The sequence below is a fragment of the Massilia oculi genome (assembly GCF_017582745.1).
In the GTDB taxonomy this organism is placed as follows: domain Bacteria; phylum Pseudomonadota; class Gammaproteobacteria; order Burkholderiales; family Burkholderiaceae_D; genus Telluria; species Telluria oculi_A.
Genome location: NZ_JAFVIM010000011.1, coordinates 57,672 through 115,342, shown reverse-complemented (window position 1 = coordinate 115,342; position 57,671 = coordinate 57,672). Strand labels below are relative to the sequence as shown.

Here is a 57,671-nt window from a genome sequence, read left to right as displayed (position 1 = left end):
CTATCCCAACGTGGCACCGCCCACCGTCAGCATCACCGCCGTCTATCCGGGCGCGACGCCCCAGACCATGAACGATGCCGTGGTCGGCCTGATTGAACGCGAGCTCTCCAGCGTCAAGAACCTGCTGTATTTCGAGTCGTCGACCGACACCACCGGCACCGCCCAGATAACCGCCACCTTCCGTCCCGGCGTCGATCCCGATATGGCCCAGGTCGACGTGCAGAACCGAATCAAGGCAGTCGAGCCGCGCCTGCCGCAGACGGTGCGCCAGAACGGCCTGATCGTCGAGTCGACGATCTCGAACTTCCTGATGTTCATCGCGCTCACATCGGACACCGGCGCCTTCGACGAGACTGACCTGGGCGACTACATGGCGCGCAACGTGGTCGAAGAATTGCGCCGGGTCGAGGGCGTCGGCAAGGTGCAGCTGTTCGGTGCCGAGAAGGCGATGCGGGTCTGGGTCGATCCGGCCAAACTGGTTGCCTATAACCTGTCGATGACCGACGTGACGGCCGCCATCGCGCGCCAGAACGCGCAGATCGCGCCGGGCCGGGTGGGCGACGCGCCGGCGCCACGAGGGCAGCAGATCACGGTGCCGCTGACCGCCGAGGGCCAGCTGTCCACGCCGGAAGCGTTCCACGCCATCGTGCTGCGCGCGAACCCCGACGGCTCCACCTTGCTGCTGCAGGACGTGGCGCGCATCGAACTCGGCGCGCAGAGCTATGGCTTCAGCACCCGCGAGAACGGCCACGTCGCCACCGCCGCCGGCGTCCAGATGGCGCCCGGCGCGAATGCGGTGGCCACCGCTGCCGGCGTGCGCGCGCGCCTGGCCGAACTGGGCAAGGCGATGCCGGCAGGGATGAAGGCCAGCGTGCCTTTCGACACCGCGCCGTTCGTGGAGATCTCGATCAGGAAGGTGGTGATGACCCTGTTTGAAGCCATGGTGCTGGTGTTCCTGGTGATGTACCTGTTCCTGCAGAACGTGCGCTATACCCTGATCCCGGCGCTGGTGGCGCCGATCGCGCTGCTGGGCACCTTCACGGTGATGATGATGGCCGGCTTCTCGGTCAATGTGCTGACCATGTTCGGCATGGTGCTGGCGATCGGCATCATCGTCGACGATGCGATCGTGGTGGTCGAGAACGTCGAGCGCCTGATGGCGACCGAGGGCTTGTCGCCCAAGGAGGCCACGATGAAGGCGATGCGCGAGATCACCGGCGCGGTGGTCGGCATCACCCTGGTGCTGACCGCCGTGTTCATCCCGATGGCCTTCGCCAGCGGTTCGGTGGGCGTGATCTACCGCCAGTTTTCGCTGTCGATGGCGGTCTCGATCCTGTTCTCGGCCTTCCTGGCGCTGTCGTTCACGCCGGCGCTGTGCGCCACGCTGCTTAAGCCGGTCGAGGGCGGCCATCACGAGAAAAAGGGATTCTTCGGCTGGTTCAACCGCGGCTTCGAGCGTCTCACGGCGCGCTACTCGTCGACCACCACGGCGCTGGTCAGGCGCGCCGGCCGCATGATGCTGGCCTGGCTCGCGATCGGCATCGCGCTGGCGTTCGCGTTTCGCGGCCTGCCGTCGGCCTTCCTGCCCGAGGAAGACCAGGGCTATTTCATGACCTCGTTCCAGCTGCCGGGTGATGCCACCGTCGAACGCACGCTCGAGGTGGTCAAGGCCTATGAAGCGCACGTGGCCTCGCGTCCCGGCCTGGGGGACAACGAAGCCATTCTAGGCTTCGGCTTTTCGGGCTCGGGTCCGAACGCGGCCATGGCTTTCACCATGCTCAAGGACTGGGACCAGCGCGAAGGCGCCACCGCCCAGGGCGAGGTGGCGGCGGCCCAGGAAGCGATGAACGCCAGCCGCGAAGGGATGATCATGAGCCTGATGCCGCCGGCCATCGATGGCCTGGGCAACTCGTCCGGTTTCGCGCTGCGTTTGCAGGACCGGAGCAACCAGGGCCAGGCGGCGCTGATGGCGGCGCAGGACAAGCTGCTCGCGCTGGCAGCGCAAAGCCCGGTGGTGGCCGGGGTGTATCCCGAAGGCCTGCCGCCCGGCGTGAGCGTGCGCCTCGACATCGACCGCGCCAAGGCGCAGGTGCTGGGCGTGGCGTTCGCCGACATCAGCGACACCCTGTCGGCCGCCATGGGGTCGGTATACGTGAACGACTTCCCGAACGCCGGCCGCATGCAGCAGGTGATCGTGCAGGCCGAAGCCAGCGCCCGCATGCAGGTCGCCGATGTGCTTGAACTGAATGTGCGCAACGTGAATGGCGGCATGGTGCCGCTGGCCGAGGTGGTCAAGCCGGTCTGGACCGAAGCGCCGCCACAGCTGATCCGCTACCTGGGCTATCCGAGCGTGCGCATCTCGGGCGCCGCGGCGCCGGGCGCGTCCAGCGGCGAGGCGATGGAAGAGATGGAGCGGCTTGCAAGCCAGCTGGGCCCCGGCTTCGCGGTCGAGTGGACCGGCCAGTCGCTGCAGGAACGCGAAACGGCGGCCCAGGCGCCGCTATTGATGGCGCTGTCGATGCTAGTCGTGTTCCTGGTGCTGGCCGCGCTGTACGAGAGCTGGTCGATTCCGTTCTCGGTGATGCTGGTGGTGCCACTGGGCCTGATCGGCGCGGTGGCGGCGGTGATGCTGCGCGGCCTGCCGAACGACGTGTTCTTCAAGGTGGGCATGATCACGGTGATCGGCCTGTCGGCCAAGAACGCGATCCTGATCGTCGAATTCGCCAGGCAGCTGCACGACGAAGGCAAGGGCTTGCTGGAGTCGGCGGTGGAGGCGGCGCGCCTGCGCCTGCGGCCGATCCTCATGACCTCGCTCGCTTTTGCGCTGGGCGTGGTGCCGCTGATGATTGCCTCGGGCGCCAGCGCCGAGACCCAGCACGCGATCGGCACCGGCGTGTTCGGGGGCATGGTGGCGGCCACGGTGCTGGCGGTGCTGTTCGTGCCGGCCTTCTTCGTGTTCGTCGTCGGCCTGCAGGAACGCATCGCGCGCTGGCGCAAGCGCAAGTCTTAATTCACGGCCAGCCGCAGCTCGCCGGTGCGGTCCAGCACGTAGTGATCGAGGTCGCGCGCCAGCAGCAGGTGGCCGCCATACTGGGCGCGCGCTTCTTCCTCGAGCAGCGAAAGCGGCAGCGGGCCGCCATCCTGGTAGCGCGGGCTGAAATGGGTCAGCACCAGGTTGCGCACGCCGGCCCCTGCGGAGAACTGCGCGACCCGCATGGCCGAGCTGTGCTGCGGGCCGGGACCGATCTTCTGCAGCACTTCCTCGGTATAGGTCGCCTCGTGCACCAGCACGTCGGCGCCCTGCGCGCTGGCGGCCAGCAGGGCGGGGCTGTCGTTGTCGCCGGCCACCACGATGCGGCGCGCGCGCCGCGGCGGCAGCAGGTAGTCGGTGGCGGCAATGGCGCGGCCGTCGGGCAGGACCACGTCGCGGCCCTGCTGGATCTCGCCCCACAGGGCCGAGGAGGGAATGGCGTCGGCCCGCAGCTTGTCGGTGTCGAGCCGGCGCTCGATCGCGGCCTCGGTGAAGCCGTAGGCCCAGGACGGGATGCGGTGCGACAGCGCGGTGGCGTCGACGTCAAATTCAGGCAATAGCGGGCCGTGCGCGAGTTCGTCGGGCGTGCGCCAGTCCAGCGGGAAAGGCAGGTTCAACTCGCTGGCCTGCATGATGCACTCGGTCATGGTGCGCAGCGGCGGCGGGCCGACGATCGTCAGGGGTTCGCTGCGGCCCAGCATGCCGGCGCTGGCCAGCAGGCCGGGCAGGCCGTAGCAGTGGTCGCCGTGCATATGGGTGATGAACACGGCGCGCAGGCTCATCACCGACAGCGGGGTGCGCAGGATGCGGTGCTGGGTGCCTTCTGCGCAGTCGACCAGCACCCATGAGCGCGCGCCGCGCAGGCGCAGCGCCAGGCCGGACATATTGCGTTGCCGGGTCGGCGTGCCGGACGACGTGCCGAGGAAGATGAGTTCCATGCGTGCTTCTCTTGGGATGACAGGTTCCATTATCCGGCAACACGGCCCTGGCCGGCGCGCAGCCAGAACTCGTGGTGCAGGCCGGTGTCATACGGGACGGGGAGGTCGCCAATGGCGCGGCCATGCCCGCCTTCGACCGAGGAGAGCCATATGCACACGCGTTTCGTTGCCGCCGCGTCCGCGGCTGGTCTTGTTGCATTGCTGGGTGCGGCGCATGCCGGCGCCGCACCGGCGCTGCAAGAGATGCAGGTGCCCGTCGCCGGCATCAGCTGTTCGCGCATCGGGCCGCCACCGCAGCGGGTGACGCCCAACGCCGAAGTGATCGAGTCGATCGACGGCGTCTACCGGCTGTCCAACGGCCAGAAGCTCGGGATTGCCGCCAGCGACCAGCAGGTGGTGGCCGACTTCGGCCGCTGGCACCAGATCCCGCTGGTGGCGACCGCGCCCGAGCGCTTCGAATCGCGCGACGGCCTGGTCTGGGTGCGCTACGAGGCCGACGAAGACACCGAGCGCATCGTGGTCAGCTATCCGGCCGACGCGCGCGGCCGCTACGTCGACGCCTGCTAGCGTCGGTCGACGCGTCAGTGCGCCGCTGGCGCCAGGCCGAACAGCAGCGAGCGGTGGGCGCCGACGCCGGCCATCGCGCCATCGGCCACGGCGAGCGCCACAGAGCTGGCGGCGCGCATGGCGTCGCCGCCGGCGAACACGCCCGGCACCGTGGTCTGGCGGGCCTCGTCGGTGCGGATATAGGGGCCGATGGGGCCTTCGTCGAAGGCGCAGCCGAGGTCCGCGGCGATCGGGCTGGCCATGTGCACGCGGCCGAAGGTGAACAGGCCGGCCATCGCCTCTCGCCGGCCATCGGCCAGCACCACGGTGGCGTGGTCGGCAAGCCGCGCGACCGGGGTCTCGTCCACCTGCACGCCGCGTTCGGCGAGGTCGGCCCGTTGCGCTTCGTCGAGCGGGCATACGCCATTGGTGAACAGGGTCACCTGGCCCCAGTGCGGCAGCATCTGCGCCTGGTGCACCGACAGCGGGCCGCTGGCCAGCACGCCGATGCGGCCTTCGTCCAGTTCGTAGCCGTGGCAGTAGGGGCAGTGGAACACGCTCCGGCCCCAGCGCTCGGCCAGGCCCTCGATCGGCGGCAGCTCGTCGCGCACGCCGGTGGCCAGCACCAGGCGCTTGCCGCGCACGCTGCCTGCGCCATCTAGGTCGACGATGAAACCGTCGGCATCCGGGCGCGCACCCTGCGCCAGCCCGTCATGCCAGGCCACGTTCGGGTAGGCGGCGACGTTGGCTCGCCCTTCGCGCGCGATGGCCGCCGCCGGCTGGCCGTCGCGGGTCAGGAAGCCGTGCGAATCGCTGGCGAAGCGGTTGCGGCGCTGGCCGGCATCGACCACCAGCACCTTGCGGCGCGCCCGCGCCAGTTGCAGGGCGGCCGACAGGCCGGCATAGCTGCCGCCGATGACGATGGCGTCGAATTCATTCGTGTTCATGTTCTGGCCTCCGATGCGGATGGTTGTCGTAGCGCAGATTGAAATCGCGCGACAGGTCGGCCAGCGTCACTTGTCCCAGGCGTTGCACCAGCAGCGCCTCGGCTTCCTGGAAGGCGTCGGCGAGCGAGGCATTGACCACCTGCTCGACCAGGCAGGCGCTGTGCTCGTTGCGGTTGCCCATCGCGAACACGGTGGGCGCGCCGACCGCGTCGTAGACGTCGCGCAGGGTGACGGTGGCCAGGTCGCAGGTGACGGTCCAGCCGCCGCCGTGGCCGCGCTCGGAACTGATGTAGCCGCGCTCGCGCAGGCCGGCCAGCACGCGCCGCACCAATACCGGGTTGGTGCCCAGCATGCCGGCCATCTGCTCCGAGGTCATCGGGCGCTCGCTGTGGGCCAGGTGCAGCAGTACGTGGAGGACGGAAGAAAGTTTGCTGTCGCGTTTCATGTAACTAATAATAGTACAAAATCGGCGGCGACATGAAATTTTTTAACGTCCGGCTTGGGATTCCTCGTTCGGCGCCACCTTGGGCGGCAGCTTGAGCGTCGGCAGGTACCACCACATATAGGTGCTCACGCAGGCGCCGATCACGACCATCGAGATCAGGATGGCGACGCTGTCGAAATGGCGCGTCGACCACGCCATCGAACCCCACAGCATCACGGTGGCGACGATCTTGCCCTTCAGCGGGATGCCGTGCCCGGCCTCGAAATTGGCGAGGTATTTGCCGAACACGGGATGGGCCAGCAGCCAGCGGTGCAGGCGTTCGGAGCCGCGCGCGAAACAGGCCGACGCCAGCAGCAGGAAGGGCGTGGTGGGCAGCAGCGGCAGGAAGATGCCGAGAATCCCCAGCAGGACGGCCAGCACGCCGGCCACGTTATAGAACAGTTTCATGCCGCCACTCTAGCACCTCGTACCGTCCGCGAGCTCGCGTGCCTCCATTGCCGATCTGATTATGCAGAAAGGAAACAGTCAGGAATATCAATTTGCAACTTTAAGTTCCTTTCTGCAACTTCTTTCCGCTAACTCGGTATAATCGCGGGTTCGACGACGGGCGCGTCTGTTCGGCAGTGGCAGGAATCGTTCTACGCCCGGCCTCCTTTTCCGCCTGCTGTCCGATTGCCTTCCGGCTCACGCCGGACACCGTCTTCCATGCCTTATTCCACATCGTCCAATCCCATCGTGGCCGCTTTTGGCGGGTATTTCCGCCGGCGCGTGCTGCGCCAGCTCGCGCTCTACCTGGCGCTGATGCTGGCGCTCGTGTGGGGCGGGGTGGCGGTAGAACAGGCGCGCTTCGCCGCACTGGCCGAGAGCGGCGCCCAGGCCAATGTCCAGAACCTGTCGCGCGCCTTTTCCGAAGAGGTCAAGGCGACCGTCGCCCTGGTCGACCTGTCGCTGGTCCAGCTGCGCGGCACCTGGCAGCGCGACCCCGTCAATTTCGCCCGCAGCGTGGCCGAGCATGCGCGCCACCTGCGGGTGCCGATGCACCTCACCGTCACCGACGCCGACGGTCGCCTGCTGTACACCGACGCAGCGGTCGGCGGGGCCACGGCGCCGCAGGGCCTGGCGCTGGGCGACCTGCGCCAGTTCGCCGTTCACCGCGAGCGCGGCGGCGACCGGCTCTACGTCAGCCGTCCCGAGCGCAGCCGTCTCTCGCAGCAATGGGTGGTGCAGTTCACGCGTCCGATCCGCGCCGCGGACGGCCGCCTGGCCGGCGTGATCGCGGTGGCGATCCGGCCGGAATACTTCCTGCGCTTCTACGACAGCATCGACCTCGGCCCGGACGCCACGGTCAGTCTGATGCGGCTGGATGCCAGCGTGATCGCCCGCAGCTCGCGCGCGGACGGCAACCGCCACATGGGCGCGACGATTTCGGACGCGCCGCAGACGCGCGACGCCGGCGCCAGCGGCGCCTTCCGCAAGGCGAGCAGCCTGGACGGCATCGAGCGTTTCTATGCCTGGCGCAAGCTGCCCGAATACGGCCTGGTGGTCACGGTGGGCCAGGCGGTGACGGACGCCGAGGCGCGCTTCGCCCAGCAGCGCGCGGTGATGCACAGCACCGGCCTGGTGGTGTCGCTGGTGCTGGCCGTGCTTGGCTGGGCGGCGATCGGCGCCGCCGACCGCCGCCGGCGCGCGCTCAAGGCGCTGGCAGCGGCCGAGGCGCGCTGGAAGCTGGCCCTGAACGCGGCTGGCGACGGGGTATGGGACTGCGACGTCACGACGGGAATCGCGACACTGTCGCCGAGCGCCCAGCGCATTCTCGACAGCGAGCATCCCACGGTGTCCTGGTTCGGCGACCAGGGCCTGGCCGAACTGGTGCACCCGGACGAGCTGGAAATGGTGCGCGCGGCCCTGCGCGCCCACATCGACGGTCTCACCGCCGACTATGCGATGGAACACCGGCTGCGCACGCGCGACGGGCGCTGGCGCTGGATCGAGGCGCGCGGCGCCGTCACCGAGCGGGGCGAGCGCGGCGAGCCGCTGCGCATGGTGGGCACCTTCTCCAACATCGACGCGCGCAAGCAGGAAGAGCAGCGCATGCGGCGCATGGCGCACGAGGACGCGCTCACCGGCCTGCCCAACCGCGTGCTGCTGCACGACCGCATGCGCCAGGCCATCCTGGCCGCGGATCGCGAAGGGCACAAGGTCGGCCTGGTGTATTTTGACCTGGATAACTTCAAGCCGGTCAACGACGGCCATGGCCACGCGGTGGGCGACCGCCTGCTGCGCATGGTGGCGCAACGGGTGCGCGCGGCGCTGCGCGAATCGGACACGCTGGCGCGGGTCGGCGGCGACGAATTCGCGGTGCTGCTGCCGCGCTGCCAGCAGCCCCAGGACGCCGAGCGGGTGGCGGCCACCATCCTGGCGCGGCTGGAGCAGCCGTTCGAGGACGGCGAGCGCACCCTGCGCATCTCGGGCAGCCTCGGTTACGCGCTGTATCCCGACTGCGGCGCCGGCGACGGCGACGCGGCGGAGTCGCTGTTGCACTGCGCCGACCTGGCGATGTACGACGCCAAGGCGCATGGGCGCAACCGGATCTCGGGCAGCTATCGCACACGGGTCGGTTGATCGCGCGGGGAAGGCTGCCCACATCATCTACACGCCAGTCCACCTGCTTCAATACGTCATTCCCGCCTGCGCGGGAATGACGTTACGTCCGCTCCGACAGCGATGGGTGCTGGGGATGCGCGCCGATATCCGGCTCCGCCAGCGCCGGCAACACCGGCGCGACGTGGCGCGGCAGGTAGATGGTCACCGTGGTGCCGGCGCCCGGTGCGCTCTCGAGCCGGATCTGGCCGCCGCTCTGGCGCACGAAGCCGTGCGCCATCGACAGCCCGAGCCCCGTGCCCTTGCCCTCGGGCTTGGTGGTGAAGAAGGGTTCGAAAGCGTGTTCCATCACCTCGGGCGGCATGCCGTGGCCATCGTCGGCGACCGTGATGACCACGTAGTCGCCGGGCGCCGGTTCGCCTTCGAGCTGGCTGGCGCCGGGGGCGACCGTCAGGTTGGCCAGCCGCAGCGCGATGCGCCCGCTGCCTTCCATCGCGTCGCGCGCATTGATCACCAGGTTCAATAACACGTGTTCGAGCTGGTTCGGATCGACCAGCGTCGGCCACAGGTTTTCTGCGGCGCTGCGTTCCAGCACGATGCCGTCGCCGGCGGCGCGCTGCAGCAGGCTGTCGCTGCGCTCGAGCAGCTGGGCCACGTCGACCACGCTCGGATGCAGCGGCTGGCGGCGGGCGAAGGCGAGCAGCTGGCCGGCCAGCTTCGACCCGCGTTCCACCGCGTCGAGCACGTTGTGCAGGCGCTTGCGGCTGGGCGGGCCTTCGGCGCGCAGCATCAGCTGCACGTTGGCGCTGATGATGTGCAGGATGTTGTTGAAGTCGTGCGCCACGCCGCCGGTCAGCTTGCCGACCGCTTCCAGCTTCTGGGCCCGGGCCAGGGCCTGGCGCGCTTCATCCAGGCGCTGCTGGCGCTGCAGCTCGCGCGCCTCGGTTTCGCGGCGCGGCGTGATGTCGCGCACGAACACGGTGGCGCCGGCGCCGTCGCCCGACGGCAGCAGGGCCACCGCCAGCTCCACCGGCACCCGCCGGCCGCTGGCGTGCAGCACTTCGGTCTCGGTCGGCTCGCCCGCCATGGGGCCGGCGCCGCCGCGCGCGAAGGCGTCGAACGCGGTGCGGAAGGCGGCGCGTCTTTCCTCCGGCAGCAGCAGCTCGGCCGGGTTGCCGATCGCCTGCGCGGCGTCGAGGCCGAAGATGCGCGAGGCCTGCGCATTCCAGTCGGTGATGCGGCCCTGGCGGTCGATGGCGACGAAGCCGTCGTAGGCGGTCTCGAGGATCGCCTTGAAGCGGCGCTCGTCGGCCGCGATGCGGCCGTGCGATTCGCGCAGCTCGAGCGTCATCGCCTGCGCCAGTTGCAGCGCGCGGCGGCGCGAGCCGGCCAGCAGCCACACCACCAGGCTGACGAGAAAGCCCAGCACCAGCCCGGTGGCGGCCACCATCTGCGGGCGATCCTGGTCGAGCGTGGCCTCGAGGCTGGCGCTCGAAGCCATCCGCACGGTCCAGGTACGGCCGGCCATCTCCATGCGGGTGGCGGTGGAAAAGCGCGGCATCCCGGCGCGCTCGGCGCCGGGCGAGCGGTACAGCAGCGCATCTGGGCTCATGTGGTCGCCGTCGAAGATCTCGACGTCGAGCTGGGGCGCCGCGATGCCGCCCACGCCGCGCATCAGGTCCTTCATGCGAAACGGCGAATAGATCCAGCCCAGCAGCGCCGCGCGACGGTCCTCGACAGTGTCGACGTCGCGCCCGCTGCGGTACACCGGCAGGTACATCAGGAAGCCCGCATCGCGGCTGGCGCCGCCTTCCTGCACCAGCACCACCTTGCCGCTCAGCGCGGCCTGGCCGCTGTCGCGCGCCGCCGCCATCGCCGCGCGCCGCACCGGTTCGCTGTACATGTCGTAGCCGAACGCGCGCAGGTTGCGCGCGTTGAACGGTTCGATGTGCGAGATGGCCGTCTGCGGCTGGCCGCCCTCGGCCGGGTAGACGCGGTAGTTCGGGAAGCCCTCGGCGCGCACCTTGTCCTCGTGGGCGGCGAGCGCGCCGGGCGGGATCAGGGTGGCGACTGCCAGCGCCTCGAGGCCGGGGAAGGACTGGTCCAGGCGCAGCACCTGGTAGTACTCGGCGAATTCGGCGCGGCTCAGGTCGACCGAGCCGCGCAGGTAGCCGCGCGCGCCGCGCAGCACCTGTTCGTAGACCAGCAGGCGGCGCCCGATGGCATAGCCCATGTCGCGGGTGCGGTAGTCGAAGGCTTCATGCAGCTGGGCCTCGGCATTGCGCTTGGCGCTGGACCAGGCAGCGAAGGTCACCAGCAGGGTCAGCACGAACACCAGCAGCGCCATCAGCAGTGGCGCGTGGCCGGCAACGGACGCCGGCGTCGGGGCTGGAAAGCGGTTGGCGGTCTGCTGCATGTCCTTGTGCGTGGCAGCCGGGGCGGCGGGGTTGATCGGAGAGTCCGGACTACGTAGCATACGCATCCTTGGATTGACAGGGCGCACGCGACTTTGCGCCTTTGTCAACGGTGTTTGTCAACTGGGCACAAGAATGCTCTTTGCTAAATGAAACATTCTAATCTGAAATATCTACCTTGCAAGAGTGCGAGAGCGGGATGAATTCCGCCTCGTCGTCCTTCTTGACCCGCCATTGGCCGCTGACCGTGCTGGCCGTCCTGTGCGGCCTGGCGCTGCTGCTGGGCATGCTGGCCCCATTACGCGGCGGCAGCCATGAACTGCTGCTGGCCTTCCCGTCCACGGTCGGGGGCGAACTGACGCTGCCGTCGGAGATCCGCCTGACGCGCGGCGTGCGTGACGTGCTGCTGCTGCGCAACGAGAGCAGGGCGCCGGTGGTGTTCGGTCCGCTCAAGATCGGCCCCGGGCGCGAACTACGCCTGCCGTTCGGCGAAGCCGGCCTGCATACCTATGCCTGCCCGCCGGTCGCCGGCAAGGTGGTGCGGGTGAGGGTGGTGGACGCGCCTGGCCCCGGCTGGGGCCGGCTTCGCTGGCGCCTCGATGAGCTGCGCCAGTGGGTGCGCTACCTGCCGCTGAGGTCCCCGGACGAGTAAATGTGCTCTTGGGTGGCAGCAATCGTACACCCGCGATGGCCCCGATTCTGTCATCATGGGACCCATGTCGACGATTTCCATGCCACTGTTCCCGCTCAGTACGGTGCTGTTTCCGGACGGGGTGTTGCCGCTGCAGGTGTTCGAGGTGCGCTATCTCGACATGATCAGCCGCTGCATCCTCGAAGGCACCCCGTTCGGCGTGGTATTGCTGACGCATGGGCAAGAGGTGCGCCGGCCCGATGCCGAGCAGGAACGCTTCGTGGCCGCCGGCACCATCGCCTCGGTCACCGAGACCACCACCGAGACCCCCGGCCTGCTGCAGGTGCTGTGCCGCGGCGGCGCGCGCTTTTCCGTCGTCACCGCCGAGCAGCGCGTCAACGGCCTGTGGATGGCCGAGGCGCAACTGGTCGAGGACGACCACAGCGTCAACATCCCGTCCGAGCTGCAGGGCGCCTCCGACGCGCTCGACCGGGTCTTGAATTCGCTGCACGACGTGCCCCAGCACCGCTGGCCGGTGCAGCCGCCGTTCCGGCTCGACGACTGCGGTTGGGTGGCCAACCGCTGGTGCGAGCTGCTGCCGTTGCCGAACCAGCAAAAGCATCATATGCTGATGCTCGACAACCCCGTGATCCGGCTCGAATTGCTGCATGACGTGCTGGATGAACATGGCTTGATCACTTCGTAGGCAAGCAGCGCAGGGGCCCGGCATGAAATTTTCTGACGATCTTCTCATCGGGTACATCAACGGCGAACTCGCCGAACCGGCGCGCGCGGCGGTCGAGCGGGCCATGCGCGCCGATCCGGTGCTGGCGGCCCGCATCGCCCACCACCGCGCCGAGCTGCAGCTCAAGGGCAATACGCGCAACGGGCGCATCGGCGTCTCGGCCAACGGCCACGACGGCAACCATGCGCAGCGCAGCGTACCGCCCTGCGGCGCCAAGGTGGTGCAACTCAACAGCCTGCGCCCCGGCCGCACGGTGCCGCCGCCGCAGATTGCCTATAGTAATTGGTGCAAGCGCCATTGGGTGGCGGTCGGCGCGGCGCTGCTGGCGGGCGCCGCCCTGGGCGCCTTCGGCTGGCACAGCCTGGCGCAGGCGCCCGGCCTGGCGACGCTCGACCACGTCGATGGTGCCCTGGTGGCGCGCGGACCGCTGGTGGCGGCGCTGGACGACCAGCTGGCCAGCCCCGGACCGTCCGACAACGGGGTGCGCATCGGCGTCACCTTCGTCGCCAAGGATGGCGGCTACTGCCGCAGCTTCGTGGTCGACACCACCGCCGGCCTGGCCTGCCTGAAGGGCGGGCGCTGGAGCATCCCGGTGCTGGCCCAGGATGGCGGCGGCGCCGCCTGGGTCGACGGCAGCCAGCCGCCGCCCGTCGTGCGCGAGGCGATCGACGCGCGCATCGCCGGCACCGTGCTCGATCCGGTGGCAGAACGCGCCGCCCAGCAACGCGGCTGGGCGCGGTGAGGCGGTTACCGGTCAAACAGGCAAATGCTGCATTGCGGCAGGGATGCGCTTTCTTTTGGTAAACTGTTCAAAAAATAGGCCGGCATATACATGGGTGGCGATTTCGGGTATCGTGTCACCCGCTAAAAGTGTCTCTACGTCCGCTTTATTCGGCCCGCCGGCCGGCTTGCCGCCGGGTAGCTCCGTCCGCCGGCTTATTCCCGTTCCTCCCTTCGCTGCGCGTCCGTCGACCCGCGACGGGGAGAACATGCCCGATCGTAGAGCTGAACGAATGAATGCAACCAAATAATATGTCTGATTCTCCGAGCAACATCGCGAACAACAACGACGTCGACGCCGCCACCGGTGCTACGCCTCCCGCGCCCGCCGCGCCGGCCGCCGCCGAGGCTCCCACGGTACGCTTCGCCGACTTCGGCCTGGCGCCGGAAATCCAGCGCGCGCTCTCGGACCAGGGCTACGTCCATCCGACCCCGATCCAGGCCCAGGCGATCCCGGTGGTGCTGCAAGGCCGCGACGTGATGGGCGCGGCCCAGACCGGCACCGGCAAGACCGCCAGCTTCTCGCTGCCGATCCTGCAATTGCTGATGCCGCACGCGAACGCCAGCATGTCGCCGGCGCGCCATCCGGTGCGCGCCCTGGTGCTGGTGCCGACCCGCGAACTGGCGGTGCAGGTGGCCGACAACGTCAAGGCCTATGCCAAGCACACGCCGCTGCGCGCGACCGTGGTGTTCGGCGGCATGGACATGAAGCCGCAGACCGAGATCCTGCGCCGCGGCGTCGAGATCGTGATCGCCACCCCGGGCCGCCTGCTGGACCACGTGGAGCAGAAAAACATCAGCCTGGGCCAGGTGCAGATGCTGGTGATGGACGAAGCCGACCGCATGCTCGACATGGGCTTCCTGCCCGACCTGCAGCGCATCATCAACCTGCTGCCAAAAGCACGCCAGAACCTGATGTTCTCGGCCACCTTCTCGCCCGAGATCAAGAAACTGGCCAACACCTTCCTGAACAATCCGCTGACCATCGAAGTCGCGCGCAGCAACGCGACCGCCGAGAAAGTCACGCAGATCGTGTACAAGGTCGATGAGGAAGCCAAGCGCGACGTGGTCGAGCACCTGATCCGCTCGCGCGGCATGAAGCAGGTGATCATCTTCTCGAACACCAAGATCGGCGCTTCGCGCCTGTCGAGCCACCTCGAGAAGCGCGGCGTCAAGGCGTCGGCGATCCACGGCGACAAGACTCAGCAGGAGCGCATGGCGGCGCTGGACGCGTTCAAGAACGGCACGGTCGAAGTGCTGGTGGCGACCGACGTCGCCGCGCGCGGCCTCGATATCTCCGACCTGCCGGCCGTGATCAACTACGACCTGCCGTACAACGCCGAAGACTATGTGCACCGCATCGGCCGCACCGGCCGCGCCGGCGCCTCGGGCGATGCGCTGTCCGTGTACTCGGACAAGGACGAGCGCCTGCTGGCCGACATCGAGAAGCTGATCAAGCAGACCATCACGCGCGGCACGCTGGAAGGCTTCGTGGCGCCAGGCAGCCGTGGTCGCGAGTTCGGTCGCGAAGGTGGCCGCGAAGGTGGCCGTGAAAGTGGACGTGACTACGGTTCGCGCGACGGCGAACGCGGCGCCCGCCGCGGCGACGAGCGTGGCGAGCGTGGCGGCGCAGCGCGTGCGCCGCGTAGCGGACTCGGTCCGGGCGCGCGGCGGGAGAAGGTCGATCCGTGGTTCCTCAAGCCCTACGAACCGACCAGCAGCCCGCGCAAGGATCTTGACGCGGCGCCGCACGCGCCGGCCAAGCCGGCCAAGCAGAAGCTGGCTTTCCTGCTGGGTGGCGGGCCGAAGGCGCAGGCCTGACCGCCAGCTTGTAAACGTCGTCCCCGCACAGGCGGGGACCCAAGTCTCATGCAAACCACTGATGCGAACTTTAGTGGCTGCGCTGATTAACTTGGGTCCCCGCCTGCGCGGGGAGTCGTTACTGCCAGTGGCAGTAACGACGTGTTTGGGCTGACAATGTGAATCGCAATCCTGGCTCGGCACGTTCCGCCGCAAGCCGCCAGCCATGGGCCCGCGCCACCTCCTGGCAGATCGACAGCCCCAATCCCGCCCCAAGATCGCGCCGGTGCGGCCCGCGCCAGAAGCGGTCGAACAGCAGCGCCAGCTGCGCCGCCTCGACGCCCGGCCCATGGTCGCGCACCGACAGGCTGTCGCGGGCGATCTCCACGCTGACGGTGGAACCGGCCGGCGCGTGCTCGATCGCATTCTCCAGCAGGTTTTTCAACAGCGTGAACAGCGCGCCCCGGTCGGCCTGCCACGTCAGCCCATCGTCCGTGCTGGACACCGCCAGCTTCACGCCGGCCGCCTCGGCCATGCGCCGCAGGTAGCCGATCGCCTCGTCGGCCACTTCTCTTACCCTGACCGTGCCGAACGCGTAGTTGGTCGCCTCGCTGGCTTCGGCCAGCAGCAGCAACTGCTGCACCTGGCGCGACATGTAGGCGACGTCCTTCAACAGCGCGGCGCGGTCGGCCTCGCTGTCCACGCCCAGCTCCACCTGGGCCCGGGTCATCGCCAGCGGCGTCTTGAGTTCGTGCGCGGCATTGCCCAGGAATTCCTGCTGCGCCCGGTAGGCCTGCTCCAGGCGCTCGAGAACCCGGTTGAAGCTGTCGACCAGCGGCGCGATCTCGCGTGGCACCGCGTCGGTGCGCAGGCGTGCATGCATCGAGCGCAGCGAGATGCCGGCCGCCGACGCCGACACGTCCTGCAGCGGCTTCAGGGTGTAGCGCAGCGTGATCCAGGTGCACAGGCCGAAGGCGAGCAGCAGCACCAGGGTGAACAGGGCGATGCCCCATGCCACCAGCGGCAGGGCGACCCGGTGCAGCAGGTGCATCATGCGGCTGCTGGCGGCCACCTGCAGGTAGAGGCCATGGCGCCCTTCGAGCGCGAGCGGTTCGCTGGCGCCGAAGAAGGTCACGTTATCGCGGGTAAACTCGAAGCGGGTGCGCCCCGCGCCGGCAGGCAGCACGCCGGCGGGCCAGAAGCGCGGGCCCGCCTCGGACAGCAGGGCCGCATTGCCGGTGCGGTCGACGACGCGGTAGGCGACTTCGCGCCCCAGGCTGTCAAAGGCCCACTTGATGGCGTGGTGGTCCTCGGTTCCCAGGCGCAGCCTGCCGTCGCGCCCGACGTGGACCTTGGCCGATAGATCATGTGCCATGTCCGACAGGTCGGTCCGGGCCAGCACATTGGTCTGCAGGACGAAGGCCGCGACCAGCACCACCAGCATGACGCTGAGCAGCGTGCCGGCGATGAAGGCCATCACGATCTTCCATTCAGCGATTCAGGCGGTCCGCTTGAGCGCCGCCCCGACCCGGTCCAGCAAGTCCTGGTGCTGGTAGGGCTTGGACAGCACGTCGAGCGTGCCGCTGGGCTTGCCGCGGCCGGGCAGTTCGTCCATATAGCCGGTGGTGACCAGCACCGGCAGGCCGGGGCGCTTGGCGTGCACGCGCTCGATCAGTTCCAGTCCGTTCATCCCGCCCGGCATGATCACGTCGGTGAACAGCAGGTCGGCCTGCTCGCCGCTTTCCAGCAGGCCGAGTGCGCGCTCGCCGCTGGGGGCCGACAGCACGTCGTAGCCGGCCATTTCGAGCATGCTCTCGGCCAGTTCGCGCACGTCGTCGTTGTCCTCGACCACCAGGATGCGGCAGCGCCGCTGCCGCGGTTCTTCCGGCGTGCCGCCGCGCCGTTCGGCCAGGGAGGCGTCGTCGCTGGCGGCCTGCTCGGCGACCCGGAACACCATCCGTACCTGGGTGCCGCGTCCCGGCTCGCTGACGATGTCGAGCTTGCCGTGCGACTGCTGCACGAAGCCGTGCACCATCGCCAGGCCCAGGCCGGTGCCCGGCCCCTTGGTGGTGAAGAAGGGTTCGGTGGCGCGGCGCTTGACCTCGGGCGTCATGCCCTCGCCCTCGTCCTGCACGCAGATGCAGACGTACTCGCCCGGGGGGAGAGCCAGCAGGCGGCGACGTTCCTCGCCCAGCACGGCGGTGCCGACCGTGACCGCGCCGCCGCCCGGCATCGCGTCGCGCGCATTGAGCACAACGTTGAGCAGCGCCATCTCGAGATAGGTCGGGTCGACCGTGCAGGACGGCAGGCCGGGCTTGAGGTCGAGCCGCAGGTCGACCTTGTCGCCCAGGGTGCGCACCAGCATGTCGGAAAACTCGACCACCAGGCTGTTCAGGCTCAGGCGCTTCGGCTCCAGGCGCTGCTTGCGCGCAAAGGTCAGCAGCTGCTGGGTCAGCTTGGCGGCCTGCATGGTGGCGCGCTGGGCGCGCCGGATCGGTTCGGCCGCCTTGTGCTGGGGACCGGCGCCCAGCAGGGCGACTTCGAGGTTGCCGTTGATAACTTGCAGCAGGTTGTTGAAATCGTGGGCCATGCCGGCCGAGAGCTGGCCGATGGCTTCCATCTTCTGCGCCTGCAGATGCGATTCCTGGTTGTTGCGGCGCTCGGTGATGTCCATCTGCGAAGCGAAGAAGTACAGCAGCTGGCCTTCCTGGTCGAAGATGGGTCCGAAGAACAGGGCGTTCCAGAACGGCGTTCCGTCGGCCTTGTAGTTCACGATGTCCACCGCCACCGCGCGCTGTTCCTCGACCGCGCGGTGCAGCTCGGCCACGGTGGCGCGGTCGGTGTCGGGTCCCTGCAGGAAGCGGCAGTTACGGCCCAGGATATCTTCTTCGGCATAGCCGGTCAGGTCGACGAAGGCGCCGTTGGCGAACACGATCGGATTGTCGTCCTGGCGCGGATCGGTGATCAGCATCGGCATGCGGGTCATCTCGACCGCGGCGAAGAAGATGTTGCCGCGTTCGTCCAGTCCGCCGTGCTCGATATAGCCCGACTGCCAGTGGTGGACGCCGGGATTGTCCTCGACCGGGCCCATCGGATTGACGGCATTGCCTTCGACCTCGCCGTCCGCCGGCACGCCGCGGCTCTGGCCGCCGCCCTGCACGTCGAGCTCTTTCTTGAGTGAATCGTCCTTCGGCGGTCCGAGTACCATGAAGTGTCCTTGGGAGTTGGCGGCCGGTCTGGCAGCGGGGCGGATGCCAGCCTGTCTGATTCGACTCTAGCGCCCGCATCCGCCGCGCTCTGTGCGAGCGCCCACACAAGTGACCGGGCAGCCTCAGTGCGCGCCGGTCAGGACGAGTTCCTCGATGCCGATGCCGAGATGGCGCGTATCGCCACCCTGTCCCGGCGGAACGGGGGAGACGGGGCGTGGCACGACAATGGTGAGCGTGCGGGTGTTGCCATCGGTATCGAAATGGAGAGCAACTGTCTGCACCCCATTGCCCACTCTGAATTCCTGGCTGGCGCCGCCGACTTCCATCCTGAACGGCAGCGTCGCGTTGACGTCGAAGGCGCGCGCCCGCAGCATGATGCCGACATGGCGCGGCAGTGGCTGGGCAAACTGCAGGGTGACGGTCTTCCCGTCCGACCAGCGGCCCCACGGCTCGATCCCGGACAGGCCCGTGACCTCGCTGACGATCGCCGGATCGGGTGGCATGGATAATGCGATGCGGGCCAGTACCGGCGCCGGATCGGGCAGGCGAACCAGGGCGAAATCGGGCTCGCGGTGCACGACGTTCGCGTTCGCCGGCAGTGGGTGATTGCCGATCACCAGCAACCATTTCTGGTCGAGCGGCATCTGGTAGGGTTCGATCGGGAAATGCCCATCCATCTGCATCTGGCGCGAATCGGGATGGTCGATGTGGAATTGCGCCCGCATCAGTTGCTGCGGGTCGACGCACACCACGGTGATCTGGCCGCGTTCGGCCGCCGGCACGGTGTTGCGCGCGAGCAATCCAGCCCGGTCGCCGACGGTGGTTGGCCGGTATTCGGCCTGGAACAGGGCAATGCTCTGCTGCGCCACCAGCAGGGACAGGGGCAGCACGGTCAGCAGGAATAGCCGCGGCGCATTCCAGCGTCCCACAGCCCAGAGCAGCAGCAATAGCAGTTGCAAGGCATAGATCGCCTGGCCGCTGCGCAGCAAGGGATTGACGGAAGCGATGTCCGGACCATCCACCAGGTAGATGACATAGGTCGGCAACTTGTACCAGGCGATGCCCAACACCGCCGCCACCAGCGCCGCAACGAGCCAGCGCAGCCACGGCAAACGATTCTCGCGGTCGTGGGCGGCCGCTGCCGCCACGATCCACAGCAGCGGGAAGGTGAAGCTGTAGTAGCGCAGATGCAGGCGCAGGCCTTCGTTATTGCCGGCATAGGCCACGGTGCCCGCATACACGGCCGTCATCCCGGCGGCGGCGCCCAGCATCAGCAGCACGTATACCAGCAGCGGATTCACGGGCGTGCCGCGCGCGCGCAGGGCGCTGCTGCACAAGCCGTGCAGCAGCGCCGCGAGCGGCAGCCCGAGCAGCACCGCAAGCGCCATCAGGTGGCCGCGGGCGCTGATCCAGGCGGGGCCGAGCAGCTGCACCAGGCGGTCGACCAGGCTGCCACCGCCGGCGGCATTGCCATAGAACGGTCCGAGAAGACTCAGGCCGGCGTCGCCCGCCAGCACGAAGCCGAGCGCAAACTTGACGCCGAGCGCCAGCGCAGCGGCGATGCCTGCCGCGCCCAGGCCGCGCCACAGCCATGCGCCGCCCGCATGCCAGCTGGCATATACCAGATACAGGCACAGGGAAGGCAACAGGAACAGCGCGTGCACCTTGACCAGGCTCATCGCGCCGAGCACCGCCCCACCGGCCATTGCCAGCAAGGGCAGCGGGCGGTCGGCATGCGCCAGCATGACCCAGCTCAGGACGCAGAAGCCGAAGTAATAGACCGCCTCCGGCATGAAGAACATCGTGTACAGATTCAGTGGCGCCAGCATGGACAGCAGGGCGATGGCGGCGGCCCACCCAGGGCCCGTGAAGCGGCGTGCGGTCAGGTACAGGAAAGGCGCGGCGGCCGTATAGAAGAGCAGGTTGATGCCGCGCGCGCAGTCGAGGAAGCCGTCGCCGCAGGCATTGGTGGCGCCGAACAGCCATAGATAGAGATAAGAAGGCACGATGGCCTCGGCCAGCGGCGTCAGGCGCGCCATCTTGCTGTAGTACCACTCGTCGGCGAAGATCACCGGATGCAGGCCGAAGTTGCGCCAGGCCAGCCAGGCGACGGCCAAGGCCAGCAGCAGGCCGAAGGCGATGCGCATGCGCGGATGCCGAAGGTCGGGAGTAGGAAAAGTCATGGTTCGGGATGAAGGGATGTCGTCGTGTCGTCGGGGGCGGCGCCGATCGCGATCTCGGCGATGCCGATGCCGAGGGGGCGGTCGTCCGCCCATTGGCCGAGCGAACTCGGCGCGGTGGGGCGCGGCACCTCGATCGCCAGGCTGCGCTGCGCGCCGTCGGTCTCGAAACGCAGCGTCACCTCCTGCTCGCTGCCGCCCAGGCGGAAGCTGGATTGTGCGTCGCCTACCCGCATCGTGAACGGGAGGGTGGTGTTGTCGGCGTAGGCCAGGCCGGTCAGCAGCACGACCAGCCGTTTGGGCAGCGGCCGGTCGAAGTGCAGGACCACCTGCCTGGTGTCCGACCAGCGGCCCCACGGTTCGGGCTTGGACAGCCCTTCGGCGCGCTCCACCAGCTTGCCCGGGCCGATGCCGTCGGACAGGCGGGCGCTGGCGACTGGCCGGAAACCTTCCGCCAGCCTGAACAGCCTGTATCCATCGCCTGTCAGCACCGGCGCCAGGCCGTCGGGCAGGGTGTGCTCGCCCATCGCCAGCAGCCAGCGCCGGCGCGCGGGCAGGTGGTAGGGTTCGATGGGGGCGCCGTCATCCAGCACCAGCATCCCGGTATCCTTGTCGTCGATGTGGAGCTGGGCGCGCATCACGTCCATCACGCTGTCGGACACCACCGTGATCAGCTTGCGCTCGTCGCGCGGCACGTGGTCGCGCGCGGCGATGCCGCCGCGGTCCGCCGGCCAGCCGGCGCGCAGCCGGTCGAAGTAGTGCGAGGTGGCGTGGATGCCCAGCGCCAGCATCGCCGGCAGCGCCAGGAACAGGAACAGCGGCGCCGCCAGGCGGCTGCCGGCGGCCCAGGCGCCGAGCACCAGCAGGTCGAGCGCGACGATGGCCCAGCCGGTCCAATGGGCGACGCCGATGGCCGCCAGTTCAGGCGCGTCGATGTCGGTGATGACGTACAGCGGCAGCATGAATTTCGCGGCGACGACGGCGCTGCCCACCAGCAGCGCGGCCAGCAGCCGCAGGCGCCGCTCGCTGCCCAGCGCCGCGTGCGCATCGATGGCGGCCGCGGCCAGGATGAACAGCAGCGGGAAGGTGAAGCTGTAGTAGCGCAGGTGCAGCCGCAGCACTTCGAGCGGCGTGATGCCCGCCAGCGAGGCGGTGAACATCACGGTGACGCCGGCGCTCGCCCCCAGCGTCAGGAGCGCGTACAGGGCCAGGCGGGCGAGCGCGGGCGGCAGCGCCTGGCGGGTGCGGCGGCCGATCGCGAGCAGCAGCAGGATCGCCATCGGCAGCGGCAGCAGCAGCGCCAGCGCCATCAGGTGGCCGCGGCCGTTGATGAAGGCGGCCGACGCCAGCGTCGCCAGCGACTTGCCGGCGTTGGCGCTGGCGGTGTGTCCGTAGAAGCTGCCGAGGATGCCGAGCGCGGGCTCGCCGGCCAGCAGGTAGCCGAGTCCCAGCTTGACCGCGAACGCGGCGCCGACGGCCAGCAGCGCGCCGGCCAGGCCATCGCGCAACCAGCGCGTGCCTGGCGCCTGCAGCCAGCCGGCGCCGAGCAGGAACAGGGACACGGCCGGCAGCAGGAACAGCGCATGCACTTTCACCAGGCTCATCATCCCCAGCACCAGGCCGGCGCCGGCCGCCAGCGCGGCCGGATGCCAGTGCACGCGCGTCAGCAGCAGCCAGCTCAATACCGCGAAGCCGAAGTAATAGGCGGTCTCGGGCATGAACATCGCGCTGAACAGGTTGAACGGCGCGAGCAGGCACATCAGGCTGACGACGGCCGCCAGCGCGGGGCGCATGACGCGGCAGGCGATCAGGTACAGGAAGGGGGCGGCGCCAACCAGCAGCAGCGCGTTGCCGATGCGGACGCAGTCGAGGAAGCCGGTTCCGCAACTGCTGGTGAAGCCGAACAGCCACAGGTACAGGTAGGACGGCACGATCGCTTCGCCCAGCGGCATCAGGCGCGCCATCTTGCTGTAGTACCACTCGTCGGCGAAGATCCCCGGGTACAGGCCGAGGCTGCGCTGCAGCAGCCAGGCGAACAGGATGCACAGCGCCAGCGCCAGCAGCGCGCCGGCATGGCGGTCCAGTGCCGGCCGGGCGGAAGGCGTCGTGGCGGGCGTGTCGCTCATGGGGACGGAGATGCGGAGCGCCAGGCGGCGAGGGCGGCCTGCATGCGCTGCCACGTGAAGAACTTGCGCTTTTCGTAGTAGAGCGGACCGGTGTGCGGGCGCTGTTCGAGCCGCGCCAGCGACACCGGCTGCAAGCCCTCGGCGCCGTGCACCAGGTAGTGCAGGGCGACGAAGGGGAACAGCCCGATCCAGGTGGTGCGCTGCGACGGATACGACAGGCAGTGGCGCAGGTGGCGCAGGCGCGCGCCCCAGGCGATCGGCAGGCGTGACACCGGGCCGTTCTCGGGCAGCGGCGCGAACACGCGGAACAGCGGCCCGGGCAGGCCATTGGCCTGGTACAGCGTGAACTGCCAGGTGCGCTCCAGCAGGCCGCGCTGGGCCGCCAGCTGCACCGTCAGGGCGTGCAGGGCGTCGTGGTCGTGGTGGCCGCCTTCCCAGGCGGTCACGTGGATCGATTCGATCGGGAAGAAACCGTCCAGCCAGGCGCCGATCCAGTCGGCCGCGGCCTCCAGGTGCAGCGGCAGCCGGGCGTCGCCGATCCCCAGTTCGGCGCCGGCGAAGCGCACCTCGTGCGCGTCGACGCCGAGCCGCGCCAGCACCGCCAGCGATTCGGCGTTGCGGGTGGCCGCGCTGGCGCTGGCGGTCTGGCCGTCGGTGAGATAGGCGCAGGCCACGCGCCGGCCCTGGCGGCGCAGGCTGGCGATGCGTTCGTACACCCCGAACTCGTCGTCCTGGTGGGCGAACAGGAACAGGGCGACGGGTTCAATAGGCATCGAAGTCGAGGAAACTGAACTGGAGCCGGCTCGGGTCGAGCGCGCTCACGCGCGGGACGAAGGAACGGTAGATCAGGTTCAGCGGCGACGGACGCAGACGCCGCGGGATGCTCGGGTAGTTCCAGTAGCTGCTGCTCGCGTCCGGCGCCAGGCCCAGGTACAGGCGCAGCGGCGACAGCGGGGCGGGTTTGCCGGCATCGACGTCGGCCCCCGCGCTCGCGGGCAGCTCGGCATACGCCGGCAACTTGAGGCCGAAGGCGGCGGCGTAGAACTGCTCGCGCCCGCCGCCGGCGCGGCGCGCCACCGGGTTGTGCGGATTGGCGCAGCGCCAGGCCAGCGCCTGCGGGCTCCAGCTGCGCTCGAACGACAGCTGCGCGGCCGGCGCCTTGGGGCCGTGGGCCAGCTTGCCCAGGCCGACGCGCGCTTCCAGCGGGCGCACCAGCTGGAAGCCCAGCTTGCGCACGAAGCCGGGAGTGCTGTTGGCGTTGGCCACGCCGTACACGCCGTCGAAGCCGGCGGCGGCGCCGGCCTCGAACGTGGCGGCGGCCAGTCTGGTGAACAGGCCCTTGCCCTGGTAGTCGGGATGGGTCGCGGTGTTCAGCGACAGCAGCACCGGCACCTCGCGGCCCTCGACCCAGGCGCGCGCCGGGATGCACACGTAGTGGGCCGCCAGGCGTTCGCCGTCCCAGGCGTCCATGCCGACCGCCGGGCCGTCGGGATTGGCCGCGTACAGCCAGGTCAGGTAGGCGGGCGTGAACTTGCCGGCGCCGGGGAAGCAGGCGTCGAACAGGGCGCCGTACAGGGCGAGGGTGGCCGGGTCGTGCTGAACGGGAGCGATGCGCATCACTTGAAGATCCAGTAGCGGCTGAGCAGGTATCCGTTCACCGCCACCAGCGGCAGCGACAGGATCTTCCCGGCCAGCGGGTTATCGGCAAGGGACACCGCCAGCGCGACGCAGGCGATGGTCAGGACGTAGTTCAAGCCTACCACGCACAGGTAGCGGGCGAAGCTGCTTTTCGAGGCCGCCTGCTCGAAGGTCACGCGGCTGTGAAAGGCGTAGTTGACCAGCAGGCCGGCCACGAAGCCGGCGCTGGCGGCGGCCGTATGGTGGGCGCCGCTGCCGATCAGGAGCTGCATCAGGCCGATGTCGACCCCGGCGCACAGGAGGCCGCCGACCAGGAAGACGCCGAACTGGCGCAGGCGTGCCGGCTCAATCATCGAAGCGGCGCCGGAACAGCGTCTTCTTGTGCAGCACGCGGCGCGGCACCGACGCGATGTCGTAGTTCAGGAAGGCCAGGATCAGCTGCACGCCCATGATCACCGGCAGCGCCGCCAGCATCACGGTGCCGGCCGGGGTCTCGACGTCGCTGCGCGCCGAGGCGATCCAGTGGCTCACGCCATACACGGCGCCGAAGGCGGTGAGCAGCACGCCGGCCGGCAGCTCGATCGAGGCCACCGACAGGTTGCGCAGGTAGTAGTTGTAGAACAGGCGCTTGAAGAAGTTGCGCACGTTCTTGGCCGCGAACTCGGTGATCACCTTCGACACCTTGAGGTTGCTGACCTCGTCGCCATAGACGGCGTCCATCGGCACGTCGACCGCCACCGCGCCCAGGGTGTTCAGGCGGAACAGCATGTCGCTCTCGAAGAAGTAGCGCTTGCTGATCTTGTCGAAGGGCAGGTAACGCGCGGCGTCGGCGTGGATCGCGGTATAGCCGTTGGTCGGATCGAACAGGTCCCAGTAGCCCGACGAGAGCTTGGTCATGAACGACAGCATGGCGTTGCCGAACAGGCGCACCGGCGGCATGGCGCCCAGGCGCTCCAGGTTGAAGAAACGGTTGCCCTTGGTGTAGTCGGCTTCGCCGGCCAGGATCGGCGCCACGAACATCGGGATCAGCGACGCGTCCATCTGGCCGTCGCCGTCGATCTTGACGATCACCGTCGCGCCGTCGGCGATCGCGGCGCGGTAGCCGGTCATCACGGCGCCGCCCACGCCCTGGTTCTCGGCGTGTTCGAGCACGGTCACGCGCGGGTCGCGGCAATGCTCGCGCACGTAGGCGCCGCTGGCGTCCGGGCATTTATCGTCGACCACGTAGATGCGCGTGACTTCCGGCCCGACGCCGGCGACCACGCCGAGGATGTGGCGCGTCACGCGATAGCTGGGGATGACGACGGCGATCATGGTTGTGTCTTCACTTGTTGTTCTGCTTGTTGACCTGCTTGCGGCGCCACCGGCTGGCGCACGCTCGCCTGGCGCAGGAAGAAGGCGAGCAGGCGGCCGTCGCTGGCGCCCGGGGAGTTCGGCGCGGCGTGCTCGAGTTCGATCACGAGTTCGCGCGCGCGGGCGGCCGGCGGCAGCGCCAGCGGTCCTTCGCGGTCGAGCGCATGCCAGCCCAGGTCGTGGCCATTGACGGTCACCCGGGTCTCGCGGTTCGGCGCGTGGTAGTTGCCGGTCATGAGCAGGCTCTCGGCCGGCGCCCCGTCGATGCGCAGCACGATGCGCGAGCGATCGCCGGTCGACCACACGCCGCTCCAGAACGGACCGTTCTCTTCCAGCCCGCTCCAGCCCGACTCCAGCCGCAGGGCATCGCCGGCGCGGAACGCGTCGATCTCGAAGTCGCGCTGGGCGAAGCCGCCGTGCACGCAGCGCAATTCGCCGTCGAGGTAGCGCCAGCCGCGCGAGCTGCGCGTCACCGGCAGGTCGGGGGAGAACACCATGTCGCGCCCGCACAGTTCCTCTTCGGCGCGCGGGTTGGCGTCGTTGACCAGGGTCTTGACCACGGCGCCTTCGCGATAGGCGTAGACCAGGTCGGGACGGATGTAGTCGTCGTGGTGGCCGGCGCGCTCGGCGAATATCTCGGGTTCGGGGTGGTAGTACTGTGGCGCGACCTTCAGGACTGCGCGCGCCAGCGGGCTGAAGGTGACGTAGTGGTAGCTGGCCGCATGCGCCATCGCCAGCGCCTGGCACAGGGCCACGCCCAGCACCAGCTTGCGCGGCCAGCGCGGCAGATCGCGCAGCAGCACCAGCAGCACGAACAGCAGCGGCATCGCGGCCCAGAACGCGTAGCGCATCACGCCGGTGGCGTCCGAGTTCCAGTTGTTGATGGCCAGGGCCGGCAGCGCCAGCGCCAGCGTGAACAGCAGGGCCAGGCCCAGGGCAGCGCGCCAGCGCGATCCGGCGCGCGGGAGCCACAGCAGCAGGCCGGCCAGCAGCGCCGGCACGCCGACGATCATGCCCTGGTTCAGGTCGAAGAAGAAGGACAGCAGGCGCACCGTGCCGATGTGTTCCGGGTCGGAATACAGGCGGGCGATGATGTTCGGGGTGCCGAACTGGACCAGGTTGAACAGCGGCGGCAGCCCGATCATGAGCGCGCCGGCGGCCAGCGCCACGACGGTGCGCAGCGTGAGCTGGCGGCGCAGGTTGCCCATGGCGCCGAGCGCCGGCTGCCAGTCGAGCGTCATGCGCAGCAGGGGGGCGAAGGCGAAGAAGAACACGATGGTCGGGTTTTGCTGGCCCGCCAGGCCGGCCAGCACCGCGCCGCTTACCGGTGCGCCGCTGCAGAACAGCAGCAGCGCCGCCAGCAGGCCGGCCGCGCTCACGCATTCGGGGCTGGTCCAGTTCCAGTACAGGGCGCCGCCGCACACCATGAACAGCGCCAGGCCGGCCCAGGCCTTGCGGTCCGAACCGAAGAAGCGGCGCAGCGCCAGGCCGAGCACGAAGATGACGGCCAGGTTGACCGCCTGGTAGGCCTTGAACGGCGGCACGCCGATGGCCTCGAACAGCTTGAAGGCCGGCGCCGCCAGCAGCGAGTAGCCGAAGAAATGGACCGGATAGACGTCGCCGCCGCGGCCGCGCACGAAGGCGGCGTACAGCTTTTCGTCGCCGGCGCGCAGCCCGCTCTCGATGCGGTTCAGGGGTTCGTCGAGCAGGCCCGGGACCAGGGCGCGCACGCGCGCGATGTCTTCCAGGCGCACGTCCGGCGTGCCGCGCTCGGCCAGGGCCACGGTGGCCAGCGTGTACTCGACCACGTCGCCGCCGAAGCGCGGCTTGAACACGGCCAGCATGGCCACCAGCACCACGGCCAGCAGCAGCGGGAAGCGCCAGGCGGCGTGCGCATTGGCATGTGCGGAGAAGGAAGCGGGGTTCGCGGCGCGCATGATGCTCAAGGATAGGCGGCCAGCACGGCCAGGGCCAGGCACAGCGCCACGACGATCAGGCTGACCTTGTCCTTGCTGACGTACAGCACCGGGTCTTCGTTGACTTCGCCGCGGTAGGCCAGCACCCACAGGCGGCCCAGCCAGAACACCAGCAGCGGCAGGATGCCGGCCAGCCAGCCGGGGCTGGCGTACAGGTCGAGCACGTTGCCCGAATTAAAGTAGAGCATGAAGATCAGCACCGACACGAAGGCGGCGTTGATGCCCATGATGCCGATCGGTCCCTTGTCGGCCGTGGTGTAGCCGCGCCCGCGCGTCTTTTCCTTGCCCTCGCGGTGCAGGTTGAACAGTTCGCTGTGGCGCTTGAGCAGGGCCAGGCTGAGGAAGATGAAGAACGAGAACGCCAGCAGCCAGAACGAGGGTGCGATCGCGGTGGTGGCGCTGCCGCCCAGGATGCGCAGGCTGTACAGGATGGCGAGCGTGACGATGTCGACCATCAGCAGGCGCTTGAGGTAGACCGAATAAGTCACCGTGCTGATGAAGTACAAGGTCACCACCACCAGCAGCAACGCGCTGTAGCTGGCGGACAGCGCCAGCGCGGCCAGCGCCAGCAGGGGGCTCATGCCGAGCGCCAGCGGCAGCGGCAGCGCGCCGGAGGCGATCGGACGGCGGTGCTTGGTCGGATGCACGCGGTCGTCCTGGGCGTCGAGCGCGTCGTTGAGCAGGTAGGCGCTGGAGGCGCACAGCGAGAACGCCAGGAAGGCCACCAGCGAGGCCTCGAAGGTCCACAGGTCGAGTTCATGCCCGGCCAGCATCGGCACGAACACCAGCAGGTTCTTGAGCCACTGGCGCGGGCGCATCGCCTTGAGCAGGGCCATGGCCGCGCCGCCGCGCACGCTGCCCGAATGCACGGTGCTGCGGCCGTCTGCCAGGCGGAACGGCTTGCAGTGCACCGAATACGGATCGGCGCAGTCGAGCCACACCGCCAGGTCGGCGCGCGAGTTGCCGATATAGTCGTAGCCCTTGCTGCCATACAGCTCGGCCAGGCGGCGCGCCTTGTTGTGCGAGGTCAGGTTGACGCCGTCGCCGGTGGCCAGCACCAGGTCGAACAGGCCCAGGTGGGCCGCGATGCGCTCGGCGAAGATGCGCTGCGAGCCGGTGGCCAGCACCACGGTGCGCCCGCGCGCGCGCTCGGCGCGTATCAGTTCCAGCACCTTCTGGTCATAGGGCAGGGCGGCCGGGTCGAGCTCGACCTCGCGCGCCAGCTGTTCCTTGAAGCCGGCCTTGCCGCGCAGGAGCCACAGCGGCAGCAGCCAGGCGCGCAGGATGTTCTGCTTGAGGAACAGCACGATCGCTTCCCACAGCAGGTCGGAATGGATCAGGGTGCCGTCGAGGTCGACCACCAGGGGGCGGGAGGAGAGATCGGTAGCGTTCATGGTTTGGCGAACAGGTTCGTCATCAGTTCGGCAGCGTTGTCGGCCCAGGTGCGGCCGGCGATGCCGTCGGGGCGCGGCGCCTGGCCGGCGGCGTTCAGGCGCAGCCAGTCCTGCACGGCGGCGCTAAGCGCCGCGCCGTCGGCGCCGCTGAAGTAGTGGGCATGTTCGCCGGCCACCTCGCGGAACACAGGCAGGTCGCGCGCCAGCAGCGGCACGCCATGGCGCGCCGCCTCGATCAGCGGCAGGCCGAAGCCTTCGCCCTCGCTGGCGAACAGCAGGCAGGTGCTGGCCGCGTACACGCGGTCCAGGTATTCGTCGCTGATGCCCTGCAGCCAGTGCAGGCGGCGGCCCAGCTCGGGGTGAGCGCGCAGGCGCGCCACCAGTTGCGGGATGGTGCGGCGCGCGCCGTCGGGCAAGCCCTTCCAGCCTTCGGCGCCGACGATCACCAGGCGCAGGTCCAGGCCCTGGGCCCACAGGCGCTCGAAGGCGTCGAGGGCTTGCAGGTGGCCCTTGCGCGGCTCGATGGTGCCGACCATCACGAAGGTGGAGGCGGCCTGCAGGTCGGCCAGCAGCGCCTCGGCGCCGTCCGGCAGACCGGTGGTCGGTTGCGAGGCGCTGATGTCGGCGCCGTGGTGCAGCACCAGGTAGTCGCCCGGCGCGGCCTGGGGCGCATTGGCCGCCAGCCAGTCGCGGGTCTCGTCGGCCACGGCGGCGCTGATGCATACCAGGCCGTCGGCCGCGGCGCCGATGGCGCGCAGCCAGTCGCCGAACTCGCGCTCGGCGCCGGGCGGGAAGAACTCGGGACGCAGCACCGGCAGGATGTCGTGCACCATGAAGTGCACGCGCACGCCGGCCGCGCGCCAGCGCGCATACAGGCCGTGGCGCGCCGCTTCGATCACCGCGCGCGGGAACACGTCGGGGCTGTAGAACACGTCGCCGGCGGCAACCGTCACCTCATCGTCGTGCACGCCGTCGCCGACGGTGCCCATCAGATCATGCAGGTAGCGTCGCGCGTAGCGGTAGTGCCAGGCGCCGCCCTCGTCGCTCAGGTACACCGGCAGCACCTGCACATGGCGGCCCTGGGCGCGCAGCAGCTCGAGCAGCTGGGCGCGCACCACGCGCTGGATGCCGGTGCGCAGGTCTTCGCGCACCATGGCCGAGACGTCCACCAGCAGCTGCGGGGCCATGTCTTCGGCGGCCAGCCTGGCGTGATGGCGCCCGCCAACCACGGCTTCCATCAGTTGCCCGGCGCTCTGGCGCCAGGTCAGCCACGGCATGCCGGACGACGGCGGCGCGTTGCCGGCCGCATGCAACGCCAGCCAGGCCTCGATGGCGGCGGCCAGGTCTTCCGGCTTGCCGCCCTCGAAGTAATATGCGTGTTCGCCGGCCACTTCGCGGAATACGGGGATGCCGCGCGCGATGATCGGCAAGCCCTTCTGGGCGGCCTCGATCAGCGGCAGGCCGAAGCCTTCGCCTTCGGACGCCGCCAGCAGCGCCGAGCTGTGCTCGTAGAGCTGCACCAGCATCTCGTCCGAGACGCCATTGAACCAGAACAGGCGCCGTTCGCGCTCCGGGTGCGCCTGCAGGCGCTCGGCCAGGGCGTCGACCAGCCAGCCGTTCTTGCCGACGATGACGAGGTTGACCTCGATCCCGCGCGCCCACAGCAGCTCGCAGGCCGCCAGCGCCTGGGCCTGGCCCTTGCGCGGCTCGAGCGTGCCCACCATCAGGATGGTCGGCGCGCGGCGCAGCGCTTCCATGGCCTGGGCCGCGTTGTCGGGCAGGCCGCGGCTCGGCGCGCTGGCGTCGATGTCGGCGCCCAGGTGGAAGTGCGACAGCTTGAGCGGAGAAAGGCGCCGGTTCGGACGCTGGGCCAGCCACTCGGCCAGCTCGTCGGCCACCGCGCGCGAAATGGTCACGATGCCGTCCGACACCAGCGAGATGGTGTCGATGAAGTCGCCGTAGTATTTTTCGGCGCCGAAGGGGAAGCAGTCCGGCCGCAGCAGCGGCAGCAGGTCGTACACGGTGAACCAGACGGCCACGCCGCGACGGCGCAGCGCCAGCAACTGCGGCTGGTTCTGGGTGGTCATATTGGTGGCCAGGTCCAGGCCCAGGAACACGTCGCCGGGACGCGCCTCGATCGGCGCGTCCTCGAGCGCCAGCGGCGGCGTGCCGAGCATGGACGCGGTGAAGGCGCGCGCATAGCGGTAGCTGCGGTTGCCGCCTTCGCTGTACACCGGCTCGATGCGGTAGCCAGGCGGCGGTTCCTGCACCAGGGCCAGCACGATGCTGCGCACCACGCGCTGGATGCCGGTCTTGTGGTCGGCCTGGACCAGCGCCGAGATGTCGACCAGCAGCTGGCGCGGCGCCGTCGGCAGGGCGTTGGCGGCGATCATGGAGGCAAGCTCGACCAGCGCGGCCTCGCCCGGCGGGCGCGGCGTGCCGGGCGCGCTGAGCGCGGCGATCAGCTGTTGCCGGCGCGCGGGGGCGCTCTCTTGCGCGAAGGCTTCGATCGCCTCCACGTACAGCGCGCCGACGGCGTTCGGTGCGTGATGGCGCGCGATGTGGGCGCGGCCGGCCTGGGCCAGCGCGGTGCGCCGCGCCGCCGTGGCGTGCAGGTCGGCCAGCGCCGCCGTCAGCTCGGCATCCTCGAACAGGTCGGGCAGCATGCACAAGGCGTCCGGCGGCAGGTCGGCCGCGCCGCCGTGGGCGTTGACGATGGACGGCAGGCCGTGCATCAGGCAGTCGAGCACCGAGGCCGAGGTCTCGCCGCGGGTCTGGGTGCGCAGCTGCACCGCGCAATCGCTGGCCGCCAGCCAGTCCTGGTAGGCGGCGGCGCTGACGAAGCCGGTGATGTCGATGCGCGCGCCCGCGCCGCGTTCGGCGATCGCGCGCAGCAGCTCGATGCCGTAGGGGCCGGGATCGTTGGCGCCGACGAACACCAGGCGGCAGCGCGGATCGGCCGCCAGCGGCGACGCCAGGTACGCATCCAACAGGCGCTGATTGAGCTTGGTCGAGCCGAGCATGCCAAAGCTGCTGACGACGTAGTCGTCCGCGCCCAGGCCCAGGCGGGCGCGCGCTGCGGCGCGGGCGGCGGCCGGGTCGGCGTCGTGCGCGACCTGGCCGCGCAGCAGCGGGATGGTGCGCCAGCCGTCGGCGGCGCCCGGCCCGTACCACTGCTCGGCCAGGCGGCGCGAAAAGTCGCCGTGGACGATGATGCCGGCGGCGCGGTCCAGCACCTCTTTATTGCACGGGAATTGCCAGATCGACGGATTGCGGCCGTGTTCGCGGTGGTAATGCAGTCCGCTGTGGCCGTGGGAGGCGTACAGCGCCTGCAGGAAAGCCTCGGGCACGTCGCCGTCGCGTTCCATATTGTCGAGCACACCGCTCAGGAAGAAGTCGTGCAGCACCACGGCGCCCGGATGGCGGCGCAGCAGCGCGAACATGTGCTTGTGCGCGTTCGAGTTGCCGAAGTGGTAGAGCACGCGGTCGTAGCCGGCGCCATGGCGCATGAAGTGATCGACGTCGCGCTGCGGGAAGCGCGCCAGCGCGGCGTCCGGCGTGACGCCCGGCGTGAGCACCAGTTCGACCGCATAGCGTTTCTCGAGTTCGAGGACCAGTTCGGCGCTGTAGTCGGCGATGCCCGAATGCTCGGGCGGCAGCGGCGAGACCAGCGCCAGGCTGGGTTTCGCTGTTGGTGCGGCGGCAGGTGCGGACTTCAGCGCCGCCTTTTCCAGCGCATGCCAGATGGCCTGCACGTCGTCGACCGCCAGCACCGGCGCCGGCGTCAGCACGGCGTCCAGCGTCAGCGCCGCATCGGGGTCAAGGGCCAGCACCAGCGCGGCGCCGCGCAGCAGGTCTTGCTGCGCGCGCGGGGCGGCCAGCACGCCCGCCAGGTCGGCCGCGCCCAGCACCTGCGGCACGCCCGTCGTCCAGTAGGCGGCCCAGGCCGGGTCGGCATCCGGCTGCCACATGGACAGCACCAGGTCGGGAGAAAGCGAGGCCAGGAAACCGGCGCGCAGCGCGTGCGCGCCGTGGCGGCGCCAGGCGTCGTCGCCGTTCGGCTGGGCGTAGACGTGGAAGCGCCCCTCGGGCAGCAGGCCGTCGAAGGCGTGGCGCAGCACGTCGACGTCGGTCGGATAACGGCCGCTCACGGCCACGTGGATGTCCCACTTCTGCGACTGCGCGCGTGCGTCGAGCAGGGCCAGGGCCAGGCTGCGCAGCATGGCCGTATCCTGGGCGGGCCCGGCCTGCGGGGCATGGAAGTCGATGATCAGGCGCATGGTCATTCTTTGTTCGGTTCGTAGGCGCGGCGCAGCTGCTCGAGGGCGTCGCGCGCCGATTGCGGCAATTCACGCTGCGCGTGCGGCACGGCCGGGCCATGGGCGGCGTGCTCCTGGGTGGCCTGCTTGGCGGCGGTGAGCAGCCGCGACAGCAGCGCCTGCAGGCGCGGCGAGCGCATCACCAGCGGCAGCACCGTGCGGCGCAGCGCTTCGCGCGAGGTCAGCCAGCGGAGCAGACGGCGGGCGGCGCCGCGCGCCTTGCGCTTGGCAAGTCCGACCGGGCCGTCCGGGCCGCGACGCGCGATGAAGCGCATCGGCGCGGTGATGCGCCACGAGGTGCTGGAGAGGGTGGCCAGCAGGCGCTGTTCCAGGTCCTTGCCCCAGGCCGCAGTCTCGTGCAGCTGGGCGGTGAGGGTCTGGGCCTGCAGTTCGACCTGCTGCAGCTGGGCTTCGCTGGCGCGCAGTTCCTGGCGCACCGTGGCCAGTTCCTGGCGCAGGCGTTCGCTGCGCTGCGCCAGTTCGGCCGCCGTGCGGGCGTCGAATTCGGCGCGCTCCTGGTAATCGAGCACCTGGCGTTCGAGTTCGGCAGCGCGCACCCAGCCCTGGTCGGACTGCGCGCGCAGCGCGTCGATCTGTTTCCAGGCGCTGTCCAGGTGGTGGGTGATGTAGTCGTCGAACACGTTCGGCTGGATGTCCAGCAAGGCCAGCAGCTCGGGGCGTTCGGCGGCCACGTAGTAGCGGTTCAGGCCATCGAACCAGGCATAGTCATAGCCCTGGCTGGTGACCAGGTGTTCCCAGGTCTCGTGGTTGGTGGCGCGGCTGTTGGGCAGGGTGGCCTCGATCACCAGCACCCACGGGCGCCAGCGCTTGAAATCCATCCCGCGCAGCACTTCGCCCTCGAAGCCTTCGACGTCGATCTTCAGGAAGTGGATGTCGCCCTGCACGTGCTCGGCGCAGATCGCGGCCAGGGTGCGCACCGGCACCTTGAGTTCGGCCACCACATGGCCTTCGCTGCGGTGCAGCTCGGCCACGGATTCGTCGGGCGAAGCCCAGCCGCGCACCGCCGGCACGTCGTACAGGGTCAGTTCACCGTCAGTGGCGCCGGCCGCGATCGCCAGGTTGACGTCGCGCGGGCGCTGCTCTTCGAAGGCCTGGTGGAAGGAAGGCAGCGGCTCGATGCTGATGCCGCGCCAGCCGGCGTCGTAGAAAGCCTTGGTGACCGAGTGTTCGACCGGGTCGTTGGCGCCGACGTCGATGTAGAAGCCGTCCTTGACGTGGCCCAGCGCGCGCCACAGGAGCACGTCCTCGCTGTTCTGGGAATAGGAAACGAAAGTCATGTGCGTTGGATGTCGATGGCCGGATCGAGCCAGGCCGAGCCTTCGAAATGGGGCCGGCGCATGTTCATCACGGTGAACACCAGCGCCAGGTCGCGCCATTCGTAGTTGTTGACCAGGTGGGTCTCGGTGCTGACGATCGCGGTCGCGACCGAATAGGTGCCGGGGCCCAGGTTCATCGGGAAGGCGAAGCGGTAGATCACGTCCTCGCCGGCGCCGACGTCGGACAGCGGCAGTTCCTTGAGGTGGGTATTGGTGCCGTACATCGGCTGGCCGAGGCGGTCCTTGATCATATAGCCGAGCACCATGCGCGGGATCGGCGCATGGGCGCGCACCCTGACCTCGAGCGTGACCGGGCTGCCGACGTCGACCACCTCGACCCGCGCGCCGCTCTCGTCGAGCAGGGCGATGTCGGCCACGGTGGCTTCGCCAGTGCCGGACACGGTCTGCACCTTGCCGCCGGCCGCTTCCTGCAGGCGCACGGTCTCGTTCTCGCGCTCGGCGATCATGGCGTTGTAGTAATCCATGATTTCCTCGGGCTTGCCCTCGCGCGCCAGGCGCCCGCCGTCGAGCAGGATGGCGCGGTCGCATACCGACTGGATCGCCTGCTTGTCGTGCGAGACCAGCAGCAAGGTGGTGCCCTCCTTGCGGAACTGGCGGATGCGATCGAAGCTCTTGTGCTGGAAATAGGCGTCGCCCACCGACAGCGCTTCGTCGACGATCAGGATGTCGGGCCGGCGCGCGGTGGCGACCGAGAACGCGACGCGCATCTGCATCCCGCTCGAATACACGCGCACCGGCTGGTCCATGTAGTCGCCGATGTCGGCGAAGGCTTCGATCTGCGGCATCAGCGCGGTGATCTCGTCGGCCGTCATGCCCAGCAGCTGGCCCGCCATATAGGCGTTCTGGCGGCCGGTGAAGTCGGGATGGAAGCCCATGCCCAGTTCGAGCAGGGCGGCCACGCTGCCTTGCATGGCGACGCCGCCGGTGGTCGGTTGCGTGGTGCCGGTGATCAGCTTGAGCAGGGTGCTTTTTCCCGCGCCGTTGATGCCGATCAGGCCGACGGCTTCGCCGGGCGCGACCTGGAAGCTGACGTCGCGCAGCACCCACTTGAGCGTGTGGCGCGGACCGCGCAGCGGCAGCATCCATTCCGCCAGCCGCGACAGGCGCGTCGGATAGGTTTTATAGGCCTTGCCCAGGCCTGAAACGGTAATCGTGCCCATCAGAGTTCATCCACCATTTCGCCGGCGCGCTTGCGGAACAGGCGCATGCCGAACACGCACAGCAGCAGGGCCAGCAGCGCCACCGGCCAGATCGCGGCCCAGTCGGGCGCCGCGCCGTGCACCAGCACCGCCTGGTAGGCGCCGATCAGCGGCGCCATCGGATTCCACGCCATCAGCTCGCGCACCTCGGGCGGAAGGATGGTGGCCGGATAGACGATCGGGGTCAGCCAGAACCAGAACTGCATCGCGATCGTCACGAACTGGCCGACGTCGCGGAAGAAGACATTGAGCACGCCGGCGATCATGGCCAGGCCGATCGCCAGCAGCACCTGCACCAGCAGCACCGGCAGCAGGGAGAAGAACATCAGGCCAGGAAAGTTGCCGGTGGCAATCAGGAACACCAGGAACAAGCCGAAGATGATACCGAAATTGACCAGCGCGTTGAGGACCACGATCAAGGGCAGGCAAATGCGCGGGAAGCTGATCTTCTTGATCAGGTTGGCTTGCTCGATAAACATGTTCTGGCCGCGCGCGACGATCTCGGCGAACAGGCCCCAGGTCAGGATGCCCGCGCACAGGTAGATCGAGTAGGCGAAACCGGAGTCGGCGCCGGGCAGCTTGGTGCGCATGACTTCGGAGAAGATCACGGTGTACACCAGGATCATGGCGAGCGGACTGAGCACCGACCAGACGGCGCCCAGGATCGCATTCGCGTATTTCGACTGGAATTCGCGTTTCACGCTGCCCAGCACGAAACCGCGGTAGGCCCACAGGCCACGCAGCATCAGGGGCGAGATCATCGTGCGGTCGCGTCGGAGGGCGCCAGGAAGTGTGGCGGGAGGGTTGTCGTCATAGTAATGCTGGGTCGTTAACAGCGGAATTATACTCCACGGTCCAGCACACAAATTGTTCAATTGTAACGACCTGTCAGTGAATACTGACGTCTGGGGACAGGCGTGAGGCAGGCCGAAACGGTGAAGCCGTTGCCTCTGAGTTGTTCATTTGTTAGCGCCAAACCGTCGTTCCCGCGTAGGCGGGAACCTAATTCTTTTGCGTCGCCAATACCGTCAAGTGCAGCGTCAGCGCCAGCAATCTTGGGTTCCCGCCTGCGCGGGAACGACGTGCATGGGGTGGTGGTGAGTGCGTACTAGTGTGTGTGCGAGCACTTGCGCATGCTGATGCATGCGCCCATTCAACGCCTCGTCAGCCGCCCTGCGCCAGCCTCTGCAGCGCATTCGGATCCAGGATCACCAGCCGATGCGCTTCCTTCTGCACCACGCCTTGCTGCACCAGCGTCAGCAGCGCCCGGGTGACGGTCTCGCGGCTGGTATTGATCATATTGGCGATGTCCTGGTGGGTCGGCAGGTTCTCGACCACCCGCTTGCCGTCCTTGTCCACGATCTGCGGCATCAGGGCGATATACGTAAAGATGCGGCGCGACGTGTTGTTGATGCTGAGCAGGGCGCGGAATTCCGAGTCGCGCTGGATCTTCTGCGCCAGGTGGCCCAGCATCTTGCGCGCCACCGACGGCGAGTGCGAGAACAGGTGCAGGGCGGTGGAGGCCGGCAGGAAGGCGACCAGCACCTCGGTGGTGGCCACCACCGACGCCGAGCGGGTCGAGCCGTTGATCAGGGCGATCTCGCCGAAGAAGTCGCCGGCCGCCAGCATGCGCAGGCCGACCGCGCGCCCGTCTTCGGTGACGTCGATCACCTGCAGCTGGCCCGACAGCAGGAACAACAGCGCATCGGCATTGCCGCCCTTGTGCAGCACCACCGAACGCTTCGGGAAGTGGCGGTAGCGCAGCTCGGTCTTGACGCGCGCGATGTCCTCGTCGTCCAGGTCGGCGAGCAAGGGGATCTTGCGCAGGTGGACCTGGATCTGGCGTTCCTGCAGCTGCGGCGCCGCGCCCGGTGCGGCTTCGGCATTCTGGGAAAGCTTGGTGGTGGAAGTCATCTGGGGGTTTAGTCTCGTACAAATCCGGGAGGCATGGCCGACGGCGTCGCCGCCGTTCCGACAGTATTTTCTGCCGGGCCTGACCCGGTCAAGCCTGCCTGGCCGGCGAGCGCCACCGCCAGTACGGCGCAGGCGATGCCGGCGGTATTGGCGGCCATGTCACGCCAGCAAAAGCGGCGGTCTGGAACCAGGGTCTGCAGGCATTCGATCAGCCAGCCCCCGACCAGCAGTCCGGCCAGCCAGCACGCCGTCTCGACCAAGCCGTCGGCGATGCGCAGGGCCAGCACGGTCAGCACGGCGAAAGCGGCGAAATGCAGGAATTTATCGTTGGGCAACGGCGGCAGCCAGCGGTTCGGCACCAGGCAGCCAATGCACACGGCGGCCGCGGCGCAGACAAACAAGATCGCTTCCAGCCCCATGCCGCCGACAACCCTACAGATTCACGAACCCGCGATTGTACAGCCCAACTCAGGGGTAAAGCCACTGCCAGCTCAGCTGCAACTGGCGGTTATTGTACTGAAAGATCGAAATATTCTCGCGATTACGGACTGCCCGTGCCTCCAGCACAACGTTTTGCCGCTTGGCCATCTGGTAAGTGAGCGAGGCGCGCACTACCTGCGTGCGCTGGGCGCGTACCTGGTCGATCAGGAGCTCGGGCGAATAGGCGCTGGCGCTGTCCCAGGTCTGGCGCGTGTAGGCCAGCTCGGCCACCGTGTTCCAGCCGAGCGGCTGGCGCGCGTTCAGGCTCAGGTAGCTGCCATGGCGGTTGCCGCCGGGACGGTCGTCGCGCGCGCGGTCCGACAGCAGGCCGGCGGTGGCGTTGACGCTGAACGAGCCCGTATGGTGAGTGAGCAGGGCGCGCGCCTCGAACATCTCGGAATCGAAGGTCTCGAGCGTGGCGTACTTGGTGAGCGAGGCGGCGCCGATCAGGTGCAGCTGGGTGCGCGGCGGCAGCGGCAGCGGCGGCGTGACCCGCAGCTGGGCCTGGGCCTGGCGCTGGTACAGGTGGCCGCCCATGCCGGACACGCCCAGCGAACCGGTGCCGCGCACCACCCAGCGCCCGAAGCGCCAGGGCGACTCGACGCCGGCGTACAGCGAGGCGGTGTCGTAGTCGCGCAGGCGGTCGTAGCGCCGCCCCTGGAATTGCACGAAGCCCATGGTGCCGTTGGCGGTCAGGTCGCGTACGTAGTCGCCCCCGAGCTGGGTGTACTGGTCGCGCTTGGGGAGAAAATCCTCCAGCAGCGGCAGCTCGAGCTGGCCGTCCGGGCCTTCGACGATGAAGGTCGAATTGCTGGCGCCCTGATTGACGTTGTCGTCGACGCCGCGCGTGACGCTCAATGCGCCCGAGCTGGACGGGGTCCAGGCCATGCAGCCGGTGTCGCGCGCCTCGGCGATCAGTTCCAGGATCTCGCGCGCCGGATCGAAGCGCGTCTCGACGGTGGCGAACAGGCGCTCGGCCTCGTTGGTCTGGCCCAGGCTGCACTGGATCAGGGCCAGGTCGAGCCAGGCGCCGGCGTGCTGCGGCACCATGCCGATCAGGCGCGTCATCTGGTCCGAGGCATCGGTCTTGCGGCCTTCGGCCAGCGATTCCAGGGCTTGCTGGTAGAGCCGCTCTTCGGCGGTCGGCACCGGCGCGGCCGGCCCGGACTGGGCCAGCGCCAGGCCAGGGGCAAACAGGGCCAGTGCCAGGATGTGCATGCGGTTCATGGCGCGCCTTTCGCGAGATCGCGGGGGGCGCCGGAGGCTTGCGGATCGCTTGCGTCGTCCGTAATGGTCATATCGAGGGTAAACAGAGGAGTTGCTCTTTCTTTGCCACGTAGCAAACGCTCGCCCAGGGCGAGAAAACGATGACGCCGGCTGCGGTCGATCGTGCCCGGGCCGATGATGATGTCGTGCGGGAAGTCGCGCGCCACTTGTTCCAGGCGTGCCGCGGTGTTGACGCTGTCGCCGACCGCAGTATAGATGCTGCGGAACGAGGTGCCGAAATCGCCGGCCATCGCGTTGCCGCTTTCGACGCCGATCCGCACCCGCAGCGGCAGGTAACCCTGGCGCACCCGCTCGGCGCTCAGCGCGGCCACGCGGCGCGTCATTTCGCGCGCGGCATCCAGCGCCAGGTCGGCATGCTGTTCCAGGGGAAGGGGCGCGCCCCAGAACGCCATCATGCCGTCGCCGGTGTATTTGTCCAGCGTGCCCTGGTGGGCGATCACCTGGCCGGTGAGGCAGTCGAGGAAATCGCGCGTCAGTTTCGCCGCTTCTTCCACCGGCAGCGACTCGACCTGGGTCGTATAGCCTTCCATATCGGCCACCAGGGTGGTAACGTCGCGCTGGCGCGGGCGCAGCGGATCTTCTTCTTCACTGCGCAGTAGTTGCTCGACCACGGCCGGCGCCACGTACTGGCGCAGGGTTTGCAGCAGGTGGCGCGAGCGGCGCTGGGCCTGGTGCCACTGGTAGGGCACCGCCACCGCCAGCAGGAACAGGTTGGTCGCGAGCGGGCCAACCGGGGCGAAATCGGGATCGTGGCGCACCAGCACATAGGCGAGGGCGAGCCACAGGGCCGAACTCAGACCCAGCAGCGCCACGCCGGCAGCGGCCGACAGGCGCGGGAAGGCCAGGGTGCAGAGCACGATCGAGGCCAGCGCGAACAGGCAGGCGGCCAGGCGACCGGGCCAGGGCGCGGGCAGCTTGCCTTCCTGGCGGTCGAGCAGGGCCGACAGGATCGTGGCCTGGACACCCAGGCCGGGGCGGCTGGCGGCGAGCGGGGTCGAGACGCGGTCGCCCATGCCCAGCGACGACGAGCCGATCAGCACCAGGCGAGCGCTGGCGCTGGAGGGCACGATGCGCTGCGCCAGGATGTCGGCCGCGCTCACCACGGTATAGGCGCGCCAGTCGCGGCGATAAGGGATGCGCATCAGGCTGTCGTCGGGCAGCGCCAGGGGCGGCTTGCCGCTGCAGCAATCGAGCAGGGCAAGGCCGAGGGCGGGGTACTGCTTGCCGGCGAACTGGGTTACCAGGGGAATGCGGCGCAGCGAGCCGTCGGGGTCGGGGATGAAGCCGATGGCGCCGATATTGGGCGCCGCGGCCAGCGCCGGATAATTGCCGACGTAGCCGGTGGCCGGTACGCCGTCGCGATAGCGGGTACTTGCTCCACCCAGGTTGCCGTCGCGCACCGGCTGCGGGCGGTTGCCGGCGAAATCGAAGTCGAAGGCCTGGGCCGGCACCAGCGGGCCGTGGGCCGCCAGCAGGGCCAGTCGGTCGTCGCCTGCATCGTCTTTGCTGTTCGATGGCAGCACGATGTCCAGCGCCACGCCCCGCGCCGCGTATTCGGCCAGCAGGATCTCGACCAGGTGGGCCAGGCGCTCGCGCGGCCATGGCCACGGGCCGAGCTCGGCCAGCGATGCCTCGTCGATGTCGACCACCAGGATGCGCGGTTCGGGATCGTCGCTTACTTGCAGCCGCAGGAAGGCATCGCGCAGCCATTCGTTCGGCAGGAAAGACACCTGGTTCAGGGTGGTACGGGTCCAGATGTTGTCAGCAAGCGACAATGGCGCGACGATCGCGTACTGCGACCACAAGGTAACCATGAAGGCAAGCGCGGCGATGATCCAGCGTCCGCGGGGCCGTGCTTGGGTGTTAGGTTGCGCCACGCGCTACTCGTTGGTTGTAACGACAGTTGAATAAGGCAGCAAGTATATCGTCAGGGTTGCTTAGATGCATTGTTTATTTGGAAATTGAACAAACTATGTTGCAACTATTTGGTGTGCCGTTCATATAAAATGTGACGTCCGTCACAGAGCCTTGTCTTGGCAACACGGTACAGTGGAAAGGAAAGGGGATCCATCTTGCATAAATTACTCATTACCGCAACGCTCGCATGCGCCGCGCAGTTCGCTCATGCTGCCGAGGCGGGCAAGATCATCTTCGTCGCCGGGGCCGCCAAGGCCGGCGACCGTCCCGCCGTGGAAGGCGCCCGGGTCGAGGAGGGGCAGATGCTCACGACCGGCGCCGACGGCTATATCTATGTGAAGACGGCCGATAATGGCCTGTTCATCCTGCGTCCGCAGACGCAGGCGCGCATCGTCACCTACCACATCGATCAGCGGAACCCGGCCAATACCAAGGTCAAGTTCGAGCTGATCAGCGGGACCGCGCGCAGCCGGTCGGGCGATGCGGTCAAGCATGCGCGGCAGAATTTCCGTTTTAATACGCCGGTTGCCGCCATTGGCGTGCGCGGGACTGATTTTACCGTTGTGACCGATAGCGATACGTCGCGCGTGTCGGTATTTTCTGGCGGTGTGGTTGTCAGTGGCTTTGCTGGTGGTTGCCGTCCAGAAGGGGCTGGGCCGTGCGAAGGGGCGCTGAGCCGTGAACTGAGTGCGGCGCAGCGTGGGCAGTTGCTGCAGGTTACCCGCGGACAGGCCGCGCCGCAAATGGTCGAGGCTGGTTCGGAAGGGCCAAGCCAGGCTGCGCCGCGTTCGGATGAGCCGTTGAGCAAGAATGGCAGTGGCCAGCCAAACGTCAGTGTGGAAGCCGCGAAGAATCTCGGCCTGGTGGCGGCGATCGACAAGGCCGGGCCGCCAAGTGGTAATCCGCCGCCAGCGCCCAACCCCGGGACGAACCCCAATCCCGACACGACGCCGATTCCAGTTCCAACTCTTCCTGTCGATCCGCCAGTGGTCGTTGTGCCTGATCAGCCAGACAGCCGTATCGTATGGGGCCGCTGGCAGCGCGTGGATGCAACACCAGCGCCGCTCAACTACTCGGTCGAGAGCGACAAGAACAAGTTGATCGCGTTGAATGGCTACTTTGCGCTGTTCCGTACCCCCGGTAAGGACTACGTGACGCCTAATAATGGCAGTGTGGGCTTCACACTGCGCGGCAGCGAAGCTTATGTGATTACTGAGTATGGTGGTGGGAATACCCTCACCAGCAAAGCATCGCTGTCGAATGGTTCCTTGAAAGTCGATTTTGGAAACAGAAGCTTTGTGACCAATATGGATCTCAATACTAGTAGCGATGTGGTCAAGCTTCGAGGCGAGGGGAAGGTTCTGGATGACGGCCGGATGTACGGTGATTCTGCCGGCCGCTACGGTTATCTGAATATTCAGGGCTTACTCAGCAATGAGCGAGGGCCGTCCGGGACTGCTGCGACCATTTTTGACGGTCGTATCGATGAGCGCAGACGAGTAAATGGTGGTGCAACCTGGCGTTGATAATTTCTTGTCGTATTTAAAAAACCGGGGCCTTCCCCGGTTTTTTTATCGCTCATAGGGACGACCGAATTATGCGAGGCAACCACAAAATGTATATTTTGTTTCGGTATGTAACAAACATGCTTATGTGATTTATGCGAAGACTTGCGTGTAAATTGGTGAGAATTAAGGGGTATACATACTTCATTGTGGTGAGTGAAAGTCGGATTTGTACCGATTTTGTAATTTTCTCGAAAAACTTTGTCGGGTTTGTGATCGCCGTCACACATCAGCTCGCTAGCGATCTGTCATGATGCGGTCCGTTGGGCTTACAGGGGTGAATCTACCTCCTGCAACATTGATTCAACATTTCGATCGATCGATCTTTTATTTGGAGTTATACATGGCAATCGTCGCTACCCACGTCGCAGCAGTCCAAGAACTGTACGTTGCATACTTCGGCCGTCCTGCTGACCCAGCAGGCCTGGACTACTGGACCAACGTCGTTGAAGCCCAAGGTGGCTCGACCACCGCTGTGTCGGCATCGTTCTCCGCTCAGCCTGAATACATCGTCGCCTTCTACCAGAAGACCCCGGCCCAGATCGTTGACCAGATCTACTCGAACATGTTCGCACGTGGCACCTCGACCACCGACGGCCGTTCGTACTGGGTCGACCTGCTGAGCAAGGGCACCGTGTCGGTCAGCACCATCGTTGCTGAAGTCGCTAAAGGCGCCCAAGGCACCGACGCTGAAGCCGTCGAGAACAAAGTTGCTGCTGCTACCGCCTTCACCGCAGCCCTGGATACCGCAGCTGAGCAAGCTGGCTACGCTGGCGCCGACTCCCTGAACCTGGCCAAGGCATTCATCGCTGGTATCACCACCGACGCGACCCTGGAGTCGGCAATCGCTCCTGCCGCACTGAACGCTACCGTCGCTGGCGTCGTCAAGGCTGGCACCCCGTTCAGCCTGCAATCGGCTATGACCGAACTGCGCGCTGCTAACAAGGAACAGGCTGATTTCCTGAAAGAAAACGACCTGACCAAGCTGAACGCACCTACCGAACTGCAGGGCGACATCACCGCCGCAGCAGCTCCGATCGACGCTGTGGTCACTGGCTTTGCAGCAAATAACGGCAAACCAGCTGTGCAAGCTGCTCTGCTGGCTCAGGCTGAAGCCGATATGGCCGCAACCCTGACCACCGAGCGCGGCGAACTGGCAGCTGCTCGTGCAGCAGCCAACACCGCTGGTGTTCTGGCTCGCGCCGACAACCTGGCAGCTGCAACCACTGCAGCCAAGTCGGCAGCTGACGCACTGGTCGTGGCTGGTCGCGTCGAAGACGCAGCTGTTGCAACCGTTGAGGCACGTGCTGGCGGCACCCGCGAAGTCACCCTCGTGACCGACACCACCACTGGCAAGCTGACCAGCGTGACCATCGACCCAGCAGCTGGTGCGACCAGCCCTGACGACGTCACCCTGATCCGCGTGAATTCCACTACCGGTGCTCTGTCGCTGGCCCCTGGCGTGACCGAAGCTGCCTACCCAGGCGTGACCGCACTGATGACCGCAATTCGCGATCACCAAGATGCAGTCCTGCTGGACACCACCGCTAAGGCCACTCTGAGCAACGCTCAAGCCGAAGTCACGAAGCTGTCCGCTGACGAGCAAGCACTGGTGGGCAATGTCGCTACCGAGACCACCCAAGTTGCAGCGGCCCAGAAAGCAATCACCGATCTGGACAAGCTGGTTGTCAAGTGGGAAGCTGCTGTCGCTCTGCAGGCTGAGTACAAAGTCATCACCGACGCTGTGGATGCTGCTACCAAAGCCTTCGAAGCCAACGGCTACGTCGCACCGGCTCCGCTGGATAACGCTGTCGTCGGCGCTACCTCGGCATCGGACATCTTCATCCTGGGTACCGCAACTGCCACCACCCTGACCGGCTTTGGCGCTAGCGGTAACGATTCGATCTTCGTCGGCACCGAGTACAAGCTGAACGCCGGCGCCCTGAGCACCGGCGACGACGCAGCTCTGGAAGTGTTCTTCGTCCAGAACGGCGGCCGTGCCGAGATCCACGTCGAAACCAAAGCCTACGGTTCGGACAGCGGCGACGTCAGCGTCATCACCCTGGTGGGTGTCGATGCAACCGACCTGCAACTGAACAACGGCGTGATCACGCTGAACCCGAACGCCTAATGTGATGCCCGCCTAGCGGGCTCGCAGTAAGCACTAAGAACCCGCCACCGCAAGGTGGCGGGTTTTTTTACGCCTGTAGCGGCTGTACGACTGTCTTGTGGTCAAAGTGATCATAATTTGTGATGAGAATCACAAAAAGCTATGGATTTGCGTCATAATGGGCGCGCTGAACAGGAACTTGAAATAGGGAAACTGTTGAGCCGGATCGAGGACCCTCGATACCACTGTCTTTTGACCACAGGCCATGAAAAAACTGCTAAACGAAAAAAACGAGATCGAGCGCGCTCTACTAGCCTTCAAGAGCACCTTCATCACGATCGGCGTGTTCAGTGCGATCATCAATCTGTTGATGCTCACCCCCTCTATCTACATGCTCCAGGTGTATGACCGCGTGCTCGCCAGCCGAAACGAGATCACCCTGTTGATGCTGACGCTGCTGATGCTGGGCGCATTCCTGTTCATCGGCACGCTTGAAGTAGTCCGTTCTTTCGTGCTGGTTCGTGTTGGCGCCAAGTTCGACATGATGTTGAACAAGCGTGTCTACACTGCAGCCTTCGAGCAGAACCTGAAACAGGCTGGCGGCAATGCCGGTCAAGCCTTGAGTGACCTGACCAACCTGCGTCAGTTCCTGACCGGGAATGCGCTGTTCGCCTTCTTCGACGCGCCATGGTTCCCGATCTATTTGATCGTCATCTTCCTGTTCGAACCTGCGCTCGGCTGGTTTGCCCTGGGTGGCACGCTGATCCTGGTCGTACTGGCCATCGTCAATGAACGCGTTACCCGCGCGCCCCTCTCCGAGGCCAACACGATGGCGGTCACCGCCAGCACGATGGCAACCAACAACCTGCGCAATGCCGAAGTCATCGAGTCGATGGGCATGCTGCCGAACCTGATGGGACGCTGGTTCAAGACCCACGGAAAATTCCTGTCGCTGCAGGCGGATGCGAGCCAGAAGGCTGGCTCGATTGGCGCCGCCACTAAATTTGTCCAGAGCGCACTGACTTCGCTGGTGCTGGGTTTCGGCGCTTTGCTGGTTTTGGAAAACAAGATCACCCCAGGCATGATGATCGCCGCCTCGATCCTGGTCGGCCGTACGATGCAACCGGTCCAGCAGGTGATTGGTGTGTGGAAGAGCTGGAGCAGCACCCGCAGTGCCCACGAACGCCTCACGAAGCTGCTCGAGACCAATCCTGCGCGTTCAGCCGGCATGGAACTGCCAAAGCCAAAAGGTACCCTGACCGTCGAAGCGGTGACCGCTGCGCCTCCGGGCAGCAATGCACCGATCGTGCGTAACGTCAGCTTTGGCGTTGCTCCTGGCGACGTGGTCGGCGTCATCGGACCGAGCGGTTCGGGTAAGTCGACTCTGGCTCGTCTGCTGGTGGGTGTCTGGCCTGCAATGATGGGCAAGGTCCGCCTTGACGGCGCTGACATCTATCAGTGGAACAAGGCCGAACTGGGTCCGAGCATCGGTTATCTGCCGCAAGACATCGAATTGTTCAGCGGTACCGTCAGCGAGAACATTGCACGTTTCGGCGAAGTCAATGCCGAGAAGGTGGTCGAAGCCGCCCAGCGCGCCGGGGTGCATGACATGATCCTGCGCCTGCCGAAAGGCTACGATACGCCGCTTGGCGATGGTGGCGCCGGCCTGTCCGGCGGACAGAAGCAGCGCCTGGGCCTGGCCCGCGCGATGTATGACGATCCATCCCTGATCGTGCTGGATGAACCCAATTCGAACCTGGATGAAGTCGGCGAGCAGTCGCTGGTGGCGGCGGTGCTGGAGTTGCGCCGGCGCGGCAAGACCATCGTGCTGATCACGCATCGTCCGAGCGTCCTGAGCGCGACCAACAAGCTGTTGATGATGAAGGATGGCGGCGTGCAGGCTTTCGGCCCGACCCAGCAGGTGCTGGCGGCCATCCAGGAAGCGAACAAGAAGGCTATCGAAGCTGCGCAGGAACGCGCGGCGGCAGCGTCGCCAAGGCGCCGCATACGCACCGAGGAGGCAGCGACTGACGCGGCTCCCGGGCAGACCCCTGACATGAAAGACAGTGCCGCCACGCCAGCGGCCACGCCAGCCGCAGCGCCGGCGACTACTGGAGAATCGAACTGATGAAGCTGGTGAAGAAAGATGCGGCCGAAGTCATCGCACACGACGTGACGCCGCTTGAAGTGCAGACCGATGCCCGTGCATTCAGCCGGATCGGCTGGATCGTCGTGTTGCTGGGATTTGGCGGCTTCCTGTTGTGGGCGCTGTTCGCGCCACTCGACAAAGGTGTGCCCCTGTCCGGCACCGTGGCCACGGAATCGAATCGACAGGCCGTTCAGCACCAGACCGGCGGCACGGTCCAGGAATTGCTGGTACGTGATGGCGATGTGGTCAAGAAGGGTCAGGTGCTGGTGCGCATGAATCCGATCACGGCCCAGTCGGCGTATGAGGTTGCAGAAGCATCCTATCTGTCGGCACTGGCGAACGTTGCGCGCTTGACTGCGGAGCGTGACGGCCTGAAGACGATCAAGTTTCCGGAAGAGCTCGAAAAGCGTCGCGCGGAACCGCGCGTGAGCGAATTGATGACGTTGCAGAACCAGCTGCTGATGTCGCGCCAAAGCTCGTTGCAGAACGAGATGGCTGGTGTCGACGCCAGCATCGAAGGCCTCAAGATGCAAATCTCCGGCCTGCAGGAATCGCGCGACAGCAAGAAGGAGCAGGTCGAATTCCTGAAAGAACAGCTGGGCGGCATGCGTGACCTGGCGAAAGAAGGCTACGTCGCCCGCAACCGCCTGCTCGACCTGGAGCGCACCTATGCTCAGTTGGGCGGCGCAATTTCGGAAGACATCGGCAATATCGGCCGCTCGCAGCGCCAGGTGGTCGAACTGACCATGCGCCGCGCGCAACGGCAGCAGGACTACCAGAAAGAAGTGGGTGCCCAGCTGTCCGATTACCAGCGCGAAGCCGAGAGCCAGGCCGCGCGCCGCGCAGCCCAGCATTTTGAACTGTCGAATGCCGAGGTCCGGTCTCCAGCGGACGGTACCGTGGTTGGCCTGGCGGTGTTCACCAACGGTGGCGTGGTGCCGCCCGGTTTCAAAATGATGGACATCGTTCCTAGCAATGCTCCGCTGATCGTCGACGGCCAGCTGCCTACTAACCTGGTCGACAAGGTGCATTCGGGCCTGCCGGTCGAGCTGATCTTCTCGGCATTCAACACCAACAAGACGCCGCACATCGATGGCGAGCTGTTGTACATCTCGGCCGACCGCAGCGTCGATGAGCGTACCGGCGCGCCGTACTACAAGGTGCACGTGAAAGTGACGCCGGAAGGCGAGAAGAAGATCGTCGGCCACAAGATGGACATCCGTCCCGGCATGCCGGTCGAGCTGTTCGTCAAGACCGGCGAGCGCACCATGATGAGCTACCTGCTCAAGCCGATCATGGACCGTGCCCACTCGGCGCTTAGCGAGGAGTAAGCCATGGCCCTCACGACCAAGCTCCGCTTGCGCGGCCTGGCAGCGGGCGCGCTGCTGGCCGCTGGCCTGTGCATGACCGGTGGCGCCAGTGCGATCACCCTGGAGGAGGCCTACCAGGCCGCGCTCAAGCATGACCCGGTGTTCCGCATGCGTTATTACGAGAACGAGAGCGGCAAGGAAAACGCGATCCTGGGCCGTTCGCAGCTGCTGCCGAGCGTTGTGGCAAGCCATACGATCAACCAGAACCGGGTCGACCGCGAGTACATCAGCAGGGATGTCCTGGGCCGAGAGCAGTTGATTCAGGATTACCCGAAATACCTGAGCCGCTCCTCGGTCGTACAGCTGCGCCAGTCTCTGTTCAATATGGACGCGATCCAGCGCTACCGCCAGGGCAAGGTGCAGAGCGCCCAGGCCAAGGAAGCCTATGAGGCGGGCGCTGACGAAGTCTCGGTGCGCCTGGTCAGTACCTATATGGATGCCTTGTTCGCCGAGGACCAGCTGGCGCTCGCACGTGCCCAGCGCGACATGCACAGAGAGCAGCAGAAGGTGAACCAGTTCCTGTTCGAGCGAGGTGAGGGAACCCGCACCGATATGCTGGAAACCCAGGCCCGGCTCGATGTGGCCGAAGCCGCGCTGGTCGAAGCTCAAGACAATGTGACCGCGGTACGCAATACGCTGGCCGGCGTGATTGGCATGGATCCAGGTACGCTCGACCAGATCGGCGCGAACTTCCGGCCGGTTACGCTGGACGTCACCACGTACGAGGAATGGCAGCAATTAGCGCTGCGCCAGAACAACACTCTGGCGGCGTCGCGGCTGGCGGTGGAAAACTCGCGGCTCGAGATTGGCCGCAACAAGGCGGGCCACCTGCCGCGCGTCGACCTGGTCGCTTCCTACGGCAAGAACCTCAGCGAGACCTTGAGCGTGGCAGGTCAGGACACGCTCAACCGCTCGATCGGCCTTCAGGTGAATATACCGATCTATTCGGGCGGCGCGATCAGCGCACAGACGCGCCAGGCTGCGGCCAGCTATGGCCGCGCCCAGGCCGAACTCGATGCCCGCACCAACGAGATCATGGTCGAGCTGCGCCGCGCCTACGATCTTGTGCAGAGCAGCGGTCGCAAGATCGATGCCCTCGTCAAGGCGGTCGATTCGGGCAAGGAACTCGTCAAGGCGACCGAGCAAAGTATCAAGGGAGGGGTGCGTATCAACCTCGACCTGCTCAACGCCCAGTCGCAGTTGGTGACCACCCAGCGTGACCTGGCCCAGGCACGCTATTCGTATCTCGTAGGCTTGATGCGCCTGCGCGCCGCATCCGGCACCATGGCGCCGGATGCCATCCGCGAGATCGCCGCGTTCTTCCGCTGATCTCCATGCCAGCCGCCTGCCCAAGCAGGTGGCTGCATAGCGCCCCGATCCTCACGTGGGCGCCGTAATTTCACATAACTCGCAGCAATCTTCGTTATCTAGCTCTCAAAAGACGTGATTTCCTTCATGTCGACCGAGCTGTGCGCCGCTAATTACTCATTTTGAGTAATATCAAATCACCAATTAATAGCGGAGGTAAGCATGGCAATCGCCGAACTCGATATCCAAGAACTGTACGTCGCGTATTTCAATCGTCCGGCCGATGTCGCCGGGCTGGAATACTGGAAGGATGCGCTGGACGCCAACCCGGATGCGCTGAATGAACTCTCGCGCTCGTTCTCGACATCGGATGAATACCGCGACACCTATGCCGGCATGGACAACCGTGCGGTGGTGAGCGAGGTTTACATGAACCTGTTCGGTCGCGAGGCCGAGTCCGCAGGCGTGGACTACTGGGCCAATCTACTCGATAACAAGATGATCACCATCGACAACGTGGTGACCCAGATCGCCGACGGCGCCGAGGGGCAGGATGAGATCGCCTTCAAGGGCAAGATCGCCGCCGCGACCCTGTTCACGGATCGCCTGGATGAGCCACATGAGCAGGCCGCCTATGCCGGCCCTGGCAACGATATCGCGGCCGAATTCCTCGCCACGATCAAGGACCTGTCGTCGGCCGCCGACGCACTCGACACCGAAGTGGTCGACGCATGGATCGACCGCATCGTGGACGCGCATACTGCCGGTGAAACCGCGCTGGTGGGCGTGCAGACCGGCGTCGAACTGCCGGTAGCCTGAAGAATGCGCGGCGTCGACGCCGCGCAAGAAATGAATCCGGCGCCGCAGCGCGCCGGTATGAACGGCGTCAGGCCGCCGCTTGGTCAGGCGCAGTCACATCGGACGCACCCTGCACCGGCTTGCCCGCGCAATGCGGGCACGACACGCCCACTACATACTCGGGCGAGAGCTGCTGGCGTGGCGTTACCACGGCGCGGCAGGCGAAGCACTGCGCGGTCTCGGTCGGTTCCAGTTTCGGGTTGAGCGCGGTGCGGTAGTCGAACACGAAGCAATCGCCCGTGTAGTGGTCGCCGCCCACTTCCTCGAAATACTTCAGGATGCCGCCTTCCAGCTGGAATACGCGGTCGTAGCCGATTTCCTTCATGTGGATCGCCGCTTTTTCGCAGCGGATGCCGCCGGTGCAGAAAGTCACCACGGTCTTGCCGGCCAGCTCGTCCTTGTGCTCGGCCGCGACGGCCGGGAACTCGGTGAACTTCTCGATGCGGTAGTCGAGCGTGTTGTTGAAGGTGCCCACGTCCACCTCGAAGGCATTGCGGGTTTCCATCATGACGACTTCGACGCCGTCGTCGTCATGACCCTGGTCGAGCCAACGCTTGAGGGTAGGGGCATCGACCACCGGCGCGCGGCCCAGTTCCGGCTTGATCAGCGGCATGCGCATGGTGATGATTTCTTTCTTGATCTTCACCAGCATGCGCTTGTGCGACTGTTCGGCCGACAGGCTTTCTTTCCATTCCAGGTCGGCCAGGCGGGCATCGCTGCGCACCCAGGTCAGATACTGGTCGATATGTTCGCGCGTACCAGACAGGAACATATTGATGCCTTCCGGCGTCAGCAGCACGGTCCCCTTCAATCCCAGCGCGTTGCACAGGTCCTGGTATTGCGGGCGCAATTCTTCCAGGTTGTCGAGCGTGATGAATTTATAGGCGGCGATGTTGACGTACTGAGTTTCGGAGGACATGGTCGTAGGCCTTGCAAAGGCGGTTGAAAAGACAGGGCGATATTATAAGTCAGCATGCAGCGTCTACCGCATGGCGCTGGTATTTTCACGACAGTGCACCCATCCGTGGCCGGCCACAAATACACCGGCCATTTCACAACAGTAACGCTACAATGCTTGCCTTTGATAACGAGGCACAGCATGCAGTCGCTGAACATCGGGTACAACCCACGAATCGACCAGTTGCGCTGGCTCGCGGCCACGCTCGTGTTCCTGTTTCACTTCCACCTGGAATATCGCGGCCTTGGCGGCACCGGCTTGAGCTCGCCGTGGGCGGCGCTGATCATCGAAGGCCATACCGGCGTGGGCCTGTTCTTCACCCTGTCGGGCTTCCTGTTCATGCTGATCGCGCTGCACCAGCGCCAGATCGTGTATGCCGACTTCTTGCGCAACCGCCTCTTGCGCATCATGCCGCTGTACCTGGTGATCTTCCTGGTCGCCACCTCGATCGGGCGCGACAAGTTCCAGCCGGCCGACCTGCTGTACCTGTTCGCCACCAACCTCGGCCTGGCGCCGACGTCCGGCACGCCGATCACCGGCGCGGCCTGGACCATCTCGCTCGAATTCCTGTTCTATATGGTGTTCCCGTTCCTGGCGCGCTTTGCCATGGAAAGCGGCATCCGCTACCTGATGGGCTGGCTGGTGCTGCTGCTGTTCTTCAAGGCGGCCGCGTTCACCGTCAACACCAACAGCACGCTGATGTATTTCAGTACCTTCGTCGGCCGCTTCGACCAGTTCATCGTCGGCATGATCGCCGCCATGGTGTATGCGCGCCACGGCGCGCTCCTGCAGCGCGTCGCGCCCTTGCTGGTGCCGGCGTCGATCGCGCTGGTGATGTGGGATACGGCGTTGATGCACCGGCTGGCAAGTTTCGGCAGCGTGCCGCATTCGCCGTTCTGGATCGGCTGGTCGCTGCTCGAAAGCGCGGGCTGGGCCCTCTTGATCCTCGGCTGGACCGCCTTCAGGCCACGCCTGCCCGGCGTGGTGGAGCGCGTGCTGACGCATGGCGGCAAGATCAGCTTCTCGTTCTATCTGCTGCACATGGCGCTGCTGCATCTGCTGGCCACCCAGGTCGGGACGGTACGGCCGTTTGCCATTGGTTGGCTCGACGCCCTGTTCATGATTGTCGTCACTTACGCGGCGACCTGGGCGCTGGCAACGCTCAGCTACCACATCGTCGAAGAGCCATTCTTGCGCATGCGCCGCCGATATGGCGCGGCAGCGGCCAAGGCGTCGGCCACGGTGGCAGGATGATATTGCGGAAAAAGTGATACTTATTTCATTTTAGCTAAGACACAATTACGTAATTACATAGTATTTTAATATCTTTATGTAGGAAAAACCCTACAGAACCGCAAAAAGCAAAAAATATTTCCAGTTCGCAATTACATTTGGATACATACTGATTATGCATGGCAAATACCCGTACATAATTAATTGATATCGACTATGAGCGAACTGATTTCCCACGAATCCACGGTTAATTCCTTCTACCTCGCCTTCTACGGCCGTCCGGCCGATCCTGCCGGCCTGAAGTTCTGGGCCGAGCAGCTGGCCAATAACGGTGGCGACCATCGCGCCATCATCGACGCCTTTGCCACCTCGCGCGAAGCGCAGGTGCGCTTCGGTGACGACACGCCGGCCGCGCGCATCGCCGAGATCTACCAGCAACTGTTCAACCGCACGCCCGAACAGAGCGGCGTGGATTACTGGGCAGAAGTCGTCGCGCAGGGCAATGCCTCGCTGGCCGACGTCGCCATCGAGATCCTGAAAGGCGCCCAGGGCACCGACCAGGGCCTGCTCGACCTGCGCCAGCAGGCGTTCGATGCGTTTACCGCCGAAGTGGAAACGTCCGGCAGCGACTACGCCGGTTACTCCTCCATCGAAGCCGCGCGCGTGCTGGTGCGCGCCGTGACCCCGGGCGCGTCGCAAGCGGACATCGCACAAGTCGTGAAAGCGACCGTGGCCTTCGCCGATATCGCCTCGAACAATCCCGCCGTGATCGATGCGATCGCCACCGGCAGCAGCCTGCTGGCGCTGTTCGACACCGCGCGCGGCCTGCTTGACCCGGTGGTCCTGGTCCAGGCCCTGGCCGATGTGGCGCAAGCCGCCGCCGGCAGCCCGGCCACGCTGGAATCGCTCCTGCGCGGCGGCGGCATGGCGCAAGTGCTGAAGGTGATGCCGGCCAATGCCACCCTGCAGGATGTCGTCAACGCGCTGGCGCAGGGCGGCCTGCCGGCCGCGATCGAGGTCGTGTATCCGAGCGCTCCGGCAACCCCGGCGCCATCCGCGCCGGTATCGTCGCTCAAGTTCGACAGTGTGGAATCCGGCGCCGGCGACCGCGATCTCAAGGACCACGTCACCAAGGTCGAACAGGCCGACGTCAAGTTCACCTACGACGGCGCCGTCAAGGCCGGCCAGAGCTTCCAGTACACCATCGATGGCGGCAAGCACTGGATCAGCGCAGGCATCGATACCTCCACCCGCGGCGTCGTCGTGCTCAAGGACGTCGACCTGACCATCGGCGCGCAAGACGTGCCGCCGCCACCGCCGCCGCGCATCGGCATCATGGAAGCGGGCCCGGTCGAGGACGTCCTGACCACGGTGCAACTGCGCCTGGTGGACGCGAACAAGCAGGAAATCCTGTCGGCCACCGAGACGCTCGTGCTCGACCGCTTCGCCGAGATGCTGGACGTTGCGCTCGTGAATGCGACCGCCAGCCATTTCGCTGGCTTTAGCACTGGTAGCACCAATGTTGCCGGCTTCGAGATCGATGGCCTGGAACAGGGTGCGATCGTCCAGTACCTGTACATGGCGCCCGGCGCCAATATGGCGACCTGGCAGAACAGCATGCCTGAGCTGGAAGATGGCATTCACACGGTCCAGGTCCGCCAGCTCGATGCCGCCGGCAACGCCAGCGAAGCGAAGGAAATGCGCTTCAATCTCAACCGCGAAACGCCGGATGCGTTGACGATCCGCCTGGCCAACGATACCGGCATCGACGACAAGGATGGCGTCACCAACGACGGCACCGTGATCATCGAAGGACTGGGCGCCGCGTGGGTGACCGGCTGGCAGTATTCTGTCGACGACGGCAAGAACTGGAAGTTCGGCGGCGTCAGCAAGGACGGCGTGGTGCCCCAGCTCGAGTTGGGCTCGCTGGACATCGCCACCGGCGCACTCCTGGTGCGTCAGATCAATTACGCCGGTAATGCCAGCGCAGCGTCGAACAAGCTCGAATTCACGTTCGACGACACCAATCCGACCGAAATCCTGAGCTTCAAGCGTATCGAGGGCGAACTCGATGGCGTGCTCAAGACCGATCAGGAAAAGGTCGACCTGACCTTCGGCGTCGCCCACAAGGACGATGGCATCGTCCAGTGGCGCGTCAAGGGCAGCGCGGATTGGGTCACCGTCAACGCCTATAACGATAATGGCACCTTCACGCTCGAGAACATCGACCTGGCGGCGACCGACCCGACCATCGAGCTGCAGGTGATCGACGCGGCAGGCAATGTCGGGTTCACCGACAGCGTGACCATCGACGGACCGGCCGGCGTCACCGTGAAAGCGACCGTCGCCGGCCTGGAAATCACGAGCTCGGTCGCAGGCACGATCACCCTGAGCGGCGACCCGCTGCTGTCGAACGCGCCGGGCGGCGGCGCGATCGTGGGCACGGTCCTGGTCGGCGCCCAGGGCGGCTATCGCAGCGGTACGATCAAGATCACGCCGGAGCAGGGCGAGCCGCTGATCGACGACAGCACCTTCATCTTCCAGCTTGGCCGCGACACGAATGACAACCTGGGAGGCACGCATATGTGGGGCTTTGCCGGCGACGACAAGCTGAATGGATCCACCGGCGACGATTTCATCAGCGGCGGCGACGGCAACGATATCATCATCTCGCGCGGCGGCAGCGACTTCATCTCGGGCGGCGCCGGCGCGGACACGATCGCCCTGGTCGTGGACGGCAAGGGCAGCACCCTCCACTACGGCCAGAACGAGACCAGGACCGGCCTGTTCATCAATGGCAACGGTGTCGAAGACATGGACCGGATCACGGGCGCCGAGGCGGGCGACGTGATCGAGGTCGGCAATATTTTCAAGTACGGCCCTGGCACCGTCAGCAACAGCTATCTGACGAGCGACGATTCCGGTTACCTCGCGGTCATCCGCGGCGCGCTGGTGGGCGGGACTTTCACGGCCAACGCCAGCGGCACGTCATACATGGTCCAGTGGACCGACGATGTAGGCATCAACAGCGTGATGTTCAACAACTACAACGGCGCCGCGCTGGGCCTCGAGGTCGACCGCGAAAAGGGCACGCTGACCCTGGTCGACGAGCGCATGGTGTCGGTGTACCAGGACATCAGCTATCACTTCACGAAGACCGCCAGTTCCTTCTTCCTGCAAGGCACGCCGGATGACGTGCAGGCGGCGCAGACCAGCAATGGCCTGCTTGCCGATGGATCGTTCTCGCTGTACGACTACCGTACCGGCAGCACGGCTGCGACGAACCCGAGCTACACCAGCGGCGCGCATTTCGGCGTCGGCTTGGATGGCCACATGAATTTCGGAGAAGCGCTGCAGGCAGGCGTCTACCTCGCGCTGTGGGATGGCGATACCTTCGCCACGGCCAGCGGCAGCTTCAACTCGGGCGGCGTCGCCTTCGCCGGCGGCGTTGCAGGCAACGTCGTGCAGCAGGGCTTCGGCCTCGACGCGTTCGGCCAGCAGTCCCACGTGACGCTGAACGGCGGCCTGGTCAACCATGGCGCGCGCACTGACAGCCTGCTGTATCGCAGCACCGCAGACACGTCGACCACGGTCACCACCGGCACCAGGCAGGACGTGATCGATGCATCGGCAGGTGCGGTAACGATCCGCTACGACAAGCTCGACAGCGCCGCGCAAGACCTGGTCTTCGGCTTCGGCGCCGACGACAAGATCGTGTTCGAAAGCTTCCTGTATCCGGGCCTCGAGACCTTCATCTCTTCGGGCGCGCTCGTATCGGACGAGCTCGACGTTGCCAGTTCGGCCACCCTGGCGACGCTCAACCTGCAGTACCAGGGCCGCCTCATCAGCGAGGACGCCGGCCTGCTGTTCCTGGCGCAGGATGGCCATACGGGCAACGGCATGCTGATGCACTACGTCAACCGTGACAGCAACGAAACGGTCGATCCGGGCGAGGTGACGCTGATCGCCACCTTCGTCGGTGGCGTGCCGGACTACTCGCAAATCGAGCGGGTTCCATCCGGAGCGGTCTGACCCGCTTCTCTCGGTTCCCGTCATCGGCCACCACGCCGCAGCATGTCGCTGCGCAGTGGCCGGTGACGGGACGTGCCCGCCACATCCCAATCAACTCACCAACGACGTACCGACCATGAACGAACTCGACACCTATCAATCTACCGTCAATTCTTTCTACCTCGCCTTCTATGGCCGTCCGGCCGACCCTGCCGGCCTGAAGTTCTGGACCGAGCAGCTGGCGAATAACGATGGCGACCATCGCGCCATCATCGACGCCTTCGCCACCTCGCGCGAAGCGCAGGTGCGCTTCGGCGACGACACGCCGGCCGAACGCATCGCCGAGATCTACCAGCAGCTGTTCAACCGCGCGCCCGAGCAGAGCGGCGTGGACTACTGGGCCGACGTGGTCGCCCAGGGCAAGGCATCGCTGGCCGATGTCGCCATCGAGATCCTGAGCGGCGCCCAAGGCACCGACAAGGGCCTGCTCGACCTGCGCCAGCAGGCGGTGGACGCGTTCACCGTCCAGGTGGAAGAATCCGGCAGCGACTACGCCGGTTATTCCTCGATCGAAGCTGCCCGCGTGCTGGTGCGCGCCGTGACGCCCGGCGCGTCGCAGGAAGACATTGCGCAACTGGTGAAGGCCACCGTGGCCTTCGCCGACATCGCAGCCAATAATCCGGCCGTGATCGACGCGATCGCCACCGGCAGCAGCCTGCTTGCGCTGTTCGACACCGCGCGCGGCACGGCCGATCCGGTGGTCCTGGCCCAGGCGCTGGCCGACGTGGCGAAAGCCGCCGCCGGCAGCCCGGCCACGCTGGAGTCGCTGCTGCGCGGCGGCGGCATGGCGCAAGTACTGAAAGTGATGCCGGCCGACGCCA

Annotated in this window: 41 protein-coding genes (2 of these 41 cut by a window edge); 16 read left to right on the top strand and 25 right to left on the bottom strand. The window is 66.8% G+C overall.

Translation table 11 applies throughout. The features are described from left to right. Positions 1 to 3,010, top strand: the 3' portion of a protein-coding gene (locus J3U95_RS14490) for a multidrug efflux RND transporter permease subunit (protein WP_208279268.1). Its footprint begins 101 nt before the window's first position; only the last 3,010 of its 3,111 coding nucleotides appear in the window; its start codon lies off the left edge, out of view; it ends in the stop codon at positions 3,008 to 3,010. Here the strand turns inward: J3U95_RS14490 and J3U95_RS14485 are convergent. Together J3U95_RS14485 and J3U95_RS28550 are read right to left on the bottom strand one after the other, a co-directional pair. Further along, entirely contained in the window at positions 3,007 to 3,969 is a 963-nt protein-coding gene (locus tag J3U95_RS14485; RefSeq protein WP_208279267.1) for an MBL fold metallo-hydrolase, read from the bottom strand. The two genes, J3U95_RS14490 and J3U95_RS14485, sit on opposite strands and share 4 nt — an antisense overlap. A 29-nt stretch (positions 3,970 to 3,998) precedes the next feature. Beyond that, positions 3,999 to 4,127: a hypothetical protein gene (locus J3U95_RS28550; protein ID WP_267877788.1), complete on the bottom strand. Its 129-nt coding sequence runs from the start codon at positions 4,125 to 4,127 to the stop codon at positions 3,999 to 4,001. On the opposite strand from J3U95_RS28550, the gene J3U95_RS14480 reads away from it, so the two are divergent. Next, positions 4,120 to 4,536, top strand: coding sequence for a hypothetical protein (locus J3U95_RS14480; protein ID WP_208279266.1), 417 nt, complete (start codon positions 4,120 to 4,122; stop codon positions 4,534 to 4,536). The two genes, J3U95_RS28550 and J3U95_RS14480, sit on opposite strands and share 8 nt — an antisense overlap. A 14-nt stretch (positions 4,537 to 4,550) precedes the next feature. Here the strand turns inward: J3U95_RS14480 and J3U95_RS14475 are convergent, their stop codons facing one another. The 3 genes from J3U95_RS14475 to J3U95_RS14465 are packed head-to-tail and all read right to left on the bottom strand — an operon-like array spanning position 4,551 to position 6,354. Then, the gene (locus J3U95_RS14475; protein ID WP_208279265.1) at positions 4,551 to 5,462 is read right to left on the bottom strand and encodes an NAD(P)/FAD-dependent oxidoreductase; all 912 of its coding nucleotides are present in this window, start codon (positions 5,460 to 5,462) and stop codon (positions 4,551 to 4,553) included. Further along, a complete protein-coding gene (locus tag J3U95_RS14470; protein WP_208279264.1) occupies positions 5,449 to 5,907 on the bottom strand; it encodes an Rrf2 family transcriptional regulator in 459 nt (152 codons plus the stop codon). Before J3U95_RS14470 ends, J3U95_RS14475 begins: the two co-directional genes overlap by 14 nt. A 42-nt stretch (positions 5,908 to 5,949) precedes the next feature. Continuing rightward, positions 5,950 to 6,354, bottom strand: a complete 405-nt coding sequence (locus J3U95_RS14465; protein WP_208279263.1) for a YbaN family protein — start codon at positions 6,352 to 6,354, stop codon at positions 5,950 to 5,952. Between the two features lie 258 nt (positions 6,355 to 6,612). On the opposite strand from J3U95_RS14465, the gene J3U95_RS14460 reads away from it, so the two are divergent. Then, on the top strand, positions 6,613 to 8,529 hold the full coding sequence (locus J3U95_RS14460; protein WP_208279262.1) for a sensor domain-containing diguanylate cyclase: 1,917 nt from the start codon (positions 6,613 to 6,615) through the stop codon (positions 8,527 to 8,529). Between the two features lie 82 nt (positions 8,530 to 8,611). Here J3U95_RS14460 and J3U95_RS14455 read toward each other — a convergent pair whose 3' ends face one another. After that, the gene (locus J3U95_RS14455; RefSeq protein ID WP_208279261.1) at positions 8,612 to 10,984 is read right to left on the bottom strand and encodes a CHASE domain-containing protein; all 2,373 of its coding nucleotides are present in this window, start codon (positions 10,982 to 10,984) and stop codon (positions 8,612 to 8,614) included. Positions 10,985 to 11,121: 137 nt separating this feature from the next. Here J3U95_RS14455 and J3U95_RS14450 point away from each other — a divergent pair, with 137 nt between their 5' ends. The 4 genes from J3U95_RS14450 to J3U95_RS14435 all read left to right on the top strand — a co-directional run bounded on the left by J3U95_RS14450 (position 11,122) and on the right by J3U95_RS14435 (position 14,899). Then, entirely contained in the window at positions 11,122 to 11,574 is a 453-nt protein-coding gene (locus J3U95_RS14450; protein WP_208279260.1) for a hypothetical protein, read from the top strand. 64 nt (positions 11,575 to 11,638) lie between these two features. After that, on the top strand, positions 11,639 to 12,259 hold the full coding sequence (locus J3U95_RS14445) for an LON peptidase substrate-binding domain-containing protein (RefSeq protein WP_208279259.1): 621 nt from the start codon (positions 11,639 to 11,641) through the stop codon (positions 12,257 to 12,259). Between the two features lie 22 nt (positions 12,260 to 12,281). Beyond that, positions 12,282 to 13,040 carry an anti-sigma factor gene (locus J3U95_RS14440; RefSeq protein ID WP_208279258.1) on the top strand — a complete coding sequence of 253 codons (759 nt, stop codon included), beginning with the start codon at positions 12,282 to 12,284 and terminating at the stop codon, positions 13,038 to 13,040. A 290-nt stretch (positions 13,041 to 13,330) separates the two neighbouring features. After that, complete coding sequence (locus J3U95_RS14435; protein WP_208279257.1) at positions 13,331 to 14,899, top strand: DEAD/DEAH box helicase; 1,569 nt, start codon at positions 13,331 to 13,333, stop codon at positions 14,897 to 14,899. A 118-nt stretch (positions 14,900 to 15,017) separates the two neighbouring features. Here J3U95_RS14435 and J3U95_RS14430 read toward each other — a convergent pair whose 3' ends face one another. From J3U95_RS14430 to J3U95_RS14345, 18 genes are all read right to left on the bottom strand, one after another. Next, a complete protein-coding gene (locus J3U95_RS14430; RefSeq protein WP_208279256.1) occupies positions 15,018 to 16,355 on the bottom strand; it encodes a sensor histidine kinase in 1,338 nt (445 codons plus the stop codon). Positions 16,356 to 16,376: 21 nt separating this feature from the next. Next, entirely contained in the window at positions 16,377 to 18,086 is a 1,710-nt protein-coding gene (locus J3U95_RS14425) for a response regulator (RefSeq protein ID WP_208279255.1), read from the bottom strand. Between the two features lie 123 nt (positions 18,087 to 18,209). Further along, positions 18,210 to 20,270, bottom strand: coding sequence for a DUF7024 domain-containing protein (locus J3U95_RS14420; RefSeq protein WP_208279254.1), 2,061 nt, complete (start codon positions 20,268 to 20,270; stop codon positions 18,210 to 18,212). After that, positions 20,267 to 22,393, bottom strand: a complete 2,127-nt coding sequence (locus tag J3U95_RS14415; RefSeq protein WP_208279253.1) for a DUF7024 domain-containing protein — start codon at positions 22,391 to 22,393, stop codon at positions 20,267 to 20,269. The genes J3U95_RS14420 and J3U95_RS14415 overlap by 4 nt, the downstream gene beginning before the upstream one ends. Beyond that, positions 22,390 to 23,166, bottom strand: a complete 777-nt coding sequence (locus J3U95_RS14410) for a PIG-L deacetylase family protein (RefSeq protein WP_208279252.1) — start codon at positions 23,164 to 23,166, stop codon at positions 22,390 to 22,392. Before J3U95_RS14410 ends, J3U95_RS14415 begins: the two co-directional genes overlap by 4 nt. Continuing rightward, on the bottom strand, positions 23,156 to 24,010 hold the full coding sequence (locus J3U95_RS14405; protein WP_208279251.1) for a GNAT family N-acetyltransferase: 855 nt from the start codon (positions 24,008 to 24,010) through the stop codon (positions 23,156 to 23,158). Before J3U95_RS14405 ends, J3U95_RS14410 begins: the two co-directional genes overlap by 11 nt. Beyond that, positions 24,010 to 24,384, bottom strand: coding sequence for a GtrA family protein (locus J3U95_RS14400; RefSeq protein ID WP_208279250.1), 375 nt, complete (start codon positions 24,382 to 24,384; stop codon positions 24,010 to 24,012). The genes J3U95_RS14405 and J3U95_RS14400 overlap by 1 nt, the downstream gene beginning before the upstream one ends. Then, positions 24,377 to 25,345, bottom strand: coding sequence for a glycosyltransferase family 2 protein (locus J3U95_RS14395; protein ID WP_208279249.1), 969 nt, complete (start codon positions 25,343 to 25,345; stop codon positions 24,377 to 24,379). Before J3U95_RS14395 ends, J3U95_RS14400 begins: the two co-directional genes overlap by 8 nt. Next, a complete protein-coding gene (locus tag J3U95_RS14390; RefSeq protein ID WP_208279248.1) occupies positions 25,342 to 27,321 on the bottom strand; it encodes a hypothetical protein in 1,980 nt (659 codons plus the stop codon). Before J3U95_RS14390 ends, J3U95_RS14395 begins: the two co-directional genes overlap by 4 nt. A 5-nt stretch (positions 27,322 to 27,326) precedes the next feature. Further along, the gene (locus J3U95_RS14385) at positions 27,327 to 28,754 is read right to left on the bottom strand and encodes a UbiA family prenyltransferase (protein ID WP_208279247.1); all 1,428 of its coding nucleotides are present in this window, start codon (positions 28,752 to 28,754) and stop codon (positions 27,327 to 27,329) included. Further along, positions 28,751 to 33,034, bottom strand: a complete 4,284-nt coding sequence (locus J3U95_RS14380; protein WP_208279246.1) for a glycosyltransferase — start codon at positions 33,032 to 33,034, stop codon at positions 28,751 to 28,753. Before J3U95_RS14380 ends, J3U95_RS14385 begins: the two co-directional genes overlap by 4 nt. Positions 33,035 to 33,036: 2 nt before the next feature. Further along, positions 33,037 to 34,371: an FkbM family methyltransferase gene (locus J3U95_RS14375; RefSeq protein ID WP_208279245.1), complete on the bottom strand. Its 1,335-nt coding sequence runs from the start codon at positions 34,369 to 34,371 to the stop codon at positions 33,037 to 33,039. Continuing rightward, positions 34,368 to 35,591, bottom strand: a complete 1,224-nt coding sequence (locus tag J3U95_RS14370; protein WP_208279244.1) for an ABC transporter ATP-binding protein — start codon at positions 35,589 to 35,591, stop codon at positions 34,368 to 34,370. Before J3U95_RS14370 ends, J3U95_RS14375 begins: the two co-directional genes overlap by 4 nt. After that, positions 35,591 to 36,391, bottom strand: a complete 801-nt coding sequence (locus tag J3U95_RS14365) for an ABC transporter permease (protein ID WP_307728384.1) — start codon at positions 36,389 to 36,391, stop codon at positions 35,591 to 35,593. The genes J3U95_RS14370 and J3U95_RS14365 overlap by 1 nt, the downstream gene beginning before the upstream one ends. 403 nt (positions 36,392 to 36,794) lie before the next feature. Continuing rightward, complete coding sequence (locus J3U95_RS14360) at positions 36,795 to 37,544, bottom strand: Crp/Fnr family transcriptional regulator (RefSeq protein ID WP_229519842.1); 750 nt, start codon at positions 37,542 to 37,544, stop codon at positions 36,795 to 36,797. 8 nt (positions 37,545 to 37,552) lie between these two features. Next, the gene (locus J3U95_RS14355) at positions 37,553 to 37,963 is read right to left on the bottom strand and encodes a VanZ family protein (RefSeq protein ID WP_208279243.1); all 411 of its coding nucleotides are present in this window, start codon (positions 37,961 to 37,963) and stop codon (positions 37,553 to 37,555) included. A gap of 49 nt (positions 37,964 to 38,012) precedes the next feature. Next, the gene (locus J3U95_RS14350; RefSeq protein ID WP_229519841.1) at positions 38,013 to 39,251 is read right to left on the bottom strand and encodes a tetratricopeptide repeat protein; all 1,239 of its coding nucleotides are present in this window, start codon (positions 39,249 to 39,251) and stop codon (positions 38,013 to 38,015) included. Further along, positions 39,248 to 41,188, bottom strand: a complete 1,941-nt coding sequence (locus J3U95_RS14345) for a CHASE2 domain-containing protein (protein WP_370662073.1) — start codon at positions 41,186 to 41,188, stop codon at positions 39,248 to 39,250. Before J3U95_RS14345 ends, J3U95_RS14350 begins: the two co-directional genes overlap by 4 nt. A gap of 195 nt (positions 41,189 to 41,383) precedes the next feature. On the opposite strand from J3U95_RS14345, the gene J3U95_RS14340 reads away from it, so the two are divergent. From J3U95_RS14340 to J3U95_RS14315, 6 genes are all read left to right on the top strand, one after another. Next, the gene (locus tag J3U95_RS14340; protein ID WP_208279242.1) at positions 41,384 to 42,754 is read left to right on the top strand and encodes a FecR family protein; all 1,371 of its coding nucleotides are present in this window, start codon (positions 41,384 to 41,386) and stop codon (positions 42,752 to 42,754) included. 382 nt (positions 42,755 to 43,136) lie between these two features. Next, the gene (locus J3U95_RS14335) at positions 43,137 to 44,924 is read left to right on the top strand and encodes a hypothetical protein (protein ID WP_208279241.1); all 1,788 of its coding nucleotides are present in this window, start codon (positions 43,137 to 43,139) and stop codon (positions 44,922 to 44,924) included. Positions 44,925 to 45,168: 244 nt separating this feature from the next. Beyond that, positions 45,169 to 47,031 carry a type I secretion system permease/ATPase gene (locus J3U95_RS14330; protein ID WP_208279240.1) on the top strand — a complete coding sequence of 621 codons (1,863 nt, stop codon included), beginning with the start codon at positions 45,169 to 45,171 and terminating at the stop codon, positions 47,029 to 47,031. Beyond that, positions 47,031 to 48,383 carry an HlyD family type I secretion periplasmic adaptor subunit gene (locus J3U95_RS14325; RefSeq protein ID WP_208279239.1) on the top strand — a complete coding sequence of 451 codons (1,353 nt, stop codon included), beginning with the start codon at positions 47,031 to 47,033 and terminating at the stop codon, positions 48,381 to 48,383. Before J3U95_RS14330 ends, J3U95_RS14325 begins: the two co-directional genes overlap by 1 nt. A gap of 3 nt (positions 48,384 to 48,386) precedes the next feature. Next, positions 48,387 to 49,751: a TolC family outer membrane protein gene (locus J3U95_RS14320; RefSeq protein ID WP_208279238.1), complete on the top strand. Its 1,365-nt coding sequence runs from the start codon at positions 48,387 to 48,389 to the stop codon at positions 49,749 to 49,751. Positions 49,752 to 49,952: 201 nt separating this feature from the next. Continuing rightward, positions 49,953 to 50,549: a DUF4214 domain-containing protein gene (locus J3U95_RS14315; protein ID WP_208279237.1), complete on the top strand. Its 597-nt coding sequence runs from the start codon at positions 49,953 to 49,955 to the stop codon at positions 50,547 to 50,549. A gap of 67 nt (positions 50,550 to 50,616) precedes the next feature. Here the strand turns inward: J3U95_RS14315 and J3U95_RS14310 are convergent, their stop codons facing one another. Beyond that, a complete protein-coding gene (locus tag J3U95_RS14310) occupies positions 50,617 to 51,507 on the bottom strand; it encodes a sulfurtransferase (protein WP_208279236.1) in 891 nt (296 codons plus the stop codon). A gap of 180 nt (positions 51,508 to 51,687) precedes the next feature. Between J3U95_RS14310 and J3U95_RS14305 the strand changes: the two genes are divergently transcribed. The 3 genes from J3U95_RS14305 to J3U95_RS14295 form a co-directional block, all read left to right on the top strand. After that, entirely contained in the window at positions 51,688 to 52,800 is a 1,113-nt protein-coding gene (locus tag J3U95_RS14305; protein WP_208279235.1) for an acyltransferase family protein, read from the top strand. 195 nt (positions 52,801 to 52,995) lie between these two features. Beyond that, positions 52,996 to 56,811, top strand: a complete 3,816-nt coding sequence (locus J3U95_RS14300) for a DUF4214 domain-containing protein (RefSeq protein ID WP_208279234.1) — start codon at positions 52,996 to 52,998, stop codon at positions 56,809 to 56,811. Between the two features lie 115 nt (positions 56,812 to 56,926). Further along, positions 56,927 to 57,671 carry the beginning of a DUF4214 domain-containing protein gene (locus tag J3U95_RS14295; RefSeq protein WP_208279233.1) on the top strand. Its footprint extends 2,528 nt past the window's final position, so 745 of the gene's 3,273 nt are visible here — the first part of the coding sequence; the start codon lies at positions 56,927 to 56,929; its stop codon lies beyond the right edge, outside the window.

Bases quoted from the DNA above. Each gene is read 5' to 3' on its own strand.
- J3U95_RS14385 (WP_208279247.1), bottom strand. From the start codon at position 28,754: ATGAACGCTACCGATCTCTCCTCCCGCCCCCTGGTGGTCGACCTCGAC.
- J3U95_RS14415 (WP_208279253.1), bottom strand. From the start codon at position 22,393: ATGAGCGACACGCCCGCCACGACGCCTTCCGCCCGGCCGGCACTGGAC.
- J3U95_RS14445 (WP_208279259.1), top strand. From the start codon at position 11,639: ATGTCGACGATTTCCATGCCACTGTTCCCGCTCAGTACGGTGCTGTTT.
- J3U95_RS14400 (WP_208279250.1), bottom strand. From the start codon at position 24,384: ATGATTGAGCCGGCACGCCTGCGCCAGTTCGGCGTCTTCCTGGTCGGC.
- J3U95_RS14440 (WP_208279258.1), top strand. From the start codon at position 12,282: ATGAAATTTTCTGACGATCTTCTCATCGGGTACATCAACGGCGAACTC.
- J3U95_RS14405 (WP_208279251.1), bottom strand. From the start codon at position 24,010: ATGCGCATCGCTCCCGTTCAGCACGACCCGGCCACCCTCGCCCTGTAC.
- J3U95_RS14375 (WP_208279245.1), bottom strand. From the start codon at position 34,371: ATGACTTTCGTTTCCTATTCCCAGAACAGCGAGGACGTGCTCCTGTGG.
- J3U95_RS14420 (WP_208279254.1), bottom strand. From the start codon at position 20,270: ATGACTTTTCCTACTCCCGACCTTCGGCATCCGCGCATGCGCATCGCC.
- J3U95_RS14455 (WP_208279261.1), bottom strand. From the start codon at position 10,984: ATGCTACGTAGTCCGGACTCTCCGATCAACCCCGCCGCCCCGGCTGCC.
- J3U95_RS14425 (WP_208279255.1), bottom strand. From the start codon at position 18,086: ATGGTACTCGGACCGCCGAAGGACGATTCACTCAAGAAAGAGCTCGAC.
- J3U95_RS14360 (WP_229519842.1), bottom strand. From the start codon at position 37,544: ATGACTTCCACCACCAAGCTTTCCCAGAATGCCGAAGCCGCACCGGGC.
- J3U95_RS14465 (WP_208279263.1), bottom strand. From the start codon at position 6,354: ATGAAACTGTTCTATAACGTGGCCGGCGTGCTGGCCGTCCTGCTGGGG.
- J3U95_RS14330 (WP_208279240.1), top strand. From the start codon at position 45,169: ATGAAAAAACTGCTAAACGAAAAAAACGAGATCGAGCGCGCTCTACTA.
- J3U95_RS14355 (WP_208279243.1), bottom strand. From the start codon at position 37,963: ATGGGGCTGGAAGCGATCTTGTTTGTCTGCGCCGCGGCCGCCGTGTGC.
- J3U95_RS14470 (WP_208279264.1), bottom strand. From the start codon at position 5,907: ATGAAACGCGACAGCAAACTTTCTTCCGTCCTCCACGTACTGCTGCAC.
- J3U95_RS14325 (WP_208279239.1), top strand. From the start codon at position 47,031: ATGAAGCTGGTGAAGAAAGATGCGGCCGAAGTCATCGCACACGACGTG.
- J3U95_RS14315 (WP_208279237.1), top strand. From the start codon at position 49,953: ATGGCAATCGCCGAACTCGATATCCAAGAACTGTACGTCGCGTATTTC.
- J3U95_RS14410 (WP_208279252.1), bottom strand. From the start codon at position 23,166: ATGCCTATTGAACCCGTCGCCCTGTTCCTGTTCGCCCACCAGGACGAC.
- J3U95_RS14460 (WP_208279262.1), top strand. From the start codon at position 6,613: ATGCCTTATTCCACATCGTCCAATCCCATCGTGGCCGCTTTTGGCGGG.
- J3U95_RS14300 (WP_208279234.1), top strand. From the start codon at position 52,996: ATGAGCGAACTGATTTCCCACGAATCCACGGTTAATTCCTTCTACCTC.
- J3U95_RS14430 (WP_208279256.1), bottom strand. From the start codon at position 16,355: ATGGCCTTCATCGCCGGCACGCTGCTCAGCGTCATGCTGGTGGTGCTG.
- J3U95_RS14475 (WP_208279265.1), bottom strand. From the start codon at position 5,462: ATGAACACGAATGAATTCGACGCCATCGTCATCGGCGGCAGCTATGCC.
- J3U95_RS14335 (WP_208279241.1), top strand. From the start codon at position 43,137: ATGGCAATCGTCGCTACCCACGTCGCAGCAGTCCAAGAACTGTACGTT.
- J3U95_RS14485 (WP_208279267.1), bottom strand. From the start codon at position 3,969: ATGGAACTCATCTTCCTCGGCACGTCGTCCGGCACGCCGACCCGGCAA.
- J3U95_RS14310 (WP_208279236.1), bottom strand. From the start codon at position 51,507: ATGTCCTCCGAAACTCAGTACGTCAACATCGCCGCCTATAAATTCATC.
- J3U95_RS14305 (WP_208279235.1), top strand. From the start codon at position 51,688: ATGCAGTCGCTGAACATCGGGTACAACCCACGAATCGACCAGTTGCGC.
- J3U95_RS14435 (WP_208279257.1), top strand. From the start codon at position 13,331: ATGTCTGATTCTCCGAGCAACATCGCGAACAACAACGACGTCGACGCC.
- J3U95_RS14350 (WP_229519841.1), bottom strand. From the start codon at position 39,251: ATGAACCGCATGCACATCCTGGCACTGGCCCTGTTTGCCCCTGGCCTG.
- J3U95_RS14380 (WP_208279246.1), bottom strand. From the start codon at position 33,034: ATGCGCCTGATCATCGACTTCCATGCCCCGCAGGCCGGGCCCGCCCAG.
- J3U95_RS14365 (WP_307728384.1), bottom strand. From the start codon at position 36,391: ATGATCTCGCCCCTGATGCTGCGTGGCCTGTGGGCCTACCGCGGTTTC.
- J3U95_RS14450 (WP_208279260.1), top strand. From the start codon at position 11,122: ATGAATTCCGCCTCGTCGTCCTTCTTGACCCGCCATTGGCCGCTGACC.
- J3U95_RS14480 (WP_208279266.1), top strand. From the start codon at position 4,120: ATGCACACGCGTTTCGTTGCCGCCGCGTCCGCGGCTGGTCTTGTTGCA.
- J3U95_RS14320 (WP_208279238.1), top strand. From the start codon at position 48,387: ATGGCCCTCACGACCAAGCTCCGCTTGCGCGGCCTGGCAGCGGGCGCG.
- J3U95_RS14370 (WP_208279244.1), bottom strand. From the start codon at position 35,591: ATGGGCACGATTACCGTTTCAGGCCTGGGCAAGGCCTATAAAACCTAT.
- J3U95_RS14395 (WP_208279249.1), bottom strand. From the start codon at position 25,345: ATGATCGCCGTCGTCATCCCCAGCTATCGCGTGACGCGCCACATCCTC.
- J3U95_RS14390 (WP_208279248.1), bottom strand. From the start codon at position 27,321: ATGCGCGCCGCGAACCCCGCTTCCTTCTCCGCACATGCCAATGCGCAC.